Origin of the sequence: Bradyrhizobium sp. IC4060 (assembly GCF_020193715.1) — a bacterium.
Lineage (GTDB): Bacteria > Pseudomonadota > Alphaproteobacteria > Rhizobiales > Xanthobacteraceae > Bradyrhizobium > Bradyrhizobium yuanmingense.
Genome location: NZ_JADYVJ010000015.1, coordinates 56803 through 111100, shown reverse-complemented (window position 1 = coordinate 111100; position 54298 = coordinate 56803). Strand labels below are relative to the sequence as shown.

Annotated in this window: 58 protein-coding genes and 1 tRNA gene (2 of these 59 running past the window's edge); 31 read left to right on the top strand and 28 right to left on the bottom strand. The window is 65.1% G+C overall.

Annotated elements, in window-relative coordinates; genetic code table 11:
* Nucleotides 1-1045, top strand: partial view of a benzoate-CoA ligase family protein gene (locus I6F16_RS32680; protein ID WP_225113690.1) — the 3' portion only. The gene continues 569 nt to the left of window position 1, outside the view; the window shows 1045 of its 1614 coding nt (coding positions 570-1614); its start codon lies off the left edge, out of view; the stop codon is at nt 1043-1045.
* 153 nt (nt 1046-1198) lie between these two features.
* On the opposite strand, the gene I6F16_RS32675 is transcribed toward I6F16_RS32680, so the two are convergent.
* Complete coding sequence (locus tag I6F16_RS32675; RefSeq protein WP_225113689.1) at nt 1199-1711, bottom strand: MarR family transcriptional regulator; 513 nt, start codon at nt 1709-1711, stop codon at nt 1199-1201.
* Nucleotides 1701-2333, bottom strand: coding sequence for a maleylacetoacetate isomerase (maiA, locus tag I6F16_RS32670; RefSeq protein WP_225113688.1), 633 nt, complete (start codon nt 2331-2333; stop codon nt 1701-1703). The genes I6F16_RS32675 and maiA overlap by 11 nt, the downstream gene beginning before the upstream one ends.
* A 213-nt stretch (nt 2334-2546) precedes the next feature.
* Here maiA and gtdA point away from each other — a divergent pair, with 213 nt between their 5' ends.
* Nucleotides 2547-3587 (top strand): gentisate 1,2-dioxygenase, encoded by a 1041-nt coding sequence (gene gtdA, locus I6F16_RS32665; protein ID WP_225113687.1) that lies wholly within the window; start codon nt 2547-2549, stop codon nt 3585-3587.
* 118 nt (nt 3588-3705) lie between these two features.
* Here gtdA and I6F16_RS32660 read toward each other — a convergent pair whose 3' ends face one another.
* The 4 genes from I6F16_RS32660 to I6F16_RS32645 all read right to left on the bottom strand — a co-directional run bounded on the left by I6F16_RS32660 (nt 3706) and on the right by I6F16_RS32645 (nt 7825).
* A complete protein-coding gene (locus tag I6F16_RS32660) occupies nt 3706-4527 on the bottom strand; it encodes an ABC transporter permease (protein ID WP_036014504.1) in 822 nt (273 codons plus the stop codon).
* A complete protein-coding gene (locus I6F16_RS32655) occupies nt 4520-5293 on the bottom strand; it encodes an ABC transporter ATP-binding protein (RefSeq protein WP_225113686.1) in 774 nt (257 codons plus the stop codon). Before I6F16_RS32655 ends, I6F16_RS32660 begins: the two co-directional genes overlap by 8 nt.
* A 129-nt stretch (nt 5294-5422) precedes the next feature.
* The gene (locus I6F16_RS32650) at nt 5423-6427 is read right to left on the bottom strand and encodes an ABC transporter substrate-binding protein (protein WP_225113685.1); all 1005 of its coding nucleotides are present in this window, start codon (nt 6425-6427) and stop codon (nt 5423-5425) included.
* Nucleotides 6428-6457: 30 nt separating this feature from the next.
* The gene (locus I6F16_RS32645) at nt 6458-7825 is read right to left on the bottom strand and encodes an FAD-dependent oxidoreductase (RefSeq protein WP_225113684.1); all 1368 of its coding nucleotides are present in this window, start codon (nt 7823-7825) and stop codon (nt 6458-6460) included.
* A 112-nt stretch (nt 7826-7937) separates the two neighbouring features.
* Between I6F16_RS32645 and I6F16_RS32640 the strand changes: the two genes are divergently transcribed.
* Nucleotides 7938-8210, top strand: a complete 273-nt coding sequence (locus I6F16_RS32640; RefSeq protein ID WP_225113683.1) for a hypothetical protein — start codon at nt 7938-7940, stop codon at nt 8208-8210.
* Nucleotides 8211-8253: 43 nt separating this feature from the next.
* Nucleotides 8254-8817 (top strand): NADAR family protein, encoded by a 564-nt coding sequence (locus I6F16_RS32635; protein ID WP_225113682.1) that lies wholly within the window; start codon nt 8254-8256, stop codon nt 8815-8817.
* Here I6F16_RS32635 and I6F16_RS32630 read toward each other — a convergent pair.
* The gene (locus I6F16_RS32630) at nt 8814-9614 is read right to left on the bottom strand and encodes an enoyl-CoA hydratase-related protein (protein WP_225113681.1); all 801 of its coding nucleotides are present in this window, start codon (nt 9612-9614) and stop codon (nt 8814-8816) included. The two genes, I6F16_RS32635 and I6F16_RS32630, sit on opposite strands and share 4 nt — an antisense overlap.
* Nucleotides 9615-9765: 151 nt before the next feature.
* On the opposite strand from I6F16_RS32630, the gene I6F16_RS32625 reads away from it, so the two are divergent.
* Nucleotides 9766-10740, top strand: a complete 975-nt coding sequence (locus tag I6F16_RS32625) for a ketopantoate reductase family protein (protein WP_225113680.1) — start codon at nt 9766-9768, stop codon at nt 10738-10740.
* A 3-nt stretch (nt 10741-10743) separates the two neighbouring features.
* Here I6F16_RS32625 and I6F16_RS32620 read toward each other — a convergent pair whose 3' ends face one another.
* Together I6F16_RS32620 and I6F16_RS32615 are read right to left on the bottom strand one after the other, a co-directional pair.
* Nucleotides 10744-11421, bottom strand: a complete 678-nt coding sequence (locus tag I6F16_RS32620) for an alpha/beta family hydrolase (RefSeq protein ID WP_225113679.1) — start codon at nt 11419-11421, stop codon at nt 10744-10746.
* 126 nt (nt 11422-11547) lie between these two features.
* Nucleotides 11548-12204 (bottom strand): TetR/AcrR family transcriptional regulator, encoded by a 657-nt coding sequence (locus I6F16_RS32615; RefSeq protein ID WP_225113678.1) that lies wholly within the window; start codon nt 12202-12204, stop codon nt 11548-11550.
* A gap of 72 nt (nt 12205-12276) precedes the next feature.
* On the opposite strand from I6F16_RS32615, the gene I6F16_RS32610 reads away from it, so the two are divergent.
* The gene (locus tag I6F16_RS32610) at nt 12277-13218 is read left to right on the top strand and encodes an SDR family oxidoreductase (RefSeq protein WP_225113677.1); all 942 of its coding nucleotides are present in this window, start codon (nt 12277-12279) and stop codon (nt 13216-13218) included.
* A gap of 92 nt (nt 13219-13310) precedes the next feature.
* On the opposite strand, the gene I6F16_RS32605 is transcribed toward I6F16_RS32610, so the two are convergent.
* Together I6F16_RS32605 and I6F16_RS32600 are read right to left on the bottom strand one after the other, a co-directional pair.
* Entirely contained in the window at nt 13311-14867 is a 1557-nt protein-coding gene (locus I6F16_RS32605) for a long-chain fatty acid--CoA ligase (RefSeq protein ID WP_225113676.1), read from the bottom strand.
* Between the two features lie 5 nt (nt 14868-14872).
* Nucleotides 14873-15601, bottom strand: coding sequence for a TetR/AcrR family transcriptional regulator (locus I6F16_RS32600; protein ID WP_225113675.1), 729 nt, complete (start codon nt 15599-15601; stop codon nt 14873-14875).
* Nucleotides 15602-15689: 88 nt separating this feature from the next.
* Between I6F16_RS32600 and I6F16_RS32595 the strand changes: the two genes are divergently transcribed.
* The 5 genes from I6F16_RS32595 to I6F16_RS32575 are packed head-to-tail and all read left to right on the top strand — an operon-like array spanning nt 15690 to nt 19749.
* Entirely contained in the window at nt 15690-16871 is a 1182-nt protein-coding gene (locus I6F16_RS32595; protein ID WP_225113674.1) for a lipid-transfer protein, read from the top strand.
* Between the two features lie 8 nt (nt 16872-16879).
* Nucleotides 16880-17335, top strand: coding sequence for a MaoC family dehydratase N-terminal domain-containing protein (locus I6F16_RS32590; protein WP_225113673.1), 456 nt, complete (start codon nt 16880-16882; stop codon nt 17333-17335).
* The gene (locus I6F16_RS32585; RefSeq protein ID WP_057027456.1) at nt 17332-17742 is read left to right on the top strand and encodes a MaoC family dehydratase; all 411 of its coding nucleotides are present in this window, start codon (nt 17332-17334) and stop codon (nt 17740-17742) included. The genes I6F16_RS32590 and I6F16_RS32585 overlap by 4 nt, the downstream gene beginning before the upstream one ends.
* Nucleotides 17743-17762: 20 nt before the next feature.
* Complete coding sequence (locus I6F16_RS32580; RefSeq protein ID WP_225113672.1) at nt 17763-18590, top strand: SDR family oxidoreductase; 828 nt, start codon at nt 17763-17765, stop codon at nt 18588-18590.
* 13 nt (nt 18591-18603) lie between these two features.
* Nucleotides 18604-19749: an acyl-CoA dehydrogenase family protein gene (locus I6F16_RS32575; RefSeq protein ID WP_225113671.1), complete on the top strand. Its 1146-nt coding sequence runs from the start codon at nt 18604-18606 to the stop codon at nt 19747-19749.
* 153 nt (nt 19750-19902) lie between these two features.
* Here the strand turns inward: I6F16_RS32575 and I6F16_RS32570 are convergent, their stop codons facing one another.
* The gene (locus I6F16_RS32570; RefSeq protein WP_225174292.1) at nt 19903-20883 is read right to left on the bottom strand and encodes a helix-turn-helix domain-containing protein; all 981 of its coding nucleotides are present in this window, start codon (nt 20881-20883) and stop codon (nt 19903-19905) included.
* Between the two features lie 120 nt (nt 20884-21003).
* Here I6F16_RS32570 and I6F16_RS32565 point away from each other — a divergent pair, with 120 nt between their 5' ends.
* Nucleotides 21004-21729 carry an alpha/beta hydrolase gene (locus tag I6F16_RS32565; protein ID WP_225113669.1) on the top strand — a complete coding sequence of 242 codons (726 nt, stop codon included), beginning with the start codon at nt 21004-21006 and terminating at the stop codon, nt 21727-21729.
* 44 nt (nt 21730-21773) lie between these two features.
* Here I6F16_RS32565 and I6F16_RS32560 read toward each other — a convergent pair whose 3' ends face one another.
* From I6F16_RS32560 to I6F16_RS32550, 3 genes are all read right to left on the bottom strand, one after another.
* The gene (locus I6F16_RS32560) at nt 21774-22913 is read right to left on the bottom strand and encodes an amidohydrolase/deacetylase family metallohydrolase (RefSeq protein WP_225113668.1); all 1140 of its coding nucleotides are present in this window, start codon (nt 22911-22913) and stop codon (nt 21774-21776) included.
* A 153-nt stretch (nt 22914-23066) separates the two neighbouring features.
* Entirely contained in the window at nt 23067-23789 is a 723-nt protein-coding gene (locus I6F16_RS32555; protein ID WP_225113667.1) for a DUF2569 family protein, read from the bottom strand.
* 119 nt (nt 23790-23908) lie between these two features.
* Nucleotides 23909-23985: transfer RNA gene (locus I6F16_RS32550), tRNA-Arg, on the bottom strand.
* A 137-nt stretch (nt 23986-24122) separates the two neighbouring features.
* On the opposite strand from I6F16_RS32550, the gene I6F16_RS32545 reads away from it, so the two are divergent.
* Nucleotides 24123-24482, top strand: a complete 360-nt coding sequence (locus tag I6F16_RS32545; protein WP_225113666.1) for a VOC family protein — start codon at nt 24123-24125, stop codon at nt 24480-24482.
* A 7-nt stretch (nt 24483-24489) separates the two neighbouring features.
* Here I6F16_RS32545 and I6F16_RS32540 read toward each other — a convergent pair whose 3' ends face one another.
* Genes I6F16_RS32540 through I6F16_RS32525 form a run of 4 tightly spaced genes read right to left on the bottom strand, consistent with a single transcriptional unit; the run spans nt 24490 to nt 28069 of the window.
* Entirely contained in the window at nt 24490-25446 is a 957-nt protein-coding gene (locus I6F16_RS32540; RefSeq protein ID WP_074448067.1) for a tripartite tricarboxylate transporter substrate-binding protein, read from the bottom strand.
* A gap of 47 nt (nt 25447-25493) precedes the next feature.
* Nucleotides 25494-25865, bottom strand: a complete 372-nt coding sequence (locus tag I6F16_RS32535; protein WP_036014542.1) for a dimethylsulfonioproprionate lyase family protein — start codon at nt 25863-25865, stop codon at nt 25494-25496.
* A gap of 26 nt (nt 25866-25891) precedes the next feature.
* Nucleotides 25892-26530, bottom strand: a complete 639-nt coding sequence (locus I6F16_RS32530) for an RraA family protein (protein WP_036026331.1) — start codon at nt 26528-26530, stop codon at nt 25892-25894.
* A 21-nt stretch (nt 26531-26551) separates the two neighbouring features.
* Nucleotides 26552-28069, bottom strand: a complete 1518-nt coding sequence (locus I6F16_RS32525) for an AMP-binding protein (RefSeq protein ID WP_225113665.1) — start codon at nt 28067-28069, stop codon at nt 26552-26554.
* A gap of 231 nt (nt 28070-28300) precedes the next feature.
* Between I6F16_RS32525 and I6F16_RS32520 the strand changes: the two genes are divergently transcribed.
* Complete coding sequence (locus I6F16_RS32520) at nt 28301-28924, top strand: hypothetical protein (RefSeq protein WP_225113664.1); 624 nt, start codon at nt 28301-28303, stop codon at nt 28922-28924.
* Nucleotides 28925-29087: 163 nt separating this feature from the next.
* Here I6F16_RS32520 and I6F16_RS32515 read toward each other — a convergent pair whose 3' ends face one another.
* Together I6F16_RS32515 and I6F16_RS32510 are read right to left on the bottom strand one after the other, a co-directional pair.
* A complete protein-coding gene (locus I6F16_RS32515) occupies nt 29088-29303 on the bottom strand; it encodes a hypothetical protein (protein ID WP_225113663.1) in 216 nt (71 codons plus the stop codon).
* Between the two features lie 20 nt (nt 29304-29323).
* Entirely contained in the window at nt 29324-30325 is a 1002-nt protein-coding gene (locus tag I6F16_RS32510) for a 2-dehydropantoate 2-reductase (RefSeq protein WP_225113662.1), read from the bottom strand.
* 161 nt (nt 30326-30486) lie between these two features.
* Here I6F16_RS32510 and I6F16_RS32505 point away from each other — a divergent pair, with 161 nt between their 5' ends.
* Entirely contained in the window at nt 30487-31053 is a 567-nt protein-coding gene (locus tag I6F16_RS32505) for a YidB family protein (RefSeq protein ID WP_225113661.1), read from the top strand.
* A gap of 33 nt (nt 31054-31086) precedes the next feature.
* Nucleotides 31087-31353 carry a GlsB/YeaQ/YmgE family stress response membrane protein gene (locus I6F16_RS32500; protein ID WP_036014563.1) on the top strand — a complete coding sequence of 89 codons (267 nt, stop codon included), beginning with the start codon at nt 31087-31089 and terminating at the stop codon, nt 31351-31353.
* Nucleotides 31354-31500: 147 nt separating this feature from the next.
* Here I6F16_RS32500 and I6F16_RS32495 read toward each other — a convergent pair whose 3' ends face one another.
* Complete coding sequence (locus I6F16_RS32495; protein WP_109141716.1) at nt 31501-32286, bottom strand: SDR family oxidoreductase; 786 nt, start codon at nt 32284-32286, stop codon at nt 31501-31503.
* Nucleotides 32287-32531: 245 nt separating this feature from the next.
* On the opposite strand from I6F16_RS32495, the gene I6F16_RS32490 reads away from it, so the two are divergent.
* The 3 genes from I6F16_RS32490 to I6F16_RS32480 are packed head-to-tail and all read left to right on the top strand — an operon-like array spanning nt 32532 to nt 35605.
* Nucleotides 32532-33596, top strand: coding sequence for an acyl-CoA dehydrogenase family protein (locus I6F16_RS32490; protein WP_225113660.1), 1065 nt, complete (start codon nt 32532-32534; stop codon nt 33594-33596).
* An 18-nt stretch (nt 33597-33614) separates the two neighbouring features.
* Nucleotides 33615-34775, top strand: a complete 1161-nt coding sequence (locus tag I6F16_RS32485) for an acyl-CoA dehydrogenase family protein (protein WP_036014568.1) — start codon at nt 33615-33617, stop codon at nt 34773-34775.
* Between the two features lie 17 nt (nt 34776-34792).
* On the top strand, nt 34793-35605 hold the full coding sequence (locus I6F16_RS32480) for an enoyl-CoA hydratase/isomerase family protein (RefSeq protein ID WP_225113659.1): 813 nt from the start codon (nt 34793-34795) through the stop codon (nt 35603-35605).
* A gap of 186 nt (nt 35606-35791) precedes the next feature.
* Here I6F16_RS32480 and I6F16_RS32475 read toward each other — a convergent pair whose 3' ends face one another.
* From I6F16_RS32475 to I6F16_RS32465, 3 genes are all read right to left on the bottom strand, one after another.
* Nucleotides 35792-36538: a hypothetical protein gene (locus tag I6F16_RS32475; RefSeq protein ID WP_036026313.1), complete on the bottom strand. Its 747-nt coding sequence runs from the start codon at nt 36536-36538 to the stop codon at nt 35792-35794.
* A 2-nt stretch (nt 36539-36540) separates the two neighbouring features.
* A complete protein-coding gene (locus tag I6F16_RS32470; RefSeq protein ID WP_036026312.1) occupies nt 36541-37329 on the bottom strand; it encodes an enoyl-CoA hydratase in 789 nt (262 codons plus the stop codon).
* Between the two features lie 195 nt (nt 37330-37524).
* Nucleotides 37525-38730, bottom strand: coding sequence for an ABC transporter substrate-binding protein (locus tag I6F16_RS32465; protein WP_074448069.1), 1206 nt, complete (start codon nt 38728-38730; stop codon nt 37525-37527).
* Between the two features lie 399 nt (nt 38731-39129).
* Between I6F16_RS32465 and I6F16_RS32460 the strand changes: the two genes are divergently transcribed.
* Both I6F16_RS32460 and I6F16_RS32455 read left to right on the top strand, forming a co-directional pair.
* Nucleotides 39130-39900 carry a thermonuclease family protein gene (locus I6F16_RS32460; protein WP_225113658.1) on the top strand — a complete coding sequence of 257 codons (771 nt, stop codon included), beginning with the start codon at nt 39130-39132 and terminating at the stop codon, nt 39898-39900.
* A gap of 134 nt (nt 39901-40034) precedes the next feature.
* Entirely contained in the window at nt 40035-41426 is a 1392-nt protein-coding gene (locus I6F16_RS32455) for a M48 family metalloprotease (RefSeq protein WP_074448070.1), read from the top strand.
* A gap of 77 nt (nt 41427-41503) precedes the next feature.
* Here I6F16_RS32455 and I6F16_RS32450 read toward each other — a convergent pair whose 3' ends face one another.
* Together I6F16_RS32450 and I6F16_RS32445 are read right to left on the bottom strand one after the other, a co-directional pair.
* Nucleotides 41504-42748, bottom strand: coding sequence for an MFS transporter (locus tag I6F16_RS32450; protein ID WP_225113657.1), 1245 nt, complete (start codon nt 42746-42748; stop codon nt 41504-41506).
* A 186-nt stretch (nt 42749-42934) separates the two neighbouring features.
* Entirely contained in the window at nt 42935-44182 is a 1248-nt protein-coding gene (locus I6F16_RS32445; protein ID WP_036014620.1) for an MFS transporter, read from the bottom strand.
* Between the two features lie 188 nt (nt 44183-44370).
* On the opposite strand from I6F16_RS32445, the gene I6F16_RS32440 reads away from it, so the two are divergent.
* A complete protein-coding gene (locus I6F16_RS32440) occupies nt 44371-46437 on the top strand; it encodes a prolyl oligopeptidase family serine peptidase (protein WP_036026289.1) in 2067 nt (688 codons plus the stop codon).
* Between the two features lie 117 nt (nt 46438-46554).
* Here the strand turns inward: I6F16_RS32440 and I6F16_RS32435 are convergent, their stop codons facing one another.
* On the bottom strand, nt 46555-47229 hold the full coding sequence (locus tag I6F16_RS32435; protein ID WP_036014591.1) for a DUF938 domain-containing protein: 675 nt from the start codon (nt 47227-47229) through the stop codon (nt 46555-46557).
* 284 nt (nt 47230-47513) lie between these two features.
* On the opposite strand from I6F16_RS32435, the gene soxX reads away from it, so the two are divergent.
* From soxX to I6F16_RS32390, 9 genes are all read left to right on the top strand, one after another.
* Complete coding sequence (soxX, locus tag I6F16_RS32430; RefSeq protein WP_225113698.1) at nt 47514-47807, top strand: sulfur oxidation c-type cytochrome SoxX; 294 nt, start codon at nt 47514-47516, stop codon at nt 47805-47807.
* A 27-nt stretch (nt 47808-47834) separates the two neighbouring features.
* The gene (gene soxY / locus I6F16_RS32425; protein ID WP_036014597.1) at nt 47835-48332 is read left to right on the top strand and encodes a thiosulfate oxidation carrier protein SoxY; all 498 of its coding nucleotides are present in this window, start codon (nt 47835-47837) and stop codon (nt 48330-48332) included.
* 15 nt (nt 48333-48347) lie between these two features.
* On the top strand, nt 48348-48659 hold the full coding sequence (gene soxZ, locus I6F16_RS32420) for a thiosulfate oxidation carrier complex protein SoxZ (protein ID WP_036014600.1): 312 nt from the start codon (nt 48348-48350) through the stop codon (nt 48657-48659).
* On the top strand, nt 48659-49522 hold the full coding sequence (soxA, locus tag I6F16_RS32415; protein WP_036026282.1) for a sulfur oxidation c-type cytochrome SoxA: 864 nt from the start codon (nt 48659-48661) through the stop codon (nt 49520-49522). Before soxZ ends, soxA begins: the two co-directional genes overlap by 1 nt.
* Nucleotides 49519-49824, top strand: a complete 306-nt coding sequence (locus I6F16_RS32410) for a hypothetical protein (RefSeq protein WP_036014604.1) — start codon at nt 49519-49521, stop codon at nt 49822-49824. Before soxA ends, I6F16_RS32410 begins: the two co-directional genes overlap by 4 nt.
* 50 nt (nt 49825-49874) lie before the next feature.
* Nucleotides 49875-51626, top strand: a complete 1752-nt coding sequence (gene soxB / locus I6F16_RS32405) for a thiosulfohydrolase SoxB (RefSeq protein WP_225113656.1) — start codon at nt 49875-49877, stop codon at nt 51624-51626.
* A gap of 130 nt (nt 51627-51756) precedes the next feature.
* Nucleotides 51757-52794, top strand: coding sequence for an MBL fold metallo-hydrolase (locus I6F16_RS32400; protein WP_036042512.1), 1038 nt, complete (start codon nt 51757-51759; stop codon nt 52792-52794).
* A gap of 87 nt (nt 52795-52881) precedes the next feature.
* Nucleotides 52882-53055 (top strand): hypothetical protein, encoded by a 174-nt coding sequence (locus I6F16_RS32395; RefSeq protein ID WP_225113655.1) that lies wholly within the window; start codon nt 52882-52884, stop codon nt 53053-53055.
* A gap of 165 nt (nt 53056-53220) precedes the next feature.
* Nucleotides 53221-54298, top strand: partial view of an MFS transporter gene (locus I6F16_RS32390; protein WP_225113654.1) — the 5' portion only. 131 nt of this gene lie beyond the right edge of the window; only the first 1078 of its 1209 coding nucleotides appear in the window; the start codon lies at nt 53221-53223; its stop codon lies off the right edge, out of view.

Sequence of the window (54298 nt, the reverse complement as noted above, 5' to 3'; positions counted from 1 at the left end):
AATGGCGTTCTGGATGTACTCCTCCGGCTCGACCGGACGGCCCAAAGGCATCGTGCACCTGCAGCACGACATGGCCTACACGGATGCCGCCTTTGCGCGGAACGTACTGAAGCTGACGCCTGACGACATCTGCTTCTCGGTGCCGAAGATTTTCTTCGCCTATGGCTTCGGCAATTCCGTCACCTTCCCGTTCTCGGCCGGCGCCGCAACATTGCTGCTGCCGGGCCAGCCGAAGCCGGCAGCGATCTTCGCGGCGATCGAGCAGTACAAGCCGACAATCTTCTTCGGCCTTCCGACACTGTACACCGCGCTAACCAAGGCCGAGGGCGCGGACAAGACGGACTTCTCGTCGCTGCGCATGGCACTCTCCGCCGCCGAGGTGCTTTCGGCCGAGGTCTTCAACGGCTGGAAGACGCTCACGGGGCTCGAAATCGTCGAAGGCCTCGGCTCGACCGAGGTGCTGCACATCTATCTCTCCAACCGGCCCGAGCAGAAGAAGCTCGGTGCTGCGGGCCTGCGCGTTCCCGGCTACGAGGTCGCGCTGCGCGACAAGGACGGCCGCGACGTCGGCGACAACGAGGAAGGGATTCTGTGGGTCCGCGGTGATTCCAACACGCCGCTGTACTGGAACCGGCCGGACAAATCCGCCGAGACCATCCGCGAGGGCGGCTGGATCTACACCGGTGATCGCTTCGTGCGGGATGCCGACGCTTTCCACTTCTTCCGTGGCCGCGCCGACGATCTCATCAAGATCTCCGGCCAGTGGGTCTACCCGCTCGAGGTCGAGCTGTGCCTCGCCGATCACCCCGACATCCGCGAATGCGCGGTGTTCGCCGCCGAGCTGCCGGACCGTCGCATGACGCTGAAGGCGGTGGTGGTGATGAACAGCCGAGCGGTCGACCAGAGTGAGGCGACGCGCAGGCTGCAGGACTATGTCAAGGCCAGGCTGCTGCCCTACAAATATCCGCGCGAGGTGATCTTCATCGACGAGCTGCCGAAGACCGGCACGGGGAAGATCGATCGGCAGGCGTTGCTGCGGATGTGAGGCGTGCTGTCATCGCCCGGCTTGACCGGGCGATCCAGTACTCCGAGACGGTAGCGGTTGAATCGAGACGCCGCGGGGTACTGGATTCCCCGCCTGCGCGGGGAATGACAGTCGAGATTGAAGGCGACAGTGTCGCTCTACAACTGGAGCCCCTCACCCAGCCTTCCCAAGATGCTCCAGCGCGTCCTCCGCGCGCAGCGGCACGCGGGAGGCTTCGTTGTTGAGATCGACCAGCTGCGCCAGCAGGCCCATCAGCGCCTTGCGGTCGGCGGGCTTGAGCGGCTCCAGCATCCGGGCCTGGGCGCGCTCGACGGCGGGGATGATCTCGCGCAGGATCGCGGCGCCGGACTTCGTCAAGTACAGGAGCTTGATCCGCTTGTCTTCCGGCGCCGGCTTGCGCTCGATATAGGCCTTGGCCTGGAGACGTTCGATCACACTGCCGAGCGTCGAGCGGTCGAAGGCGATCACCGCCGACAGCCGCGTCGCGTCGATGCCGGGATGGGTGTGGATTGCGACCAGCGCGGCATATTGCACCGGCGTGAGGTCGAACGCCTTGCACTCCTCCATGAAGATCGAGACGGCGATCTGCTGCATGCGCCGGAACAGATAGCCCGGCGCGGCATAGACTGCGTCGATCGTGATCGGAGGGGGCGGCTTACTCGGCATCGGGCTGCTTCTCCGGCGCGGCATCGGCAAATGCCGGCAGCGCCTTGGCGGCGGCCTCGGCCTGGAGCAGGCGCGGATAGGCGGAGACGTCGACGCCGAAGCGGCGCGCATTGCCGAGCTGCGGCACGAGGCAGAGATCGGCCAGCGTCGGCGCATTGCCGAAGCAGAATGGGCCCTTCTCGTCCTTGATCAGCGTCTCGCAGGCCGACAGGCCCTCGCGGTTGACCCAGGCGGCCCAATCCTGGACCTTCTCCTCAGGCAAGCCGAGTTCGCGCAGCCGCGCCAGCACCTTCAGGTTCTGCACCGGATGGGTGTCGCAGGCGATCGCCAGCGCAAACGCTCGCACCTTGGCGCGGCGCAGCGGATCCTTCGGCAGCAGCGGCGGATTGGGATGGGTCTCGTCAAGCCATTCGATGATGGCCACCGATTGCGTCAGTACTCCACCCCCATCGTCCTCCAGCGCCGGCACCAGGCCTTGCGGGTTGATGGCGAGATAGCTGGGGGCGCATTGCTCGCCCTTGCGCAGATGATGCGGCAGATGCTCGGCGCCGAGCCCCTTGAGGTTCAGCGCGATCCGCACGCGGTAGGCGGCGCTGGAGCGGAAATAGCCGTGCAGCTTCATTGAGACCTCCCTGCTTTTGTCATTCCGGGGCGACGCGCCAGCGTCGAGCCCGGAATCCATACTCCCGATCGTGGTTATGGATTCCGGGCTCGCCGGGCCACGCGTTGCGCGGCCCTTCGCCCCGGAATGACAACCTTGTATGTCATCCGTCACGTTGACGCTACCTAGATCCTCAGTATACTGTCAATCAACAAACGATCGGGAGCAGCAACCATGGAAGCCGTGACCAAGACGCCGGAACGCGAGGCGTTCTACCGGAAGATCGACGGCGAGAATCTCACCGCGCTGTGGACGGTGATGAGCGACCTGATCACGCCGGAGCCGAAGAGCGCCTGCCGGCCACACCTCTGGAAGTTCGACGTCATCCGAGACTACATGACGGAGGCCGGCAAGCTGATCACCGCCAAGGAAGCCGAGCGGCGCGTGCTGGTGCTGGAGAACCCGGGGCTGCGCGGGCAATCCAAGATCACGACCTCGCTCTATGCCGGCGTGCAGATGGTGGTGCCCGGCGACGTCGCGCCTGCGCACCGGCATAGCCAGTCGGCGCTGCGCTTTGTGCTCGAAGGCAGGGGCGCCCACACCGCGGTGGACGGCGAGCGCACCGCGATGGAGCCCGGGGACTTCATCATCACGCCGTCGATGACCTGGCACGATCATTCCAACGAGACCGATCAGCCGATGTTCTGGCTCGACGGCCTCGACATTCCACTGGTGCAATTCTTCGACTGCTCCTTTGCCGAAGGCGCGAAGGAAGACCAGCAGAAGATCACCAAGCCCGCGGGCGACAGCTTTGCCCGCTACGGCCACAACCTCCTCCCCGTTGATGTGAAGCGGAGCTCGAAGACTTCGCCGATCTTCAGCTATCCCTATGCCTACACCCGCGAGGCGCTGGAGAAGGCCAGAACGAGCCAGGAATGGGACGCCTGCCACGGCCTCAAGCTGAAGTTCAGCAACCCCGAGACCGGCGATTTCGCGATGCCGACGATTGGCACCTTCATCCAGCTGCTGCCGAAGGGTTTCAACACCGCGCGCTATCGTTCGACCGATGCGACGGTGTTCTGCCCGATCGAGGGTAAGGGTCGGAGCCACGTCGGCGATACAATGTTCGAATGGGGCCCGCGCGACCTGTTCGTGGTGCCGAGCTGGCATTGGGTGACGCACGAGGCGGATGAGGACGCCGTGCTGTTCAGCTTCTCGGATCGGCCGGTGCAGCAGAAGCTGGATCTGTTCAGGGAAGATCGCGGGAACGCGTGACGGTTGCCGGTCTCGTAGGGTGGGCAAAGGCGCAACGCGCCGTGCCCACGTCTTCGCGGCTCATGGAAAATGGTGGGCACGCTTCGCTTTGCCCACCCTACGGCACCGGTGACTGCGGCTACCGCCAGTGCAACAGCCGCATCTCCAGCCAGCCGATCACCTTCCCGACCGCCAGCCCAAACGCCGACAGGATCACGACGCCGGCGAGCAGCTGATCGGTCTGCATCAGGTTGCCGGCCTGAAGCACGAAGGCGCCGATGCCGTATTGGGCGCCGATCATCTCGGCGCTGACGACCAGCAGCAGCGCGACGGAGGCGGTGATGCGGAAGCCGGCAAGGATCGCCGGCAGCGCGCCCGGCCAGATCACCTTGCGCACGATGGTGGCGAACGGAACGTTGAAGCTCTGCGCCATGCGGATCAGGTTGCGCGGCACGGCATCGACGCCGCTATAGACCGAGATCGCGGTCGAGAAGAACACCCCTAACGCAATGGTCGCGATCTTCGGCTCTTCGCCGATGCCGAGCCAGAGAATGAGCAGCGGCAGCAGCGCGATCTTCGGAATCGGAAACAGCGCCGAGATGAAGGTGATGCCGACGCTGCGCGCAAGGCGCGACAGGCCGATGGCGAAGCCGACGGCGACTCCGGCCGCCGTTCCCAACAGCCAGCCGACGCCGATCCGCAGCAGCGAGGCCGAAACATGCTGCCAGAGTGCGCCGGAAACGGCCAGCTGATAGATCGCGCGAACAATTGCGGAAGGAGTCGGCAGAAACAGCGCGTTGACGAGGCCGGCGCTGCCGGCCGCCTGCCAGATCACGATCACCAAAGCAAGCGCGATCCAGCCGCCGTACCGGCTCGAGGCAGGCACGAAACCGGCGCCGCGGAAGCGGACGGGCCGCGTAGCTTCGTTCTTGGCCGTGTCCGTTGCCGCGCGGTCAAGCATGCTGGACCTCGCGCTCGGCATCGATCGCCTCGTTGCGGATCAGCGACCAGATCTGGTTCTGCAGCACCAGCAGCTTTTCGCGCGCCGCCGCTTCGCCGCGCGTCGCCCGCGCCATCGGCACGGTGACGACCTCGCGGGTGCGGCCGGGACGGCGCGACAGCACCACGATGCGGTCGGCGAGCCGCGCGGCCTCTTCGAGATTGTGGGTGACGTAGACCGCGCCCATGCCGCCATCGGCAAGCAGGCGGATGAAATCCTCCAGCAGCAGCTCGCGAGTCTGCGAATCCAGCGCCGACAGCGGCTCGTCCATCAAGAGGATCGCGGGCCTCACCGCAAGCGCGCGCGAGATGCCGACGCGCTGGCGCATGCCGCCGGAGAGCTGCTTTGGATAGGTCTGGCGAAAATCGGTGAGGCCGGTGCGGCGCAGCGCATCCTCGACCAGCGCGCGGCGCTGCGCGGCCGAGAGCTGGGTGTGCAGCAGCGGGAATTCGACGTTTTCCTCCACCGTCGCCCAGGGCAGCAGCGCGAAGTCCTGGAACACGAAGGTCAGCGGATTGAGACTGTCCGCCGGCGGCGCGCCGCGCAGCTCGGGCGCGCCGGAGGTCGGCTGCAGCAACCCGCCGAGGATCGACAGCAGAGTGCTCTTGCCGCAGCCGGAGGGCCCGACGATCGCCACCACCTCCCCGGCACCGACGGTGAAAGAGACATCGTCGAGCACGGCGAGATCGCCGAAGCGATGGGTGATGTGGCTGGCGATCAGGTCCATGGCGCCCTTTCACTTGCTCCGTCATTCCGGGGCGGCTCTAAGAGCCGAACCCGGAATCTCGAGATTCCCCGGTGCGCAATTGCGCACCTGAGGTCTGGTCCTCGGACCATCCCGGAATGACAGCGACTATCAATCCGCCTTCACGAATTCCTTGGCGATGATCGCTTCCGCATCAAAACCCTTGTCGACGAAGCCCTGTTCCTGCAGCCACTTGATCTGGTTGTCGACGTTCTTCACGTCGAGCTTGCCGTCGGGATCGATGTAAGCGCAGTTGCCGACCACCTGCTCGACCGGCAGGTTGGTGTACTTTGCGATGATCTCCAGCAGCGGTTTTGTCCGTTCGTTGATGGGGGCAACGCCATCCTTCATCGAAGCCAGGATGACGTCGTGATATTCGCGGTCGGCTTTCGCAAGCACGCCGAGGAATTTCGTCACCAGCGCCTTGTTGGCCAGCGTCTTCGGCGCGGCGAAGACCGCGCCCAGCTGCCACGGCGTCTCGTCGCCGACCCAGCCCAGGAATTTCGCGCCGCCTTCGTCCATCAGCTTTCGCGCGGTCGAGATCGGCAGCAAGGCGGCATCGACGGTCTCGCCCTTGAGCGCAGCGGCGGCATTCGATAGCGATTGCAGCGGCACGATCTTCACGTCCGCGAGCTTGAAGCCGTATTTGTCGGCGAGCAGGCCGAGCGAATAGTGGAAGCTCGATCCGACCTGCGTCATCGCCACACGCTTGCCGGCGAGGTCCTTCGGCGTCTTCAGGCCGCTCGCATAGGCATTGTTGCTGGCGAAATAGCCGATCAGGGGGTAGCCGGGCTTCTCGCGGCTCATGCCGCCGATCACCTTCAGCGTGCCCTTGCCGCCGAGATTGTAGAGCCCGGCGGTGAAGGCAGTGACGCCGAAATCGACGTCGCCCGAGGTGGTGGCGACCGCAATCGGCTGCGCCGCGTCGAAGAACTTCAGCTCGACCTCCAGGCCGGCCTCACGGAAATAGCCCTTGTCCAGCGCGATGAAGACCGGCGCCGACGAAGACAGGCGGAGCACGCCGATCCTGGCTTTCAGCGGATCCTCGGCCCATGCCGTGCCCATAGCCATGATCGCCATCAGGCCCCCTACCGCGAGCCGCGCAATCCCGATCATCCCGTTTCCTCCGCTTTGTCTTGCAGTGCGTTACAGGCCTTCGGGCACCGCCTGGTCCCGTCCGATGAAGGCGCCCTGTTGTTTCAACGTTTCCTGCAACTTTTCAATGGGGATTTCGCGTGGAATCCGGTTTCCGGACAGCGCCAGCGCGGCGGCGGAACCGGCGGCCTCACCCATCGCGAAGCAGGCACCGGAGACCCGGGCGGCCGACTGGCCCTCGTGGGTCATCGAGGCGCAGCGGCCGGCGACCAGGAGATTGTCGACGCCTTCAGGGACCAGCATCCGGTAAGGCAGCTCGTTGTAGCCGCGCGATTCCGGGATGGGCGGGAAGGTGAAGACGACGTCGCCGGGCACATGGGCCTCGATCGGCCAGCCGTTGACGCCGATGGAGTCCGCGAACGAGGCACAGCCGAGCACGTCCTCGCCGCTGAGCTGGTAGCCGCCCTCGATGCGGCGGGTCTCGCGGATGCCGAGCTGTGGCGGCAGATCGACGATGTAGGACTTCTCAAACCCGGGCACCGCGCTGCGCAGGAATTCGTAGGCGGCGAGCGCCTGCTTGCGGCCCTCGATCTCGCCGCGGGTGAGATCGTCGGGCTCGATGCCGTTGATGGCATGACCGTCCTCGCGCGCCACCTGGGTGAAGTTCACCCGCCATTCGATCCCGGATTTCTGCGGCCGCACGATCGCGCTTCTGCGCGGAAACCTGTGCGTGCCGGCCGCGACGGCCTTTTCCATCAATTGCGGAATGGTGCGCCAGGCCTCGCCGGCCTTTGCGGGATCGATGCCGTTGAGACGGAGCATCATCGAGGGGTAGAGCGGATGGCCATGCTCGTCGCCGATCTCGAACGGCGCGCCGGCCCACACGGCGAGATCGCCGTCGCCGGAGCAGTCGATGAAGATCTCCGCGCGCACCGCCTGCCGGCCGGCCTTGGTCTCGATCAGCATCGCGTCGATGCGGCGCTCATCGGCCATCACGACGCCGGCGCCGAGGGCGTGGAAGAGCATATTCACCTTATGGCTGGCGAGCAGCTGGTCGGCCGCGATCTTGTAGGCGGCGGTGTCATAGGCCTGGGCAAAAACCTTGCCGAGGATCAGATGCGGCGCGTTGAGGCCGTTCAAGCGATCGATCCGCGCCAGCAGCTCCGAGGCCAGCCCCTGCACCAGCCGCCGGTGCTCGCCATGGACATTGCCGTGCAGGCCGCAGAAATTGGTGACGCCGGCCGCTGTGCCCATGCCGCCGAGAAAGCCGTAACGTTCGATCAGCAGCGTCTTCCGCCCCGCGCGCGCCGCTGCGGCTGCCGCCACGATGCCGGCCGGCCCGCCGCCGAGCACGACGACTTCATATTCGCCATAGAGCGGTACTTTGCGCGCTGGTTCGTCGATCGTCGTGGCCCACATGGCGCGTTCCTTCCCGGAATCTGGTTCGAACTGGATCACGGCTTAGCCGGCGGTCCTCATGCCCGCAAGATCGCGGTTGCTCGCTAACGGTGGACCTGAGACAAGTGCAGGCATGGATTCGATCATCGTCAGATACTGCTTCGCCGCTTCTATCGCCCTCGCGATCTCGGCCGTTCCCGCCTCGGCCGTGGAGCAAAACTGCCGCTTCATCCCCGCCAAGCCCGATCGCGAGGCCTGCTACAAGCGGCAGGAGGAAGACCTGTCGGCTAAGCGCAAGCCGGCCACGCCGGCGGCTGAGAGCACGACGCTCGACACGCTGCGCCAGTTGCGGCAGGACGACGACGCGGTCTATCGCAGCATCAACAACATCTGCCGCGGCTGCTGACCACGATGGCAGGATCCAAGGACGGACAAGAGGAAGCATAGGGATGCAGATCGATGGAGTTGATGCTCTAAGGAACGCAATCAGTTCTGGATGGGCTCCCGAGTTCGTCTTCTTCTGGGGACACACTCCGAAGGATCACAGGATCGGCAAGCACGTGCTCAGCCAGTGGTGGCCGGCGACCTTCGTCATTGATGGCCAAACCTATAGTACAGCCGAGCACTATATGATGGCCCAGAAGGCTGAACTATTTGGGGATCAGGACACGCTCGCCGCCATCCTTTCTGCGCCCGGTCCTTCGGAAGCGAAGAAGCTCGGTCGGCGAGTCAAGGGCTTCGACGAGGAGCGCTGGATAGTCCATCGCTTCGACGTCGCGGTACGCGGCAATTTGGCGAAGTTTGGCCAGAACCCGGAGCTCGGAGACTGGCTGCTCGCGACCCGTGATGCTGTGCTTGTAGAAGCCAGCCCCGTTGATAGCGTCTGGGGGATCGGTGTTGCCGCAGACGACAAGCGAGCCGGTGACCCGCATAACTGGCCGGGCCTCAACCTGCTGGGTTTTGCGCTGATGAAAGCCCGCCATTCACTGAAATCAGGATCGTCGGCGCCCTAGCTGCCACTACCCCAGTTCGCCGCCCGCTTCTCGGCGAAGGAGGCCAGTCCCTCCGCCGCCTCGGCGCTCTGGCGCTTGAGCGAGTGCAATCGCACGAGCCGGGTGTAAGCGGCATCGTTCACGGCCATGCCGCCGAACGAGCTCTCCAGCGCAAGCCGCTTGGTCTCGGCCATGGCCTCCGGTCCGTTGGCGAGCAGCTGCTCGACCACCTTGGCGCCTGCGGCCTCGAGATCGGCGAGCGGCACCACCTCGTGGACGAGGCCGATGCGGCGGGCGTCCTCGGCGCCGAAGCGCTCGCCGGTCAGCGCGTAACGGCGGACTTGCCGTACACTAATGGCATCGCAGAGCTGCGGGATGATGATCGCCGCGGTCAGGCCCCAGCGCACCTCGGTGATCGAGAACAGGGCGTTGTCCGCTGCAATCACGACATCGCAGGCCGCGATGACGCCGGTGCCGCCCCCGAAGCAGCCGCCCTGCACCAGCGCGACGGTCGGAAGCGGCAAAGTGTTGAGCCGCTGCACGGCCTCGAACGTCGCCCGCGAGGCTGCCTCGTTCGCCTCGCGCGATTGCGGCCGCACGCTGTTGATCCATTTGAGGTCGGCGCCGGCCTGGAAGTGCTTGCCGTTGCCCCGGAGCACGACGACGCGCAAATTGGGCTTGCTGCCGAGGTCGTCCATGGCCGCGAGCACGCCTGAGATCAGCGCGCCGTCATAGGCATTGTTGACTTCCGGCCGATTCAACGTGACGGTCGCAACCCCGCGTTCATCGAGGCTCCACAGGACGGGGCTGGCAGTCATCGGCGGTCCTCCGGTTGTTTGCCGCGCACTATGGCCGAGCGCGCGTGCCCTGATCCATATCTTTCCGGCGTAGGGCGGCCGCGTCCATCGCATGGCGGCTTGTGTCATGCTGGCTGCGGGCGACACCACGGGATGGATACGGGATATCAATATGCGCATCTGCATTTTCGGCGCAGGCGCCGTCGGCAGCCACATTGCGGTACGGCTGGCGCGCGCCGGCCATGAGGTCAGCTGCGTGATGCGGGGCGCGCATCTGGAGGCGGCCCGCGCGGGTGGGCTCAAGCTGCGCGTCGGCGATTCCGAGGTCGGCGCCAAGGTGAACGCGTCAGGCGACCCGGCCCAGCTCGGCCCGCAGGACGTCGTGATCTCGACCTTGAAGGCGACGGCGCTTCAGGGGCTGGTTTCCAGCATCAAGCCGCTGCTCCAGGACGACACCGCGATCGTGTTCGCGCAGAACGGCATTCCCTGGTGGTACGGTATCGGCCTGCCGCCGCGGCACCCGACACCGCCCGACATTTCATTCCTCGATCCCGGCGGGCGCCTGCGCGCCTGCATCCCGAAGGAGCGGATCATCGGCGGTGTGATCTTCTCCTCCAACGAGGTGATCGCGCCCGGCGTGGTGCAGAACCTGACGCCGGACCGCAACCGCCTCCTGATCGGCGAATGCGACGACCGCAATTGCGAGCGGATCACGAAACTGCGCGGCGTCTTCAACGATGCGCGGCTGGAATCGCCGCCGGTCGCCGAGATCCGCGAGGCGATCTGGTCAAAGCTGCTGACCAACATGTCGCTGTCGGTGCTGTGCCTGCTCACCGGCCAGACCGCGCGCGGCGTGCGCGACGACCCCGCCTTCACGGAGGTGATTCCGCGCATGCTGAACGAAGCCAACGAGATCGCCCAATACTTCATTCCCGAGGTCAAGCGCGCCAGCCGCAGCGGCCCCGCCCCCAACCACAAGCCGTCGCTGCTGCAGGATTACGAGCTCGGCCGCGCCATGGAGATCGACGTGCTGGTGAAGGCGCCCCAGGCCTTCGCGCGCACCGCCGGCCTGTCGACACCTACGCTCGACCTGATCGCCGCGCTCGCGATCCAGAAGGCGCGCGACAAGGGGCTTTATTCCGCGTGAGCCTCAGGCGAGCGCATCGATCCAGGCCGCGAGCGTATCCAGCACCTCGTTGAGCGCCTCGTCATTGCTACGGCCGGATTTCTTGAGCACCGCAAAGGAATGGTCGCCGCCTGCGACCTCATGCAGCGTCGCCTTACGCCCGAGCCGCTCGATGACCGGCTCGAGATGGGCAAGATCGGCAAGCTCGTCGCGTGTGCCTTGCAGGAACAGCATGGGAATCGCGATTGCAGCGAGGTGCTCGGCGCGCTCGCTCGACGGCTTCTTGGCGGCATGGAGGGGAAAGCCGAGGAAGGCCAGCCCTTTGACATCGGGGAGCGGCGACCTCGACTGCGCCTGCGAGGTCATGCGGCCGCCGAATGATTTTCCACCGGCAACGAGCTTCAGCCCGGGGCAGAGCCGCCCCGCCTCCGCGACCGCTGCGCGCACGCTCGCGTGTGCGATTGCGGGCGGGTCAGGACGTCCCTTCTTCGCTTCCATGTAGGGAAAATTGAAGCGGAACGTCGCAATGCCGCGCTCGGCAAGGCCGGCTGCAACATTCTCCATGAAGGAATGCCGCATGTCTGCGCCGGCGCCGTGCGCCAGGACGTAGCAGGCGCGCGCGTGGGTCGGCTGCGTCAGGATCGCCGAGACCGTGCCGATGCGCTCGATGGCGAGCTTGAGCTCTGTCGTCTTGGCTGTCATGACCTACGCAAGCCTCGATTTGCATCTAAAGCGCGATGAGATCTGGATGAATCGTCATCGCGCTTTGGGTTGTTGTCTGCGCATGATCCTTCCGGAAAACCGCTTCGCACTTTTCCGGATCATGCTCTAGCGGCGCGTGCCGCTCGCGGGCCAGAGATAGTTCAGGACCTGATCGAGCGTCATCATGATCTCGCGGCGTCCGGCCTCGTTGTTCACAGAGCCGAATTTCTCCTCGAGCGCAAGCTTGGCGAAGCCGTGAACGGTGGACCAGGCTGCCGCAGCCGCCGTCTTCGCCTCCTTCGCGGTGCCGCAGGTCAGCTCGGCGACGACGACCTCGAACGCATGGCCGGCGGCCCTGCTCGCCTGCTTCAGGCGCGCATCGTCGGCAACCAGCCGCTTGTTGGCAAACATCATCTGGAAACGGCCGGGATGCCTCAACGCAAAATCGACATAAGCAAGCCCCTGGGCATGGAGCTTGTCGCGGGTGCCCTGCTTGCCGGAGGCCGCCTCGCGCAAGGCGCCGGCAAGCGCGTCGTAGCCGCGGATCGCCACTTCGGTGAGAAGGCCCTGGGCGTTGCCGAAATGATGCGACGGCGCGGCCGGCGAAACGCCGGCGCGGCGTGCGGCTTCGCGCAGCGTGAAGGCTTCCGCGCCCTGCTCGGCGAGAATGGCTTCGCTCGCGGCGATCAGCGCCTCCTGCAATTCGCCATGATGATATCCGGGCTCCGGCTTTGGACGGATCGGAGCGGTGCTGCGCTTGGCGGCGGGGGCCCGTTTCTTCATGTAACTTGACACTGTTCAGATTGCAGCATATCTATCTTAACACTGTTCAGATTGAGCGGATCGGAGTTCGAAATGACCGAAATGCAGAATATCACCGCGATCAATTCCGTAAAGCGGCGTCATCTGGTTGGGGGCGCGGCCCTCGGCATGCTTGCAGGTGCCGTCGGCGGCCTTGCCGGCGGCGTGGCGCTCGGCCAGGGTGCAGCGCTGCCCCAGCAGAAGCCGAGCGGCAAGCAAAGATTCGCGGACAAGGTCGTCATCGTCACGGGCGGCACCTCCGGAATCGGGCGGGCCGCAACGCTGATGTTCGCCGCCGAGGGCGGCCGCGTCGCCTTTTGCGGGCGCAACACCGACCGTGGCAAGCAGGTGGAGACCGAGGTGCGCGAGTCCGGCGGCGAGGCCGTCTTCATTCGCGCCGACCTGCGCCACGAGTCCGAGGTGAAGGCGCTGGTCGACGCGACGATCGCGCGCTACGGACGGCTCGACGTCGCCTTCAACAATGCCGGCATCTCCATCGAGAAGCCGCTGCATGAATTTAGCGCGGCCGAATTCGACGACGTGATCGGCACGGATCTGCGCGGCGTGTTCCTGTCGATGAAATACCAAATCCCGCACATGCTGGAGAAAGGCGGCTCGATCGTCGTCACCTCCTCGTCGAACGCCATTGCGACCTCGGCCAAGCGCTCGGCCTATTCGGCGGCCAAGCGCGGACTGGTCGGCCTGGTTCAGGCTGCGGCACTCGACTACGCAAAGCATGGCATCCGCATCAACACGTTGATCCCCGGCACCACCGACACCCCGATGATCCGCCGGCTCGCCGGTATGGAGGGCCTGCCCGATGCGGCCTGGCATATCGGCATCGCGCAATGGGCCAAATCCAACGTCCCGGGGTTACAGCGCGTGGCAGCGCCTGAGGAGATCGCGGCTTTTGCGTTGGTGCTGGCCTCCGACGATCATCCCTACACGACCGGCGGCCAGTTCGTGATCGACGGAGGCAAGACGGCTCATGGTTAGATCGGACGCTGTCTGAAAACACAGTTCATGGCAATCCCGGTGGGCGTACCTGCCGCCGTCCTCGGCGCGCAGGCCGTAACGCGCGGAATCCGTCAGCTGACCCGCCGCTCCCGCCCCTCCCAGAACGGCCTGCGCAGCTCGCGCTTCAGCACCTTGCCGGCGCCGGACAGCGGCAACGGCGTCTCGGTGATCTCGATGCTGCGCGGACATTTGTAGCCGGCAATCAACGTCTTCGTGAACTCGATCAGCTCGCCGGTCGAAACCTCTACGCCGCTGCGTTTGACCACGACGGCATGGACCTGCTCTCCCCATTGCTCATTGGGAATTCCGATCACGGCGCATTGCAGCACCGACGGATGCTGGGCCAGCGCGTTCTCGACCTCGACCGAGTACACATTCTCCCCGCCCGAGATGATCATGTCTTTCACCCGGTCGACGACATAGATGAACCCATCTTTGTCCATGTAGCCGCCATCGCCCGTGTGCATCCAGCCGTCGACGACGGCGCGCGCGGTCTCCTCCGGCCGCTCCCAATAGCCCATCATCACTGTGTCCCCGCGCACCACGATCTCGCCGACAGCGCCCGTCGGCACGGGTTGGTCGTTCTCGTCGACGATCCGCACCTCGCAACCGAGCGTGGCGCGGCCCGCACCGCGATGACGTCCCTTTCTGCGCCCCTCCGCGACATGCTCGTTCGCATGTAGCAGCGTCGCGATCGGCGACAATTCTGTCATGCCGTAGGCCTGCGTGAAACGGACATGCGGCAGTGCGCGCGCGGCACGGTCGAGCACCGCCTCGCTGATCGGCGAGGCCCCGTAGATGATGTTCTTCAGGGACAAGAGGTCGTATTTGCCGATCGCGGGGTGATCGACGAACATCTGGATCATCGTGGGCACCAGCAGCACGTCTGTGACGCGCTCGTTCTGCATCGCAGCCATCACGCCTTCGGGCGTGAAGCCCTGAACGATCACGTTCGAGCCGCCGGAGAGCAGCAGCGAATACATCGCCGCCCCGTTGGCAAGGTGAAACATCGGAGCCGCATGCAGATAGATCGCGCTTGCCGGAAACAGGCCTTCGCCGAGTGCGTTGAGCGCATTGGCCATCAGATTCTGGTGACTGAGCATCACGCCTTTGGAACGGCCGGTGGTGCCGCCGGTGTAAAAGATGCCGGCGAGATCGTCGCTTTTGCGCATGGCGTCGGGCACCCGAGCGCTGCCCGCAACCAAAGCCTCATAGCTCTCCATCCCCGCCGGCGCCTCGCCATCGTCGGCATAGATCAGCTTCAGCCCCGGAATGGCGCCGGCGAGCTGCGCGCCGACCTGCGCAAAGGCCTTGTCGACCAGCAGAACGGACGCGCGGCAGTCGCGCAGCGCATCCTCGTTCTCCAGCGCGCTCCAGCGGATGTTGAGCGGCACGATCACGCCTCCCGCCCAGCCGGTCGCCAGATAGAGCTCGAGATAGCGGTCCGAGTTGAAGGACAGCACCGCAACACGGTCGCCGTTCCCGACGCCGCGCGTGCGCAGGCCGCCGGCCAGCCGTGTAACGCGCTCGCCGAGTTCGCCCCAGCTGCGCCGCCGCTGGCCATAAACGGTCGCCAGCCCATTCGGATTGATCTGCAGCGCCCTGCGCAGGCCGTGCGTGATGTTCATCCCGTTCATCCTCCCGTGCGTTTCTTCCCTGTTGCTTTGCGTCCTGAGTTGCGCCCTTGCGGCGCCCTCGGCGTCTTGTTTGTCGTCTGCAGCCGAACCTCGGCCGCTAGGCCGTCCGTCAGCCGCACCGTGAACTCGTCGGCGATCGCGGTCGGCGACAGCTTGCCCTCCCGTCGATACCAATGGCCGATCCAATTGAGCGAACCCGCGATCGCGAAGGCTGCAAGCTTTGGATCGCAAGGCCTGATCGAACCGTCAGCAATGCCTGCAGTAATGTATCGCCGGAAGGTGGCGTCGATCCGCCTCTTGGCGGCGCGTGCGACACCGGCGTTCCGCTCGGCCAGATCGCGCAAATCGAAACGCACCAGGCTCGCGCCGAAATCGGTCGCCATCAGTTCGGCATAGGCGTGCACCAGCTTGCGCAGCTTGGCGAGACCCGAACCGCCGCCGGCGTTGATCTCCGTGATCACGCCGTCGACGAGTTCGGCGCCCATCGACCAGCATTCGAACAGGATCTCGTCCTTGCCCCGGAAGTAATTGTACAGCGCGGGCTTGGTGATGTTCAGCCGGTCCGCAACCTCGTTCAGCGTTGCGCGATGATAGCCCTGCTCGAGGAACAGCTGCACCGCGGCGCGCAGCACCGCCTCGCGCTTCTCGTCGCGGGCGCGGCGCCGGCTCTCGAACGGCAGCCAGGGCGAAGGCGATGACGGCGGAGCGGGCGGCGCTGAATCCATGGCCGATCGGTTGACTCTGGTGGAAATCGGACGATATGTTACCCACGGGTAAGAAAAAGTCCAACGGGTAATTTATTGGGAGGAAGCGATGTCTGACGTGGTCGTCGCCGGAGTCGGCATGATTCCGTTTGCCAAGCCGGGCGCCAGCGCCCCCTATCACGAGATGGGAACGGAAGCCGTCAAGCTCGCGCTCGCCGATGCCGGCCTCGGCTATGAGAAGATCGAGCAGGCCTATGTCGGATACGTCTATGGCGATTCCACCTGCGGGCAGCGCGCGCTCTACCCCGTCGGGATGACCGGCATCCCCATCGTCAACGTCAACAACAATTGCTCGACCGGATCGACCGCGCTGTTCATGGCGCGGCAAATGATCGCAAGCGGGGCGCTGGATTGCGTGCTGGCGGTCGGCTTCGAGCAGATGAAGCCCGGCGCGCTCGGCAGCGTCTATGCCGATCGCCCGAGCGCGTTCGAGGAGTTCGACGCGGCTGCGGACCAGCTGATCGACGCTCCCGGCATTCCGCTGGCGTTGCGCTATTTCGGCGGCGCCGGGCTCAGCCACATGAAGAAATACGGCACGCCGCTCGACGCCTTCGCCAAGGTGCGCGCCAAGGCGAGCCGACATGCGAAGAACAATCCGCTCGCGCTTTTCCGCAAGGAAGTCACGGCGGACGATGTGATGAACGACCAGGTGATCTGGCCGGGCGTGATGACGCGCCTGATGGCGTGCCCGCCGACCTGCGGCGGCGCCGCCGCCGTGCTGGTCTCCGAGCGCTTTGCGGACAAGCATGGCATCGGCAAAGAAGTACGCATCGCAGCGCAGGCCATGACCACCGATACGCCCTCGACCTTCAAGGCCGGCGACATGATGCAGCTGGTCGGCTACGACATGGCCAAAGAGGCGGCAGGCCGAGTCTATGAAAGCGCCGGCATCGGCCCCGGTGATCTCGACGTGGTGGAGCTGCACGACTGCTTTGCTCATAACGAGCTCATCACCTACGAGGCGCTCGGCCTCTGCGGCGAGGGTGAAGCCGGCAAGTTCATCAATGACGGCGACAATACCTATGGCGGCCGGATCGTGACCAATCCGTCCGGCGGATTGCTGTCCAAGGGACATCCGCTCGGCGCCACCGGGCTTGCGCAGTGCTACGAGCTGACGCGGCAGCTGCGCGGCACCGCAGGCTCGACGCAAGTCGAGGGTGCCAAGGTCGCGCTCCAGCACAATCTGGGCCTCGGCGGGGCCTGCGTCGTCACGCTCTACAAGCGGCACTGATATCGGCCATGGTCGACCAGTCCGCCCTAGGGCGCAGCTTCACGCCCGTCACCGCGCGCGTGGAGCCCGGCCGTCTCCGCTACTTCCTCAACACGCTGGGTGAACAGAATCCGGTCTACCGCAATGCGGATGCTGCCCGGGCGGCCGGGTTCACCGCCATGCCGGTGCCGCCGACCTATCTGTTCTGCCTCGAGATGATGGACGTCGACGACCCCTTCGAAATGTTCGCCGCGCTCGGCATCAATCTGTCCCGCGTGCTTCATGGTGAGCAAAGCTTCGCCTATCACGCCCCGGTTCTGGTCGGCGACACCCTGACGTTTCGACCGCAGGTGACCAGCGTCGTGGACAAGAAGGGCGGCGCGATGACGCTGATCGGCATCCGATGCGAGGTGACCAACCAGGACGGCGTTCACGTCGCCGATACCACGCGCACCATCGTCGTCCGCAACGAGGCGGCGTCATGACGGCATCCGGAGACATAAAGGCCGGCGACCGCATCGTCCACAAAGTCTTTCCGCCGATCACCCGCCACACGCTCGCGCTCTATTGCGGCGCATCGGGCGATCATAATCCGATCCACGTCGACATCGACTTCGCCAAGGCGGCCGGATTTCCCGATGTGTTCGCCCACGGCATGCTGGTGATGGCCTGTCTTGGGCAGGCGCTGACGGATGTGGTGCCGCCGTCGAAGCTCCGCAGCTTTGCGACCCGGTTCGTCTCGATCACTCAGCTCGGCGCCAAGCTCACTTGCGAAGGCACCGTGACCGAGCTCTTCGTCGAGGACGGCGAGCGTCGCGCAAGGCTCGCGCTCACCACCAAGGACGATCGCGGCGAGGTCAAGCTCGAAGGCAGCGCCGTCGTCGCGCTGTGACAGCAAGAGGACTCATTCAAATGACAAAACTGCAGGGAAAGGTCGCGCTCGTCACCGGCTCAGGCCGCGGCATCGGGCGCGCGATTGCACTCAAGCTGGCGCGCGAAGGCGCCAGGGTGGTCGTCAACGACCTTGATGCCGAGCCCGGCAACGCCGTGGTCGCGGAGATCGAGGCACTCGGCGGCAATGCCACTGCCGTGAACGGCAGCGTCGCCGAGGCGGGCTTCGCCGATCGCTTCGTCGGCGCCGCGCTGGACAAGTTCGGCGGGCTCGACATCATCGTCAACAATGCCGGCTACACCTGGGACTCCACCATCCAGAAGATGACCGACGAGCAGTTCCAGGCCATGCTCGACGTCCACCTCGTCGCGCCGTTCCGGATCTTGCGCGCGGCCGCCGAGCCGATCCGCGTCTTCGCCAGGAAGGAGGCCGAAGAGGGACGCGAGGTGTTCCGCAAGGTCGTGAACATCTCCTCCATCGCGGGTCTCTACGGCAATGCCGGGCAGGCCAGCTATTCCTCGGCCAAGGCCTCGCTGATCGGACTGACCCGAACCATGTGCAAGGAGTGGGGCCGCTACAAGGTCAACGTCAATTGCGTCGCCTTCGGCCTCATCAACACCCGCCTGACCCAGCCGATCGAGGCGCAGCAGAAGACCATCGACGTCGCCGGCCGCGACATCAAGGTCGGCGTGCAGCCGCACATGCTCGAAGCCATGTCGCGCATGATCCCGCTCGGCCGCGGCGGTACGCCGGAAGAGGCAGCCGATGCCGTCTATCTGTTCTGCAGTCCGGAATCCAATTATATCAGCGGTCAGGTGGTCGTCGCCGGCGGCGGCCTGATTGTCTGAGAGCGAGGCGCTGATGCAGTACCGATCGTCGTGGATGACCGAAGAGCTGGACACGTTCCGCGACCAGTTCCGCAAATATCTCGCCAAGGACCTGGCGCCGCATGCCGAGAAATGGCGCGAGCAGAAAATGGTCGACCGCTTAGCCTGGCGCGGGCTCGGCGAGATGGGAGCGCTGCTGGCGAGCGTGCCGGAGGAATATGGCGGTCTCGGCGCCACCTTCGCCTATGACGCCGCCGTGCTCGACGATCTCGAGAGCACGGTGCCAGAGCTGACCACCGGCGTCTCCGTGCACAGCGCCATCGTCGCGCATTACATCCTCAACTACGGCTCGGAGGAGCAAAAGAAGCGCTGGTTGCCGAAGATGGCCTCGGGCGAGATGGTCGGCGCCATCGCCATGACCGAGCCTGGTACCGGCTCGGACCTGCAAGCCGTGAAAACCACGGCGAAGAAGCAGGGCAATTCCTACGTCGTCAACGGCCAGAAGACCTTCATCACCAACGGCCAGGCCGCCGATCTCGTCATCGTGGTCGCGCGCACCGGCGAAGCTGGTGCAAAGGGCATTTCGCTGATCGTGGTCGAGACCGCGGGCGCGGACGGATACAAGCGCGGGCGCAACCTCGACAAGATCGGCCTGCACGCCTCCGACACCTCGGAGCTGTTCTTCGACAACGTGACCGTGCCGCCGGAAAACCTGCTCGGCAAGGAGGAAGGCCAGGGGTTCGTCCAGCTGATGCAGCAATTGCCGCAGGAGCGCCTAGCGCTTGCGGTCGGCGCCGTCGCCTCGATGGAGCGCGCGGTCAAGCTCACCACCGACTACACCAAGGAGCGCAAGGCGTTCGGCAAGCCGCTGATGGATTTCCAGAACACCGCCTTTACGCTGGCCGAGCGCAAGACCGAGGCGATGATCGCGCGCGTCTTCGTCGACTGGTGCATCGAGCGCCTGATCGCCAAGGACCTCGACACCGTGACGGCCTCGATGGCGAAATATTGGTGCTCGGAGAAGCAGGTCGAGACCGCCGACGAATGCCTGCAGCTATTCGGCGGCTACGGCTACATGCAGGAATACCCGATCTCGCGCATCTTCATCGATTCCCGCATCCAGAAGATCTATGGCGGCACCAACGAGATCATGAAGCTCTTGATCGCCAGATCCTTGTAGATCAGGTCGCTGTCGGGGAGAGGCGCGCACCCCTGCACGGCAATCCCAACTCGTCGTCCCGGACAAGCGAAGCGGAGCGGAGCGCCGATCCGGGACGACGAGCGGAGATCGGGGCTACGGCGTTGCCATAAGCGGCCCGCACGCAAACTCCCCTCACCGCGCGCGCCAGTCGCGCGGCCGGCAGCCGAAGCGCTGCTTGAAGCGGCGGGTGAAGTGGGAGAGGTCCGAAAAACCCCAATCGAACGCGATGGCGCCGATCGCGTGCTCCGCCATCGCGGGAGTCCTGAGATCCCTGGCCGCGCCGTCGAGACGATGGTCGATGACGTAGTCGGTGAAGCCTGAGCCCGATCGCGCCAGCAGCTTGTGCACGTAGCGCTCGCTGATGCCGACGGCGGCGGCGACGTCTGCGACCGCAAGTCCCGGCTGGCGGAGCCGCCGGTGGATGGCACGTTTCACCGCCAGCGTGGTTGCATCGGCGAGACTCTCGGCTTCAGCTGCGTGCAGGCGGCTGCTTCGCGACAGGCTCACGGCAACCAATTCGATCAGCGCCCGGAACAGCCGCACACCTTCGTCCTCGCCCATCTGCAGCGCACCCTCGCTGAGCGTGCGCGCGGTCTCGACAATGAGGTGGCCGACGACGGGATCGTCCGAGAGGCGTGCCGCAACGACGTCGAACGAAGCCGGCAGCCGTTCACGCAAGGCTTCTGCCGGCACCCAGAACGAGGCGACGCGCAGCTGCGGACCACGATCGTGCAGGAGCGCGAACTGGCGGTCGCTGTCGAAGATGCCGACCTGTCCGGGCGACAGGCTGATCTCGCGACCGTCCTGCTGGATGCGGCAGCGGCCGGCCAGCTTCAGGTTGAGGTAGAAGCAGCTGCGATCGGACGCCGCAATGTCGGCCGCGGAACGGCGCACCACGTGCTCAGGGAAGCTGACGCGGTTGATCGCGGCATCACCGAGACGGACATGCTCGACGCTGGCGGGAAAGGCGGCGGCGGCCGCCGGCTCCGGCGTCAGATTCATGAAAGCCTGGCAGATTGCCTCGCGATAATAGGCGAATTGCTCGTGAGGCCGTACGCCCACCGTATTCCAGGCCGAGTGGCGTGACGGAACGGGACGCTCGATCTGCTGCATCGGTTCACTCCGAGACCAATACGGTTCACTTCCAGCCAAGCGGCAAATCGGTCGCCGGTCCACACTTGCCGTGCGGCGACGCTGCGCCGATCTAACCACACCCTCGGGAGGAGCCACAATATGTCGACCTACGTTCTCGTCCATGGCGCCTGGCATACAGGCGCCGAGCTCGAGCCGGTCGCCGCGCCGATCCGCGCCGCCGGCCATCAGGTCCATACCCCCACCATCAAGGGCAACCGTCCGGGCGATGCCAAGACGACCGGGTTGAAGGAAGCGATCCAATCGATCGCCAACTACCTCGCCGAGAACGATCTGACGGATGTCATCCTGCTCGGCCATTCCTATGGCGGCATGGTTATCACTGGCGTTGCCGACCTCGTGCCGGAGCGCATCCGCCGTCTGGTCTATTGGAATGCCTTCGTGCCCAACGGCGGCGAATGCCTCAACGACATGGTGCCGCCGCATTATGTCGGACTGTTCGACGCCATCGCGGCCGAGCGCGGCGACGGCTCGGTGGTGCTGCCCTTCCCGATCTGGCGCGAGGCCTTCATCAACGATGCCGATCTGGAGACGGCGCAGCGCGCTTATGACGTGCTCAATCCGCATCCGCTGGCGACCTTCAGCGACAAGATCGCGCTCAAGAGCAATCCGGCCGAGATGCCGCTGGCCAAATCCTACATCAACTGCACCGAGGATACCGCGATGCCGCACAGCCATGGCTGGCATCCGCGCCTGTCGGAGAAGCTCGGCCTGTTTCGCCTGGTGCAGGTGCCGGGAAGCCACGAACTGTGCTTCTCGGACCCGGCGCGGCTCGCCAAGGCGATCATGGAGGCGGGACGCGACTGATCAGTGCGTCATGCGAGCACGTGGTCACGATCCGCGCGCGCCGCTCAATTCGGATGCCACCAGCGGCCGCCGATGACGACGCCTTCGGACACGATCTTGCGATCGCCGATCAGGTGCTCGCCGACGACGTCTTCATAGTCGAACTGGCCCTGCCGCACCGAGATCAACGTGGCGTCGCCGACGCTGCCCGGCTTGAGGCTGCCGAGCTCAGGACGCCGCAGCGCCATCGCCGCATTCACCGTCGATGCCGCGATCACATCCGGCAGCTCCATGCCCATGCACAGGAACTTCGACATGGTCGTCACCTGGTCATAGGCCGGTCCGTCGATGCAGAGCTGATGGATGTCCGAGGAAATCGTGTCCGGATGGAAACCATTGGCCATCATGGCGCGCGCGGTCTTGAACGCGAACGAGCCCTTGCCGTGGCCGATATCGAACAGCACGCCGCGCTCGCGCGCTTCCAGCACCGCCTTCTTCACGGTGCCTTGCGCCGTCGCCGGCGTGTTCGGGAAGGGGCGGAACGCGTGGGTCAGCACGTCGCCGGGACGCAGCCGCGCCAACACGTCCTCATAGCTCGGGGGCGGATGATCGATGTGCGCCATCAGCGGCATGCCGACCTCGTTCGCGACCTCGAGCGCGATGTCGAGCGGCACCGCGCCCGACGTGCCCGACGAATGCAGGCCCACGCGCACCTTGATGCCGACGATGAGATCGCGGTTGGCATCGGCCACTTCGGCCGCCTCGATCGGATTCATCAGGCGCAGCTCCTCGCTCTCGCCGACCATAATCCGGTGCGAGAAGCCGAAGATGCCGGCATGCGAGACGTGCAAATAGGCGAGGATGCGGACTTGGCTCGGCTCGATCACATGCTTGCGGAAGCCGGCGAAATTGCCGGGGCCAGCGCTGCCGGTATCCACCGCCGTGGTGACGCCGGAGAGGCGGCAGAACTCCTCGGCATCAATGCCGAGCGAGGTGCCGCCCCAGTAGACATGGGTGTGGAGATCGATGAGTCCAGGCGTCACGATGAACCGGGAGACGTCACGCACCTCCGTGCCCGGATCCGCCTTGAGCCCAGTGCCAACAGCGGCAACCTTGCCGTTCGAAAATGCGACATCCGTCACGGCATCGAGCTTCTGCGAGGGGTCAATGACCCTTCCGCCGCGAAGGATCAAGTCAAAAGGCATCATGGTCTCCGGGTATGGCAACGGACAGGCATGGACCGGGCTGGAAGGTGCCCCTTCCGGCCCGGCCGCTTCTGTTAGCAATTTTTGCACCAGCCGAGCAAATCAGCGGGCATCCTGTCCGCTCGGCTTGCGGGCCGCCGGATGCATGACGGCTTACTCCGTGAACGTATTCGCGACTCTACGGGAGCGAAGGACGTAGGTTATCCAAATCGCGGCACTGATCGCACCGACGACCATTCGTGCGACTTGAAGAGGTTCGATAGTGAAAAAATCACCGAACGGACGGTTCAAGCCGATGGAAAAGATCGATGCAACCCAAACCAGATCGATCAACGGGATCAGTACCGCACAGATCATCTGCACAATGAAGAACGCTGGAAATCTACGGGAATGCATGAACAGGAGCACCGCCGTCCAGATTGCGAGACCGATCAGCGCGACGTTCATCGCAATCTCGCCCCAAAATACGATTGAGAATTGCACCCAGGTCTCGCTGGAGATCGACTGCACATATTGCGCGGTATTGACGACTAGGCGCACGATGCCGATCATTTGGCCGAACGCCAGAAGCCCGAGCCAGCCGCTGATGCCGGTCATCTCTGGCTGGACGTCCTTGAATGAAGCGCCGTCTTCTGCGGGAGCGGCCGCCTCGCGAATGACCTCAACCGGCGGCGATGCTGGGCTTGGCGGCGGCGATTGAAGGAGCTGCTGCGTGATCTCGTGCACCTCCCCGGCCGGCTTCCAATTCTCGAAGCCGTGCCGCCAGACCAGCACGCGCCGAGGATCGGCGATACCCGCGAGAAGCGTGAGGAGTTCAGAAATCGAGAACGGGCCGCGCCGCTGCCCGCCCTCAGCGTAGTACCATGAGTCCGCCATGCAAGGCCCCCTGCACCCGCCGTATTTTAGCCGGCTGTCGGCACACGTCACGATGGAATAACGCTTGAGGGGAATACCGGCGTTGCGTGCCCTAGGCGCGGCGTAAACGCGCGGAAAAGTGGCGATCCCGGGAAGACTCGAACTTCCGACCTACGGTTTAGGAAACCGCCGCTCTATCCGGCTGAGCTACGGGACCGCGGAACCCGTGGGTGCGGGCTCGGCCCCCTCATAGCAGAGCAAAATGCGGTTCGCCAGCCGTCAGGCGGGCGAGATCGATCGTCAGCCTGAACGGGGCGGCTATACTTCCAGGCCCCTCCCAACGGAGCAGCTCACATGATCGAAAGCATCAGCGCCATCACGCTCGGCACGCATGACATGGGGCGCGCCGTGCACTTCTACCGGTCGCTGGGGTTCGAGCTCTTGTATGGTGGCGAAGCCGCCGCATTCACGAGCTTTCGCGTCGGCCCCGGTTATCTCAACCTGACGGCACAGCCGGACGACAAGCGCTGGTCCTGGTGGGGCCGCGTCATCTTCCATGTCGCCGATGTCGACGCAACCTATGAGCAGGCGCGCGCCGCCGGATGGCAGCCGTCAACCGCGCCGCGCGACGCCGAATGGGGCGAGCGCTACTTCCATCTCACCGACCCCGATGGCCATGAGCTCAGTTTCGCACGTCCCCTTCGTCGGGCATGACGGGGCCTCACGCCTTGATATTGTTGTCCTTCACGACCTTGCCCCAGGTGGCGACCTGCTTGTCGAAGAAGGTCTTGAAGGCGGCGCCGTCCTGGAGCAGCAGCGTCATGTGTTGCGTCTCCTTCAGCTGGGCGGCGGTCGCGGGCTCGCTCAGGATCTCCTTGGACGCCGCCGCGAAGGCCGCGACGACGTCCGGCGGCGTGCCCGTGGGCGCGAAGATGCCCCACCAGGCCAGCGTCTCGAAGTCCGGGAAGCCGGCCTCGATCGCGGTCTGAGTATCAGGCAGGGCCGGCAGCCGCTCGCGGCCGAGCTGCAGGATCGGACGCAGCATATTGGTGCCGAGCTGGGCGGCGACCAGCGCCGCCGATCCCGCGATGAGATCGACGTGGCCGCCGAGCACGTCGTTCATGGCCGGCCCGCCGCCGCGATAGGGCACGTGCATGATCTCGACGCCGGCCTTGCTGCCGAGCACGGTCATGGCGAGATGGCCGAGCGTGCCGATGCCGACCGAGGCGTATTTCACCGCGCCGGGGCTTGCCTTGCAGGCGGCGACCACGTCGGCGAAGCTCTTGTAGGGGCGGCCGGCGCCGGCCGCGATCACGTAAGGCGCGGTGCCGATCAGCAGCACCGGCATCAGCTCGCGCTCGACATCGACCGGCGGCTTGTCGAGGATCGACGGGATCACCGCGTGGGAATCGAACGTCACCAGGAAGGTCGAGCCGTCGGCCGGACTCTTGGCGACCTGCGCAGCGCCGAGCGCACCGGCCGCGCCCGACTTGTTCTCGACCACCACGATGCGACCAAGCTTGGTCTGCAGGTTCGTCTGCAGCAGCCGCGCCATGGCGTCGGTCGATCCGCCCGGCGGGAACGGCACCACCAGCGTGATTTTGCCGGCCTGCGCCATCGCCGGCGTCAATGCGAGAATAGCCGGCGCGGCCAGCAGCGCCCGTCGTGTGATCGTCATGGTCCCCTCCCTTTATGTGTAGCGCTTTGCTTTTTTGCTTTTGAGCGCTAGGTCGTGCCGAAGCCTGATCCTGCTTTTCTGTATTCTGGCCGAGGCGGACTGAAGATGTCCAGCACGCGGGCGCCGTCCGGGCCGGCGCGCATGGTGTGCGGCACGTTCCCGGGCGTGCGCCAGAAATCGCCTTTCTTCACCGGGATTTCCTCCTCGCCCTGGACGCGGATGGCGGAGCCGTCGAGCAGCACGCCCCACTGCTCCTCGGGGTGATGATGCAGCGTGCCTTGCGCATGCGGGGCCAGCGTCACCACCGACAGCATCGCCTGCTCGCCGGAGAAGATGCGCGTGGTCACGCCGGCGGCAAGCTCGCGGAAGAGTCCGTCGCTGGCATCATCGAGATTGTGAAATTCTTCCTTCTGGCTCACGCCATCCTCCCTTCACGCTCCTCTGATCAGGACTTGCCGTAGGCGCCCTGGTAACGGCCCTCGCGGATCGCCTTCAGCGTCTCCTCCTCGCGCGCGACCTGGACACGCACCGCTTCCAACAGGGCGGCCGCGCCGGCAGCGGGAAACGACACCACGCCGTCCTCGTCGCCGACGACGATGTCGCCGGGCGCAATCACGCTGCCGCCGATCGTCACCGGCACGTTGATCTCGCCGGGGCCGTTCTTGTAGGGACCGCGATGGATCACTGCGCGGGCGTAGCAGGGGAAGTCGTCGGCCGCGAATGCTGCGACGTCGCGGATCGCGCCGTCGATTACGTAGCCTTCGGCTTTGCGCCATTGCGCGATGTTCTTCATGATCTCGCCGATCAGCGCGCGCGTCTCGTCGCCGCCGCCGTCGACCACGATGACGTCGCCGGGCCCGACCAGATCCAGCGCGCGGTGGATCGCGAGATTGTCGCCGGGACGGGTGCGCACGGTGAAGGCCGTGCCCACCAGCTTGCCGCCGCGGTGATAGGGCCTCAGCCCCACTGCGCCGGGCAGCCGGGCGAGATTGTCCGAGATCACCGAGGTCGGCGCGTCCCTGAAACCTTCGATGATATTTGCCGGCGGCTTCGGCACGCTGCTCGCTACGATGGTGATCGTCATGTCAGTCCTTCCTTGCTTGTCTCATTCGGCATGCGCCCGCGCCTTCGAAGGCAAGATCCGGAACGCGCGCCCCTCCTTCATCCACGTCGCACGCTCATCGCGCAACAGGGTGCGCCGAACTTTTCCGGAATCGTCGCGCGGCGGGGCGCTGACGAATTCGAAGCTTTCGGGATGCTTATAGCGGCTGAGCCGGTCCTTGAGGAAATCCGCCATGCCGTCGGCAATGGCCTGCCCGTCCGCATCGGGCTCCGGCTCGATGATGGCATGCACACGCTGGCCCAATTCCGGATCGGGCAGGCCCACCACGACGCAGGAGCGCACACCGGGAGCCTCGGACACCGCGGCCTCGACCTCGGCCGGATAGATGTTGGCGCCGCCGCGCAGCACCATGTCGGCGAGGCGGTCGCCGAGATAAAGATAGCCTTCGGCGTCCAGCCGACCGATATCGCCCAGCGATTCCCAGCCGTCGGCGCGACGCTTCGGCTCGGCGCCGAGATAATGGTAGGTGGCGTCCTTGCCGTCATTGTTGAGGAAATAGATCTCGCCGGTCTCGCCGGGCGCAACGTCCTTGCCGTCCTCGCCGATGATGCGAAGCTTCGCCATGTCGCCGATCTTGCCAACCGAGCCCTTGTGCGTCAGCCATTCAGTGCCGGAGATGATGCAGGCGCCCTGCCGCTCGGTGCCACCATAGAGCTCCCAAATCCGCTCGGGTCCGAGCCAGCCGATCCAGTTCTCCTTTAGCCACGGCGGCATCGGCGCAGCCATGTGGAAGACCGTCTGCAGGCTCGACAGATCGTAAGAGTTGCGCACGCTCGCAGACAGCGCCCAGATCCGGTGCATCATGGTCGGCACGAAATTGACCCATTGCACGCGCTCGCGTTCGATCTGCCGCAGCGTCTCCTCGGCGTCGAACTTGGTCAGCCCCGTGAGCTTGCCGCCGACGAACAGCGCGTAATGCGACACGATGAACGGCGCGTTGTGGTAGAGCGGACCGGGATTGAGCAGCGATACGCCGAAGGGAATATTGAGCGGCGGCGCAGCCGCGGTATCGGTCACCGCCGGCTGATGATCCAGAATCACCTTGGGACGGCCGGTCGAGCCACCTGAGGTCATCGCCTTCCAGTATCGCGCCACCGGCGGCGCCAGCGGCCCATCCGAAAATCCTTCCGGCACGAAGTCGGCAGGCAACCGGTTCGGCGCATTCCAGTCCGCCTCGCCTCCGACCACCAGCGCAGGCTTGAGAATGTCGAGCACGGCGGCGGCTTCGCCGCGCGGCAGCCGCCACGACAGCGAGGTCGGCGTCGCGCCGCATTTCCACACCGCAAAGGAGGTCTCGAAGAACGCGTTGCCGTTCGGCAATCCGATCGCGACGAAATCCCCGGGCTTGACGCCCTTGGCCATGAATGCCCGCGCGCGGCGGTTGGCGCCGCGCTCGAGCTCGTCCCAGGTCAGCGTGTCCTGCCCGTGACGGATCGCAATCGTGCCGTGTGGTTTGCGTTCCGCGTACCAGCGCGGCACATCTGAGAGCGGCAGCAACATCAGGCGTTTCCATTTCGTCTTCTTGGCGTCGCCGCAGGAGTGAGGCGCTCGCGGCACGAGTGTACCAGCCTGCCGTCAGGGCGCTGTGACTCTCGCGCCACGTCAAGCACAAAATGTCAGCATCGCAGCCCTGAATTTCCTGGGTTCCATGGGTGACAAGCCGGCAAGAAAGGGGCAAAAATCCGGCTCGACTCAGTTCGGGTTGAGTTGCGCAAGGAATGCTCTCGTAGAATGTTGTCGGTCGTTACATCGCGTCGTGCGGCGCTGCTCGCCGTAGGTACAGCAGGTTTGTTCCTGCTGACGCACGGGCATGCCGAGGCGCAATGGTGGAAGCGCGCTCCGGTTGATTTCGAGGAATGCGCCGACGCCGCCGAGAAGGCCGCAACCAAAGCGGAGAAGACGGCCGCCCTTGCCGATTGCAACGCCAAGTTCGCCGGCCGCCGCAAGCCGGGCGGCGGCTATTCCTATTACGATTTCCTCCAGGATCGCACCTTCGATATCGCCGGTCCCAATCCGACGCCGGAGGAGCAGAAGAAGATCGACGAAGCCTATACGGCCTATCTCGCCAACCAGCGCCGCAGCAACGAAGCGGCCCAGGCTATCGCCCGGCAGCAGCGCGAACAGCAGGAGCAGCAGTTGCAGCAGCTGCAGCAGGTCGCGCTGCGGACCGAAGTCGCGCGCGTGCCGGTGCCGGTCGAGCGGCCGAAGGTGCAGCAAGCCGCGGGCGCGAAGCCGAAGGCTGCACCTTGCGCCAAGGGCTCGTTCTCCTGCGAATGGCCGCGGCTGTCGGAGAGCTTGAACGACCTGAAGAAGCTGTTCAACCCGACCCCAAGCAAGCCCGCGAAGAAGGGGTGAGTTGCATCCATAACCGTCATTGCGAGGAGCCCTTGCGACGAAGCAATCCAGGGTCTTTCCGCGGTGGGATTCTGGATTGCTTCGCGGAGCCTGTCATCGGGCGGCGCTTTGCGCCGACCCGGTGGCTCGCAAGGACGAGTTGGATGGAGATCAGCTCCCACCCTCAGTTCGTGCGCTTCTTCTTGCCCTGCTTCGGTTTCACCAACGGCGCAGTCGCCGGCTCCGTCACCATCGGCGAAGCACCCAACTGCGACCGGCTCTCCTGCAATCGCCTGTCATATCCAGGTGAGTTCATCACCGTCGGCGGCCTCGCATAGGCGAGCGTCGACGTGCCGCAGAAGGCGGTCAGCGCGAGCCCGATCACAAGACCACGTTTCATCGCGCTCCTCCTTTCGGGCGCTACCCCCGAATCTGCTGCGGCGTCATACGGAGCGGACCGTTGCCGGCCGCCTCGGCTTCCTTGATCAGCGCAACAATGCGGCGCATCAGCGGCACGGCGACATGGTTCCGCTCGGCGAGCGCGATCACCGCGCCTTGCAGATAGTCGATCTCGGTCTTGCGGCCCTGCTTCAGATCCTGCCACATCGAGGAGCGCGCCTCGGGATCGATCTTCATGGTCCGGCCCAGGATTGCACCGAAGATCGCATCCGGCAGCCGCAGCAGGGTTGGAGACCAGCTCATCGGGATCGGCGTCGACGACACCGGCACGATGTGGGCGGCCTTCAGCACGGCCAGCCCTTCGGCCATCTGGTCGGCGAACAGCCTGCGCCAGTCGCGGCTGGCCAGTTGCGCGGCAAGCGGCATGTCCGACAGCGCGCTGAGCGCGTTGTTCAGGTTGATGATCAGCTTGCCCCATTGCACGCCCGTGATGTCGCTGCTCGCGCGCATCGTGAGGCCGGCGACCGAGAGCTTCCCGGCCGTGTTCTCCGCATCCTCGCCAACATGAATGTCGCCGGAGGTCGAGCGGTGGAAGCGGCCCTCGCCCATCGCGATCACGTTGAACGGCACCATGCCGGCCAGCACGCGGCGGCCGCCCAGCCGCTCGCGCAGCGCAGCGACATTGCCGACGCCGTTCTGAAGCGAGACGATGACGGCATCCTCAGGCGCATGCTGCGCGATCTGCTCGGCGACAGCAGCGGTATCGGCGCTTTTCACCGTCACCAGCACGATGCCGGCGTTGTGGAAGATCGAGGGATCCTCCGACAGCGCCAGTTGACCCGCGCCGAGCTTGTTCTCGGAGCCGTCCAAATCAGTCAGAAGCAAGCCGAACCGCTCGATCTCGGTCTTTACCCGCGGCCGCACCAGGAGCGCGACGCGGCGGCCGCTGGCGGCCAGCATGCCGCCGACGAAACAGCCGATGGCGCCGGCGCCGGCCACAACGATCGGTCGATCCGCAATCACCGAGCTCACTCCCTGAATGACCGGCCTTCGATAGCAGAGCCGAGCCCGACAACCAATCGCGGCGCATCCGACTTGTAACGGTCATGAGTGCCCCATATCTTCTCGCCCCGGGGGCAGTCAGCGGCGAGCGCTCGCCGAACGAGACGCCAAAGGAGAGCACCATGGGTCTACTCGACGTCCTCAACGGCATGCAGAACGGCCCGCGCGGCCAGAGCACACCGAGCTCCGAGAAATCCCCCGGCGGCATGTCGCCGATGACCATGGCGCTGCTCGGCCTGCTCGCCTGGAAGGCATTCAAGCATTTCACCGGCAACCAGTCCGGCTCAGCGCCCCAACCGTTGCCGACACCCGCGCCTCCGCCGGTGAACGTAGGTCGGGGCGGCGGTCTGAACGACATGCTCAAGGGCGGCCTCGGCGGCCTGCTCGCCGGCGGTGCGGCCGGCAGCATTCTGAGCGGCGGGCTTGGCGATCTCCTCAACCAGCTCCAGCAGAGCGGACACGGTGATGCCGCCAATTCCTGGGTCGGCAAGGGCGAGAACAAGCCAATCGCGCCGGGCGATCTCGCCAGCGCGCTCGGCGCCGATCAGATCGAGAGCCTGTCCGCCCAGAGCGGCCTGTCACGCGAAGAGCTGCTCTCCGGCCTCAGCCAGTATCTGCCCCAGGTGGTCGACCATTTGACGCCGGACGGACGGCTGCCGACCGAGAATGAACTCTCGGATCGGGTCTGATCGGTTCAAAGAGAGGGGAGCACAGTCATGAGCATGGGCGGCCTGTTTTGGATCATCCTGGTCGGCTTCATTGCCGGCCTCATCGCGCGCTGGCTGTCGCCGGGGCCGAACAATCCGAGCGGCTTCATCCTCACCACCATCCTCGGCATTGCCGGTGCGTTTCTGGCCACCTGGATCGGCCAGGCCATCGGCCATTACAGCCCCGACCAGGGCGCCGGCTTCATCACCGCGACCATCGGCGCGGTGGTGGTGCTGTTCATCTGGAATCGGCTGGTAGCGAGCGGCGTGATCAAGGGATAGCGCTTAGAAGCGGTAACGACGAGAGCACGCCACCTCCTCATCGTCATGCCCGGGCTTGACCCGGGCATCCACGTCCTTCGACCCGAGCGGCCTCACGTGGATGGCCGGGTCAAGCCCGGCCATGACGCGGAGAGGGCGTATCGGGTCTCACGTAATCAAATGCATCCCCGCATCCATGCGCACGACCTCGCCGGTCATGTTGCTGGAGGCCGGCGTCGCCAGGAAGCAGACGAGCTGGGCGATGTCCTCCGCGGATGATGCGACCTTCAGCGGCACTTTCGCCACGACGCTGTCGCGCACCTGCTTGGCCTGCGCCTCGCCGCGGCCCTTGGTGAACCAGGGCGTGTCGATATAGCCAGGGCAGACCGTGTTGACGCGGATCAGCGGCGCCAGCGCGCGCGACAGCGACAGCGTCATGGTGTTGAGCGCACCCTTGCTCGCGGCGTACGCAATCGACGAGCCGACGCCGCTGATGCCGGCGACCGAGGACACGTTCACGACCGCAGATGGCCGCCCCGAAGCCTTGGCAGCGGCTTCGAGCAGGCTGCGCGCCGCGCGCACCATCTGGAACGGGCCGATGGTGTTGACGCCATAGACCCGCTGGAAATCTTCCGCCGACAGACCGTCGAGATCGGCGTGAGCCACATGCTTGGTGGTGCCGGCATTGTTGACGAGGATGTCGAGCCGGCCCCAGCCGCTGGCCGCCGCGACGATCTTGCGACAATCCTCATCCTTGGAGACGTCGCCCTGTGCGACCAAAACCTCCGCGGCGCCGGCCTTGCGGCAGGTCTCGGCCGTCGCCTCGGCTTCCTTCTGGCTCGACGAATAGTTGATGACGAGCCGCGCCCCGCTGCGGGCGAGAATCTCCGCAGTCGCTGCACCCAGCCCGGATGCGGACCCCGTCACGATTGCGCACAAGCCGTCTTTTGCCATCCGGATTTCCTTCCCCTGTCTCTGGTGTGGCGTCCTGTTTAGCGAGTTTGCCGCGCCCTGCAAATCGAGCAAACTCCGCTAAGCGGAATTAGCATTTCCTGAAGCCTGGCCCCATGCCCACGCCGCAGATGGACCTGCGATCAACGCTTGTCAGGGCCATGGCTTTTTCCGATCATCGGGCGCAAGAAGAGACTGCGCACTGGCCGATCAGACCGGACGCGCCAATGTAAGATACGGGGAACGCTGTGGCGGAGAGTGACAATATCGTCGTCGAGACCGCGGAGAAGATCTTCGCAGATCTCGCCGATCCGCAAACCATCAACAACGACAAGAACAATTCCTGGCAGGCGCCGCTGTGGCAGGCGTTGAGCGAAGCCGGCCTGCCGCTGTCCTGGGTGCCGGATGATCTCGGCGGCTCGGGTGCGAGCCTCGCCGACGGCTTTGCGCTGATGAACGCCGCCGGCCGTTTCGCAGTCGCGGTGCCGCTGGCCGAGACCATGCTGGCGGGATGGCTGCTGGCACAGGCCAAGATCACATCACCCGATGGCGAGATGACGGTCGTGCCGGCGTCCCCGAAGGACCGCATCACCCTCGATGCCGACGGTGCGCTCTCCGGCCGCGCGCGCGGCGTACCCTTTGCCAAGACGGCGAAGCATTTTGCCGTGCTGGCGCACGGCAAGGATGGTGCTTCCATCGCGCTGATCGACGCGGCCAAGGCGCGGATCGAGGCCGGGCTCAATGTCGGCTACGACCACAGCGATACCGTCACGCTCGACAAGGTCCAGCCAGTCGCCATCAAGCCCGCGCCGAAGGGCTTTGAGCAGACCCATCTGATGCTGATGGGCGGCGTCGCGCGCAGCCTCCAGATCGCCGGCGCGCTGGAATCCATGCTCGACATCTCCGTGCGCTATTCCAACGAGCGTGTCGCCTTCGAGAAGAAGATCTCGAAATTCCAGGCCGTGCAGCACAATCTCGCGCGCCTCGCCGGCGAATCCGCCGCGGCGCTTGCGGCGGCGACGTCCGCCGCCGACGCCATCGCCAATGCAAGATCGTTCAACGACGAGATCTATCTCGAAGCCGCCTCCGCAAAGATCCGCTGCGCGGAAGCTGCCGAGAAGGGCGGCGGCATCGCGCATCAGGTCCATGGCGCGATCGGCTTCACCATGGAGCACATCCTGCACCGCTATTCGCTGCGCGCGCTGGCCTGGCGCGACGATTTTGGCTCGGAAAGCTACTGGGCCGTCGAGCTCGGCAAGCTCGTGGCAAACCGCGGCGCCGATGAATTGTGGCCGCTCGTGGCGTCGCGCTGATCAGGGGACGAGACAAAAATGACCGCTGCCCTCCGTTTCGATCCGATCCGCCTGCCGGAGAAATGCGAGCAATTGCGCAAGGAAGTGCGCGCCTTCCTCGCCGAGGAAATCGCCGCCGGCACTTTCGATCCGCACAAGCCCAATCGCGAGGACACCGACGCGCCGGAATTTTCCCGCCGGGTCGGCGCCAAGGGCTGGCTCGGCATGACCTGGCCGAAAAAGTATGGCGGCCAGGAACGCTCCTTCCTCGAGCGCTACGTGGTGACCGAGGAGATGCGCGTCGCCAATGCGCCGACGCGGCGCTTCTTCGTCGCCGACCGCCAGAGCGGGCCGGTGCTTTTGAAATACGCGCCCGAGCACATAAAGATGGAGATCCTGCCGCGGATCTGCCGCGGCGAGATCTGCTTTGCGATCGGCATGAGCGAGCCGAACTCGGGCTCCGATTTGTTCGCAGCGAAGACGCGCGCGACCAAGACCGAGGGCGGCTATCTCATCAACGGCACCAAGATCTGGACCTCGTCGGCGCATATCGCCGACTACATGATCGCGATCTTCCGGACCTCGCCGCCGACCAAGGAGAACCGCCGCCACGGCCTGACCCAGTTCCTGGTCAAGATGAAACAGCCGGGCATCAAGGTGAACCCGATCGGCCAGATCACCGGCCAGTATGAATTCAACGAGGTGGTCTTCACCGATCACTTCATTCCCGATGACCATGTGCTCGGCGAGGTCGACGGCGCCTGGAAACAGGCGACGAGCGAGCTCGCCTATGAACGCTCGGGCCCTGAGCGTTTCCTCGAGACCTATTACGTCCTCACCGAGCTGGTCCGCGCTGTCGGTCCCAATCCCGACACGCGCAGCGCCGAGGGCATCGGCCGCCTGGTCGCGCAGCTCCACACTATGCGGCGGATGTCGGTCTCGGTGGCCGGCATGCTCGAAGCCGGCAAGGAGCCGGTGGTCGAAGCGTCCATCGTCAAGGACATCGGCACGGTCTGGGAGCAGCAGCTGCCGCATCGCGTGCGCGATCTCGCCGCCTTCGTCGAGGAGACCGCGACCAACCGTGAGACCTTGGAGCGGCAGCTCGACTTCGCGATCAAGACCGCGCCGAAACTCACCATCCAGGGCGGCACCACCGAGGTGCTGCGCGGTATCATCGCCCGCGGATTGGGTCTGCGTTAAGTCAATCGAGGATCATCATGAGCACCTATCAAGATATCGGCGTCGAGAAGGTCGGGCATGTCGGCACCATCGAGATCCGCCGTCCGCCGCTCAACTTCTTCGATATCTCGCTGATCAACCAGATCGCGGACGCGCTCGACGAGTTCGACCGCGACATCGAAATCCGTGCCTCCGTGCTCTCCGCGCAGGGCAAGGCGTTCTGCGCCGGCGCCAATTTCGGCGATCCGGCGCGGCAGGCCCAGGAGGCGCGCGAGGCCGAGAAAAAGGGCGATCCGGCCGACAGTCTCGGACCGATCAACCATCTCTACATCCAGGCCGTGCGCATCTTCCGCGCCAAGAAGCCGATCGTCGCCGCCGTGCAGGGCGCGGCCATCGGTGGCGGACTCGGGCTTGCCGTGTCGGCCGATTTCCGCGTCACCTGTCCCGAAGCGCGCTTCTCCGCAAACTTCACCAAGCTCGGCTTCCACCCCGGCTTCGGCCTGACCGTGACGCTGCCGGAGCTGATCGGCAAGAACAACGCCGAGCTGATGTTCTATACCAGCCGCCGCGTCACGGGCGAGGAAGCCTACAAATGGGGCCTCGCCAACGAGCTGGTGCCGCAGGACCAGGTCAAGGCGGCCGCGATGAAGCTCGCCGGCGAGATCGCCGAATGCTCCCCGCTCGGCCTGCTCTCCACCCGCGCCACGATGCGCAATGGCCTTGCCGACCGCGTGATGGCCGCGACCAATCACGAACTCGCCGAGCAGACGCGGCTGCGCGCGACGGACGATTTCAAGGAAGGCGTGAAGGCCACGGAAGAGCGCCGCGCGGCGAATTTCAAGGGAAGGTAGTTTATTACAAAGCGATCGCTTCTTTCTTCCTTCTCCCCTTGTGGGAGAAGGTGGCGCGAAGCGCCGGATGAGGGGTTGCTTCAGCGCATTCAAACGCAAGTGATTCGCTCGCGGAGAGAGACCCCTCACCCGTCTCGCCGCTCGCGGCGAGCCACCCTCTCCCACAGGGGGAGAGGGTTTGCCCGATCAACTCACGCGGAACGTCACTCCGCCCAGCAGAAACTCGTTGCCCTCAACCGCGAGCCCTTTTGCCTTGGCGGTATGCAGCACCTGCGCCACGTCAGTCACCCGAAACTCCAGCGCACTCATGATCTCGCTGGCGCCCTTGACGAAGCGGAAGGTCGCGTTGGGTAGCTTCAGTTCGGCGCCTTCAGGCGCAATTCCGATGATCCTGCCCCAGTGCTCGGCCAGCCCTTGCGGATCCGGGCTCTGCATCTCCACCGCCGTCAGCGCCTCGGTCACATCCTTGCGAATGAATTTCTGCCAGTCCGGTCCCGCCGGAGGATACGGCCCGAGGATGTCGTCGCTGCCTTCGGTGTGATTGAACTCGATGAAGGCGGCGCGGCAGTCGCGGGGGTGGAGCTGGACGCCGTGATACGGCGCGTGGTCGATGACATTGGCGGTGCGCACGCCGAGCGCATTGGCGTTGCGGCCGCGCTCGTCCGGGTCGTCGCAGCAGAAGATCGCCATGTAACCGCCGCGGCCGCCGGTCTTCTCGATGAAGCGACCGGCCGTGGTGCCGTCCTTGAACGGCGCGACCACCTCCAGCAGGATCGTGTCGACCGGGAGCAGCGCGTTCTCGAGGCCGTATTTGGCGACATTGCCGTCGCGATAGCAGACGGCGAGGCCCATGATCCGACCGATATCCGTGATGACGGGCTCGAGCTGCGGCGCGACCAGGCAGATCTGACGCAGCCGGATATAGGGCGCCATGGTCATGCGCCCCTAAAGGTCGGCTTGCGCTTCTCGACGAAGGCCTTGGCCGCCTCCTTGTGATCCTCGGTGTCGCCGCAACGGGTGTGATGGATCGCCTCGCCGTCGAAGCAATCCTCCAGCGCCAGGTGCTCGGCGTTGTTGATGTTGCGCTTGATGAAGCCGAGCGCGATCGACGGCCCTTGCGCCAGCGACAGCGCGAGCTCGTGCGCGGCCGCGTCGATCTCGGCGTCGGGCACGACCTTCGTCACCATGCCGATCGCATGTGCCTCCTTCGCGGTGAGCACCGGCGACATCAGATAGAGCTCGCGCGCCCGCGCACTGCCGAGCAGCTGGGTCAGGAAATAGGTGCCGCCGTAATCACCGGAGAACCCGACCTTGGCGAAGGCGGTGGTGATCTTGCAGGATTCGGAGGCGATGCGCAGGTCGCAGGACAGCGCCATGGACAGGCCGGCGCCCGCCGCCGCGCCATCGAGCTGGGCCACCACGGGCTTTGGCATCTGATGCAGGATGCGCGAGACCTCCATGCCGCGGCGCAAGTTTGCGAGCTTCTGCTCGAACGGCAGCGGCGCGCGACCAGCTGCCATCGATTTGACGTCGCCGCCGACGCAGAAGGAGCCGCCGGCGCCCTTGAACAGCACCGCCCGCACCTCGGGATCATCAGCCGCGCGCCGCGCCGCCTCGACCAGCCCGGCGACCATCTCGGGATTGAGCGCGTTCTTCCGCTCCGGCCGATTCATCGTGATGGTGAGCAGCCCGCCTTCGAGCTTTTGCAGGACCATGTCGTTCATGGATGTTGGCCTCATTCTGTGGTGCCACTCTCTCACTTTATCATTCCGGGGCGCGACGAAGTCGCGAACCCGGAATCCATCTCTCAACCGTCAATGCCGCCCAATGGATCCCGGGCTCTCGCTTTCGCGAGCCCCGGGATGACGACCTATTGTTTGGCGCGCCCCGGGATGACGGCGTGCCCTTACGTCACGCCGTCACTTCTTCACCAGCGGGCAGCGCGACAGCTCCAATGACTGGAACGCCTCGTTGCCGGGGACGGTGGCGAGCAGCTTGTAATCGTCCCAGCGGCCCTTGGACTCCGACGGCTTCTTCACCTCGAACAGGTACATGTCGTGGATCATGCGGCCGTCCTCGCGGATCTTGCCGTTCTTGGCGAAGAAGTCGTTGATCGGCGTCTCCTTCATCAGCTTGATCACCGCCGCGGCGTCGGTCGTGCCGGCTGCCTTCACCGCTTTCAGATAATGGGTGACGGAGGAATAGACGCCGGCTTGTGCCGAGGTCGGCACGCGCTTGGTGCGCTCCATGAAGCGCTTCGAGAATGCACGCGTGTCGTCGTTGAGATCCCAGTAGAACGCTTCCGCGAGCAGCAGCCCCTGCGCGGTCTCGAGCCCGATCGAGTCGATATCGGTGACGAACGCGAGCAGCGGCGAGACCTTCTGGCCGCCCTTGGTGATGCCGAACTCCGCCGCCTGCTTGATGGCGTTGATGGTGTCGCCGCCGGCATTCGCGAGCCCGATCACCTTGGCCTTGGAGGCCTGAGCCTGGAGCAGGAAGGACGAGAAATCCGACGTGTTGAGCGGGTGGCGGACGGCACCGAGCACCTTGCCGCCGGTCTTGGTCACGACCGCGCTGGTGTCCTTCTCCAGATCCTGGCCGAAGGCGTAGTCGGCAGTGAGGAAGAACCAGCTGTCGAGACCCGACTTCACCGCCGCAAGACCGGTCACGTTGGCCTGGCCGTAGGTGTCGAACACGTAGTGGATGGTGTAGGGACCGCAGGCCTCGTTGCTGAGACGGATCGAGCCCGGCCCGTTGAACATGATGATCTTGTTGCGCGCTTTCGCGATCTCGCCGGCGGCAAGCGCGGTCGCGGAGGCCGCGACGTCGTAGATCATCTCGACGCCCTGATTATCGAGCATGTCGCGGGCAATGTTGGCGGAGAGATCGGCCTTGTTGAGATGGTCGGCCGCCAGCACCTGGATCTTGCGTCCCAGCACCTCGCCGCCGAAATCCTCGACCGCCATCTTCGCCGCAGTCTCGCTGCCGGAGCCGGTGATATCTGCATAAAGGCTCGACATGTCGAGGATGCCGCCGATCTTCAGCGGCGGCTTGTCCTGAGCCTGTGCGGCGCTCGCATTGAGGGCAAACGCGGCGGCAAAAATGCCGGACAAAATAGTCTTCATCGAAAACGACCTCCCTTATCGCGCCGTGCTCTGATGGCGGCTTGGTTATTGCTCTTGGGTTATTGCTCTTGGCTATTCGCTGTTGCCGCAATCATGCCGCATGCGCAAGAGCGCAGCAAGCGCAGGTGCGATGCAGATGAATGATCAATGCGCGCTTTCCGCAAAGCGGAATGCCGCGAGGACGGAAGCTGTCCCCGCATTGTCATTGCGAGCCAACGGGTCCGCGCGAAGCGCGGCCGGATGACAGGCTCCGCGAAGCAATCCAGAAATGCGTCCGCGGAAACAGTCTGGATTGCTTCGTCGCGAAGAGCTCCTCGCAATGAAGGGTGTGAGAAAGCCCCTTCGCATCTCACCACGCATGAGTTAAGGTCCGGCCGCAATGCAACCTCTCCGGATCACGTGACGCAACGGCTTCGCTTCATCGTCGCATGTCTTCTCGTCGCAAGTAGCTCGGCATTCGCGGGCCCCTGCCAGTTCGAGTCCCAAGGCGAAGGCCGCGTCGCTGCCATCGTCGATGCGCGCAGCGTGCGGCTCGATGACGGGCGCGAGATCCGCCTCAGCGGCATCGCGCCGACCGCGACCACGAAGCAGGCGCTGACCTCGCTGCTCGCCGGCCACGACGTGATGCTGCGGAGCGCTGACGACACGCCTGATCGCTACGGCCGCCAGAGTGCGCTTGTCTTCATCGGCGAAGGCGACATCTCGGTGCAGGCCATGCTGCTCGCTCGGGGCGATGCCATCGCCTCCGCCGAGATCCTGGACAAGGACTGCGCGGCCGCCCTGATGGCGTCCGAAGCTGCGGCGCGGCGCCAAAAAATGGGCAGCTGGGCTGACCCGTCGGCCATAAAAAACGCGGAAAGTCCGGACGATATTTTGGCGGAGATCGGGCGCTTTACGGTGGTCGAAGGCAAAGTCCTGTCGGTCCGGCAAGCTGGGGCAACGACCTACCTCAACTTCGGACGAAACTGGACACGCGGCTTTGCCGTGACTATTTCAAAGCGCACGCTAGCGGCGTTCGAAAGCGCTGGTATGGCCCTTAAGTCCCTGGAGAATCGGCGTATTCGCGTTCGGGGCTGGGTTGAGGGGAATACGGGGCCACGCATCGATGTACGCCTCGTGGGGCAGATCGAGTTGCTGGGCGCAAACGAGCCGACAGGGGTAAGGCCTTAAGACAGGCCGGGCACGGGTTAAACGACGTGAATGGGGTGCTAGAACGGCACGGACTGGGCGATTGCCGCCGCCTGCGGGCTGCGCCGGCCGCGCTTTGCCTTGCGCTGGGCGGACTTCTCGCTGGCTGCGGCGATATGGGCCGGTTCCAGACTGCGGCGACCCCGGCAGCCGTCGCGATGCCGAAGCCGAAGCCTGCCGTCGCCCAAACCCCGGCCACCGAGAAGGAGCACGAGCGCATCCTGGCGAGCTATGGCGGGACCTATGACGATCCCAAGCTCGAGGCGCTCGTCAGCAAGACCGTCGACCGGCTGGTCGCGGCCTCCGAGCGGCCCGACCAGGGCTACAAGGTCACCATCCTCAATTCCGGGGCGGTGAACGCCTTCGCGCTGCCCAACGGCCAGCTCTATGTCACGCGCGGCCTGCTCGCGCTCGCCAGCGACACCTCCGAATTGTCCTCCGTGCTCAGCCACGAGATGGCGCATGTGCTGTCCAAGCACGCGGCGATGCGCGAGGACCAGGCCCGCCAGGCCGCGATCGTCACCCGCGTTGTCACCGACATGAGCAACGATCCCGACCTCACCGCGCTGGCGCTGGCCAAGACCAAGCTCACCATGGCGAGCTTCTCGCGCAAGCAGGAGTTCGAGGCCGACGGCATCGGCGTCGGCATCTCCGCCAAGGCGCATTTCGACCCGTACGGCGCGGCGCGCTTCCTGTCCGCGATGGAGCGAAATGCCGAGCTGAAGGCCGGCAAGAGCTCGCTCGATCCGCGCGCGCAGGATTTCACCTCGTCGCATCCGGCAACTCCGGAACGCGTCCAGAACGCGCAGAACATTGCCCGCCAATACACCGCGCCTGAAGGCGCCGAGCGCGATCGCGAAAGCTATCTCGCCGCGATCGACAACCTCGTCTATGGCGAAGACCCGAGCGAAGGTTTTGTCCGCGGCCGGCGCTTCCTGCATCCGAAGCTCGGCTTCACCTTCCAGGCGCCGGACAATTTCACGCTCGACAACACCGCGCAGGCCGTGATCGGCGTCCGCGAGGGCGGCGCGCAGGCGATGCGCTTCGACGTCGTGCGCGTGCCGGCCGAACAGTCGCTCGGCGACTACCTCAATTCGGGCTGGATGGAAGGCGTCGAGAAGGCTTCGACCGAGGATCTCACCGTCAACGGTTTTCCAGCGGCGTCCGCCACCGCCAAGGGCGACCAATGGCAGTTCAAGGTCTATGCGCTGCGCTTCGGCAGCGACGTCTATCGCTTCATCTTCGCGGCACGGCAGAAATCGACCGAGAGCGAGCGGAATGCGCGCGAGACCGTCAACTCGTTCCGGCGGCTGACGCTGGAGGAAATCCAGGCCGCGCGCCCGCTGCGCATCAAGGTCATCACTGTGCAGCCCGGCGATACCGTGGAGTCGCTCTCCCACCGCATGGCCGGCGTCGACCATCCCGCCGAGCGCTTCCGCGTACTGAACGGCCTCGATCGCACCGCGCAGGTGAAGGTGCGCGACCGCGTCAAGATCGTCGCGGACTAATTTGTTTGAGCATGATCGTATCGGAAAACCGCTACACACTTTTCCGGATCATGCTCTAACGCCGCTCCAAGCGCGTCTCATCCCACTGAAGAGAACTTTGCCCGCGGCTTCCCCCGCACCATGATCAGCGCCGCCGCCATCACCTCCAGCGCGATGCAGAGATAGAAGGGCAGCGTATAGCCGCCGGAGAGATCGCGCAGGAAACCGACCACGCCGGGACCGAACGCGTAGGTCACCTGGTTGATCGCCGTGTTGAGGCTGATCAGCACGCCGAAGGCGGCGGAGTCGAACTCCTGCTGCACGATGAGCGAGGGCAGCGTGATGAGGTTGCCGACCGAAAAGCCGAACACGGCGCAGGCCGCGATCAGCACGTAATCGTTGTGCAGGTTGACGACGACGAGAAGCGCGGCGGCCTGGCTGAGGAACGACAGCGCGGACGCGAGGCGCTGATTGATGCGGTCGATCACCAGCGAGAACAGCACGCGGCCGACCACCGCCATCGCGGTGAGCACCGCGACGGCCACGGCGGCGCGCTCGCGTCCGATCACGGGATCGAGGAACGAGATCAGATGCACGATGAAGCCGACCTGGGCGAACAGCACCAGGGCGAAGGCGATCGTCACCGTGAGGAAGCCGGCGTCCCGCAGCGCCCAGGCGCGGATCTCAGTCGATGATTGCGGCTTCGCCTTCGCCGCCGCCTGCCACCCGTGGCGATCGGGCGGGCGGCCGACGAGAAGGAGGATGACCGGCACGAGCAGGATCAGCATGGCGCCGGCGGCGGCGTACATCGCACCGGCGAAGCCGATATGGCCGATCAATGCTACCAGCAGCGGCACGCCGGCGATGCCGCCGAAGCTGGCGCCGTTGAGCGCGAGACTGATCGCCATGCCGCGCTTCTGGTCGAACCACAGGCTGATCGTGTTGGTGATCATGCCGAGACTGGTGCCGGCCCAGCCGAAGGCGAGCACGGCATTGGCGAGATAGAGCTGCCAGGGCTCGCGCACCGCGCCGATCGCGACCGCGGCGGACGCCATCGCCAGCGTCCCGGCGATCAGGCTGAGCCGTGGACCGTATTTCCGCACGGCCTCGCCGACGAAGACGACCAGCAGCGCGCCGAACAAATAGAAGAACGTGGTGCCGGAGGAGATCAGCGAGGCCGGCCAGCCCCGTGCGCGCTGCAGCTCGGCGACATAGACGCTCTGGCCATAGAAGCCGAGCCCCCAGCCGAAGGTGGCGAGCAGGAAGCAGACCGCGACGATGCGCCAGCCTTCATAGCGGAGCGAGGATTCGTGGGCCGCTGGGGTCTGAGGATTGTCGAGCATTTCATCTGCCGTTTGTTTTGCTCCGTCATGCCCGGACTTGTTCCGGGCATCCACGTTCTTCTTCCGACCTCGCAAAGACGTGGATGGCCGGGACAAGCCCGGCCATGACGACATCTAAATAACCTTCCTCAGAAAATCACTTCGACCTGGATCGAAGTGTCAACGCTGCTGACAACCTCCCGCCACTCACACGGCGTCGGGGAATTCGCCCATGGCCGCCTCCAGCCGCGCCTTGCGGCGCTTCGCCCAGGAGACCAGCGAGAGCACCGCAAGGCCCAGCACCACCGGCGGGAACACCACGAGGTTCACCGCGGACCAGCCGTAATTGGCGAGCAGCTGGCCCGATGAGAACGAGCCGATCGCCATCATGCCGAACACCAGGAAATCGTTGAAGGCCTGCACCTTGTTGCGCTCCTGCGGGCGATGCGTCTCCAGCACCAGCGCGGAGGCGCCGATGAAGGAGAAATTCCAGCCTACGCCGAGCACGATCAGCGTCGCCCAGAAATGCATCGCCGTAAGGCCGGAGAGACCGATGATGGCGGCGCCCGCTTCCAGCAGCAGGCCGGCGGCGACGATCTTCGGAGCGCCGAAGCGCGCGATCAGCGTGCCCGTGAAGAAGCTCGGCCCGTACATCGCAACGATGTGCCATTGCAGGCCGAAATTGGAATCGGACACGGACAGGCCGCACAGCTTCATCGCAAGCGGCGCCGAGGTCATGACCAGGTTCATCATGGGATAGGAGATGACGCCGCACAGCGCTGCCGCGATGAAGCGCGGCTGGGACACGATCGTGAGCAGCGGCCGGCCGCCGTGCAGATCGGCCGGCGCGGGCTTCGGCATATCGACGCCGGCGACGATGCCCATCGCGATCAGCGCGACGGCGGCCTGCACCAGGAAGCTGAAGGCGAACAGATAAGGCTGCCAGACATCCATGGTCCATTGCACGAGCTGCGGACCGAGCACGCCGGCGAACACGCCGCCCGCCATCACCCAGGACACGGCCTTCGGCCGGTAGGCCGCACTGGCGCCATCCGCGGCGGCGAAGCGATAGGATTGCGCCACCGCGCCGTAGAGACCGCCGAGGAAGGTAGCAAAGCAGAACAGCGCGAACGAGCCGCGCAGAATTGCGAGCGAGCCGAGCAGGCCGGTGAGCGTGCCGAGACCCGTGCCGATGACGAAGGCGGCGCGGCGGCCGAAGCGGCGCGAGATCGCGCCGGTCGGCAGCGTCCCGGCGGCGAGCCCGACCACATACATCGAGATCGGCACGGTCGCGAACGACATGTCGGGCGCGAGCGTGGCGCCGACGATCGCTCCGGTGGCGAAGATCACGGCCGAGTTGGCGCCGGTCAGCGCCTGCGCGGCGGCGAGGCGCACCACGTTGGCGCGCGCGCGGGCATCGTCGGCGATCTCATGGGCTGCAGTCACGTCCAGCATCGGCATTTCCGCCCAAAGGGCTCTGTTGATTCGCGGCACTATGGAGGGGTGAGAGAGGGCCGGCAACCGGCGCAAACGGGCGCGGGCCATGCCCCTGACGCAATCGCTGGAATGATAACGCTGCGCACCCTTGACGGCTTGCGCTCGATCAAATCCTATCCGCCGCGATCTTCCGGGAGTTACCTTTCATGTCCGTCGACGACAGGCCCACGCTTCAAGCGCCCGACGACGATCCCTGGCTGTGGCTGGAGGAGATCGAGGGCCGGCAGGCGCTCGATTTTGTCGAGCGGCAGAACAGCCTGACGCTCGCCGCGTTCGGCGGCAAGGCCTTCGAGCACGATCGCGACATCCTCGCGGCGATCTATGACCGACCTGACAACATTCCCTATGTCAGCCGGCGCGGCAACGACCTGCACAATCTCTGGAAAGACGCCGCCAACCCGCGCGGCCTGTGGCGGCGGACTTCGCTTGCGGAATTTCGCAAAGCCGATCCGGCATGGGAGACCATGCTGGACATCGACCAGCTCGCGAGAAGCGAAGACGAGGACTGGTTGCTTAGCGGTATCGCCACGATGCCGGGAAGCTCGCGGGCGATCTTGAGCCTGTCGCGCGGCGGCAGCGATGCCGTCACCTTGCGGGAATTCGACCTCGCCACGAAAAGTTTCGTGGCGAACGGCTTTGCGCTGCCGGAAGCGAAAGGCGGCGTCGACTGGCTCGATGCCGACACGCTGCTGCTGTCAAGCGCGCATGGCGAGGACATGGCGACGAGCTCGGGCTATGCGCGCACCGTCCGCCTGTGGCGGCGCGGCCAACCGGTCGATCAGGCACAGATGGTCATCGAGACCACCGCCGATCACATGGTGATCTATGGCATGGCCGACGACACCGGAGCGGCGCCCCGGGTCTGGATCGTCGACCAGATCGACTTCTTCAACCACGCCATCTGGCTGCGCGATGCGGCCGGCACGACGACGAAGCTCGATCTGCCGACCGGGATTTGGATGCAGGCGCATGGCGACTGGTTCGCGATGAAGCTACGCAAGGACTGGCAGGTCGATGGCCGGACCTATGCCACCGACACCGTGCTCGGCATCTCGCTCTCGGCCTTCCTCGCCGGCAGCCGCGATTTTGTCGTCCTGTTCGAGCCCGCACCGCGGCGCGCGCTGCAAGGGTTGTTCTGGGCGGAAGGAAAGCTGGTGATGTCGATTCTCGACGAGCTCAAACCTCGCTTCGAGATCTGCACACCGTCTGCCACTAGCTGGAGCCGCGAGACACTTGGCGGCCTGCCGCAGATCGGCGTCGTCGATGTCTGGCCGCTCGACCGCCATGCATCGGAGAGCAATGGCGATCTGCTCGCCAATGTGCAGGACCCGCTGACGCCGCCGGCGCTGCTGCTGATCGAGCGCGGCGTCGCAAGCCCGATCGTGCTGAAGCAGGCGCCGAAGACGTTCACCGCCGATGGCCTCGTGGTGACGCAGCACGAGGCGATCTCCGTTGACGGCGAGCGTATCCCCTATGTGCAGACGGGCCCTGCCGGCGAGACCGGCGATGCGCCGGTCTATCTGAGCGCCTATGGCGGCTTTGGTCACTCGGTGAAGCCGTACTACAATTCCTCGCTCGGCAAGTTGTGGCTGGAGCGCGGCGGCACGATTGTGCAGGCGAATCTGCGCGGCGGCGGCGAGTTCGGCACGCGCTGGCACGATGCCGGACGGCTTGCCGGCAAGAAGCTTTCACACGACGATTTCGCCGCGGTCGCGGCCGATCTCGTCCGCCGCGGTGTGACGAGCGCAAAACGCATCGCCGCGCAGGGCGGATCGAACGGCGGCATCCTCATCACCAACATGCTGGTACGCTACCCCGAGCGTTTCGGCGCATTGTTCTGTACCATCCCGCTGATCGACATGCGCCGCTACACCAAGCTGCTCGCCGGCGCGAGCTGGATCGCGGAATATGGCGATCCCGACAAGCCCGACGAATGGGAGTGGCTGAAGACCTACTCCGCCTATCACAACGTCAGGGACGGCCAGTCGTACCCGCCGATCCTGATTGCGACCACGCGGCGCGACGACCGCGTCCATCCCGGCCATGCCCGCAAGATGGCGGCAAAGCTGCAGGCCATGGGCTATGAGGCCTGGTTCTACGAGCCGCCCGCAGGCGGCCACGGCTACGGCAAGGACAACAAGGAGCGCGCCGGTTTCGAGGTGCTGGGCTATCGGTTCTTGAAGGAGAAGATCGGGTGGCGGGATGAAGGCTAGAGTTGGGTGCGCTGACGTCTCCACATCGTCATGGCCGGGCTTGGCCCCGCCATCCACGCCTTGCCTTACCGCCCGAAGAACGTGGATGCCCGGGACAAGCCCGGGCATGACGACCTCCTAGCCTCTTGCAAACACCAGCGTCAGATTGTTCGCGGGCATCTCGATCGTGTCGACGAGGCCGAGGCCTGCCGCCTTCGCCAGCTTCTCGACGTCGACGACGTCGCGCACGCCCCATTCGGGATTGCCCTCGCGCAAGGAGGTGTCGAACACCGCATTGCTGAGCGCGGTATGCTTGCCGTCGCGCTTGAAGGGGCCGTAGAGGAACAGCTTGCCGTCGCGGCGCAGATAACGGCCCGCGCCGGCGAACAGGCCTTCGGCCACGGCCCAGGGCGCGATGTGAATGACATTGGCGCAGAACACGGCCGCGAGGCTGGTCGGCCCCTGCCCGCTTTTCATTTCCGGGCACCAGTCGGGATCGGTGAGGTCGATGCGCAGGGGTGAACGGATGTTCGGCAGGCCGGCATGCACGCGCCAGGCTTCGATGCTCTTGAGGTGGCGCTGGTTGAGATCGCTCGGCCACCAGATCAGGCCCGGCGTGTGGCGGGCGAAATGCACCACGTGCTGCCCGGTTCCACTGCCGAGTTCCACGACGTTGCCGGTCGCATCCGCGAGATGCTTTTCCAGCGCTGCCCAGATCGGTTCGTGATTGCGATGGAAGGCAGGCGCATCGAGCCGGCCATCCGGCTCGACCCGTCCGCCATCCCTGCCAAATTCGACCACATATTCAGCCAAGTGACGTCCCCAAAAAATGCGAACCAGAAAAGGCGGCCAAACGTCCGAGAATAATCTGCTAGTTCACGCCCATCCGAATGAACGAACTATCTCGTCAGTTGCAATGCGCAGGATATTAACTCCATTTCACCGCGTGCATAGTCTTGATTGTCAGGCGATGGCCTTTGTGCTTTTGAACAATTCCGCAAACGAGATCATCGAGATAACGCCGGGACGATGCCTTGACCGCCTTTCCTCCCAAGCCCGCTCTGCTTGCTGCGCTGGCCCTCCTCGCCGGCGCGGCCATGGCCCCGGCGGGGGCGCAATCCACCGTGACGGAGGGCCAGAAGCTCGCCTTCGACCGCGGCAAGGGCAATTGCCTCACCTGCCACGTCATCAAAGGCGGCGACCTGCCGGGGACGATCGGACCGGAGCTGAAGGACATCAAGGCCAAATACCCCGATCGCAACGAGCTCACCGCGATCATCTTCGACGAGACCAAGCGCAATCCGCAAACCATGATGCCGCCGTTCGGCCGGAACCGGATTTTGACCGAGCAGGAGATCAACGCGATTGTTGATTTCCTGCAGACCCTGTAACCGCCGGCGGCCCCTAGGAGACTTGAGATGACCACGACCCCCAAGCCTCATTGGAGGCCTCATCCGACGCGGCGCCTGATCCTTCAGGGCGCTGCCTCCGTGGCGCTGCTCGGCCTCGGCAATCTGCCGTTCGCGCCCGCGCGCGCCGCGGCGAACGACAAATATCCGGAAGAGGCCTTCAGGCAGAAGAGCGAGGCGGATGCGATCAAGGCGCTCTACGGCAAGGCCGCCGAGCCGTCGGACAAGGTCAAGCTGGATGCGCCGGAGATCGCCGAGAACGGCGGCGTCGTGCCGATCTCGGTGACGACGACGCTGGACAAGGTCACCTCGATCTCGTTCTTCGTGGCGGAGAACCCGAGCGCGCTGGCGGCCAGCTACAGGATTCCCGATGGCACGATCCCTGCCGTCGCCAACCGGCTCAAGATGGCCAGGACCACCAAATTGACCGCGATCGTAGAGGCCGACGGCAAGCTCTACAGCGCGACCAAGGAGGTCAAGGTCACCGTCGGCGGTTGCGGCGGCTAAGCGAGGCAGTTCGACATGGCATCCAGCATTCGCGTGCGCGCAACATCGACCGGCGACATCACCGAGGTGCAGACGCTGATCCAGCACCCCATGGACACCGGCCTCGTCAAGGACTCCAAGGGCGAGTTGATCCCGGCGCATTTCATCCAGCAGCTGAAGTTCGAATGTAACGGCAAGGACGTGTTCGTCGCCGATTGGGGCACAGCGGTCTCCAAGGACCCCTACGTCAAGTTCAGCTTCAAGGGCGCCAAGAAGGGCGACGAGCTCAAGATCTCCTGGACCGACAACAAGGGCGGCTCGGATACGACCACCGCGAAGATCGCGTGATGAAGGCCCGCATCCACCTCCTGCTGGGCTCGCTCAGCGCTGCGCTCGTCGCGTTCGCGCTCGCCGCGCCGCGCGTGATCGCTGCCGACAAGGTCGATCCCGTCGCCGACGCCAAGGCGTTCCAGAACTTCTTCTTCCAGAAATTTCCGAACGTGAAGCACGAGGATTTCGTCAACGGTCCGTATTCCATGAACGAGGACATGAAGCGGCAGTGGCAGGAGAAGGAGGAATTCCCTCCTTACGAGTTCGCGCTCGAGGCCGGCAAGGAGATGTTCTCGACCCCGTTCAAGAACGGCAAGACCTATGCCGACTGCTTTCCGAACGGCGGCATCGGCATCCGCCAGAACTATCCGTACTTCGACAGCGGCGAAGGCAAGGTCATCACGCTGGAGCTCGCGCTCAACCGCTGCCGCGAGGCCAATGGCGAGGGGCCCTATTCCTACGTCAAGGACGAGATGGCCTCGCTCACCGCCTACATGGCCTACACCTCGCGCGGCAAGCTGATGGACATCAAGATCCCCGACGATCCCCGCGCGCTGGCGGCGTACGAGAACGGCAAGCGCTATTTCTACACGCGGCGCGGCCAGATGAATTTCTCCTGCGCGAGCTGCCACGTGCAGAGCCCGGGCGAGCGCATCCGCGCCGAGACCCTCGCCCCAGCGCTCGGCATCCTCAACGCGATGCCGATCTACCGCTCCGAATGGAGCGGCATGGGCACGACCAGCCGCCGCTTCGTTACCTGCAACAGCCAGACCCGCGCGGTTTCACTGGAGCCGCAGTCGGATGAATATCGAGACGTCGAATATTTCCTGTCCTACGTCGCCAACGGCCTGCCGATCTCGGGACCGGGAGCACGGCCATGAAGCTGTCACTTGGCTTGGCCATGCTGCTCGCCTTGAGCCTTGCGCCATCCGCGCGCGCGGCGAGTGAGGCGGACTACAAGGCGGCCTATGCGGCCGCCGAAGCCGCCTCCAAGGAGGCGGCGGGCATGCGCAACCAGTGGACGGTGACCGTATCTGCGCTGGCGGCCGCGAAAAGGGCTGCCGATGGCGGCGATTTCGGCCGTGCGGTGGCCGCGGCCAGGGAAGCCGAAGCGCTGGCGAGGGCGTCGATCTTCCAGGCTGTTTCCGAAAAAGAAGCCTGGAAGGCGATGGAAATCCGCTAGACTGCCCCGCGGTGAACGCAGTCCCCACGAGAGGCGCGGAGAATTCTTGAATGGCGATCCGCCGCCGCGATTTCCTGAAAGGTGCAGGCCTTGCCGTGGCAACGATTGGCCTGCCGCGGCTCGCCCGCGGCGCTGACGCCGCCAGCATCTACGACCTCGAACGGTTCGGCAATGCGCGCATCCTGCACATCACCGACACGCATGCGCAGCTCAATCCGGTCTATTTCCGCGAGCCCAGCGTCAATATCGGCATCGGCGAGATGGCGGGACGGCCGCCGCATCTGGTCGGCCGGGCCTTTCTCGAGCGCTTCGGCATCCGCTCCGACAGCGCCGATGCCTATGCCTTCACCTGCTTCGAGTTCGAGAAGTCCGCAGGCCGCTTCGGCAAGCTCGGTGGCTTTGCCCATCTGAAGACACTGGTCGATCGCCTGCGCGCCGATGTCGGCGAGCGGCGTTCGCTGCTCGTCGACGGCGGCGATCTCTGGCAGGGCACGGGGCTGGCCAACCTGATGCAGGGCCGCGACATGGTCGAGGTGGCCAATCTGCTCGGCATCGAGGCGATGACGGGCCATTGGGAATTCACCTATGGCGAGCAGACGCTGCGCGACAATCTCGAGCGTTTCAAGGGCGAGTTCCTGGCGCAGAACGTGTTCCTGACCGAAGAGGCCGCGTTCAACGACGCGCCCGCCTTCGACAAGGCCACTGGGCGCGTGTTCAAGCCTTCCGTCATCAAGGAGCTCGGCGGGTATCGCATCGCAATCGTCGGCCAGGCCTTTCCCTACACTCCGATCGCGCATCCCAGGAGGTTTACACCGGACTGGAGCTTTGGCATCCGCGAGGAGGAGCTGCAGAAGCATGTCGATGCCTTGCGCGGCACCGACAAGGTCGACGCCGTCGTGCTGCTGTCGCACAACGGCATGGACGTGGATCTCAAGCTCGCCAGCCGGGTCACCGGCATCGACGTCATTCTCGGCGGCCACTCCCATGATGCCGTGCCGCAGCCCATGCCGGTGAAGAACGCAGGTGGTACGACGCTCGTCACCAATGCCGGCTCCAACGGGAAATTTCTGGGTGTGCTCGATCTCGCGCTCGACAGCGGCAAAGTCAGCGATGCCAGATATCGTCTGCTGCCGGTCTATTCGGAGCTGCTGAAGCCCGATCCGGCGATGGCCGAGCTGATCGGCCGGGTCCGCGCGCCGCACGTGGCCGACTGGTCGGAAAAGATCGCGACGCCCGACCGGCTGCTTTATCGCCGCGGCAATTTCTCCGGCCCCATGGACGAGCTGATCTGCACCGCGCTGCGCACCGAGCTCGATGCCGAAATCGCGCTGTCGCCGGGCTTCCGCTGGGGCGTCACCGCGCTGTCCGGCCAGGCCATGACCATGGAGGATCTGCTGGCGGAAACCGCGATCACCTATCCCGAGACCTATGTGCAGGAGATAACGGGGGCCCAGATCAAGGACCTGCTCGAGGACGTCTGCGACAACCTCTTCAACGCCGATCCCTACTACCAGCAGGGCGGCGACATGGTCCGTGCCGGCGGGCTCAGCTACACCTGCACGCCGGACGCTGCGATCGGCAGCCGCATCTCGGAGCTGAAGCTCGGCAGCGGCAAGGCGCTCAACGCCAGCCACCGCTACAAGGTCGCGGGCTGGGCCTCAGTCAACGGCCAGCAGGGCGCGCCGGTGTGGGACGTGGTCGGCAAATATCTGCGCTCGGGCCGGATGATGCCCGAACGGCTCGGCTCCGGCGTGACGCTGAAAGGCGTCGAAGGCAATCCAGGCATTGCAGGACTGGGATGATGTGTTTTGTCCGCGATCATGCGACCATAATATAATCTTCTAAATTTTTCTGCTCATGCAGTGAATTACTTCTCTTTCCGACCCGTATTGTAGTAGAATCTTGGAAGTCAGTTCCAAGCCGGGTCCTGCCATGATCTTCCGACAGCTCTTCGACAGCGTTTCGGGCACCTACAGCTACGTCCTCGCCAGCCGCCCCGGCGGCGAGGCGCTGATTCTCGACCCCGTGCTGGAGAAGGTCGACCGCTACTGCCAATTGCTGCGCGAGCTCGACCTCAAGCTGGTCAAGGCGGTGGACACGCATCTGCATGCCGACCACGTCACCGGCCTCGGCGAGCTGCGCGATCGCACCCATTGCATGACCGTGATGGGCGACCAGACCAAGGCCGACGTCGTCGCCATGCGGGTGGCCGACGGCGACAAGGTGACGATCGAGGGCCTGTCGCTCGACGTGATGTACACGCCGGGCCACACCGACGATTCCTATTCTTATTTGATGGGCGACCGCGTCTTCACCGGTGACACGCTGCTGATCCGCGGCACCGGCCGCACCGATTTCCAGAACGGCTCGGCGCGCGCGCAATACGATTCGATCTTCAACCGCCTCTTGAAGCTGCCGGACGAGACGATGGTGTTTCCGGCCCACGACTACAAGGGCGACACCGTCTCCACCATCGGCGAGGAAAAACGCTACAATCCACGGCTCCAGGTGCGCTCGGTCGACGAATATGTCGAGCTGATGGCCAATCTGAAGCTGCCCAATCCGAAGATGATGGACGTGGCGATTCCCGCCAACATGCATGTCGGCCTGCACCAGGAAGAGCTGGAGAAGGAAGGCCGCGCGCTCAGCGCGATCGAGGCAATCCGCAGCCTCGGCCGGCCCGACATCCTGCTGGTGGACTTGCGCGAGACCAATGAGCGGATGAAGCACGGCATGCTCGAAGGCGCGCTGCACACGCCGTATCCCTCCGTCGAGGAGAGCCTCAAGCCCGGCGGCATGCTGCGCGAGGTCGCGGCCGCAACCGGGCGGCGCGTGGTGTTCTTCTGCGCCTTCGGCGAACGCTCGGCGATGGCCGTTGCTGCTGCAAAGGAGGCGGGGCTTCCGAACACCGCGCATATCGCCGGCGGCCTCGATGCCTGGAAGAAGGCAGGCGGGCCGGTGGTGCACTGACGATCTCGTCGCCCCTTGAGATAAATCAGGCGCCGCACATATTTGGCAGGTAGATTCGGATGCAGCATCACCCATCCGGGACCAGCCATGGCCAAGACCGGCAAGTCGAGCGAGCCGCCCAAGACCACCGAGAACAAGCCCGCGGACGACAAGGCGAAGAGGGCCCCGCGCCGGCGCGAGACCGATGACGACGACTACGAAGACGGCGACATCGCAACGCCGAAGCGCGACCGCTATGGCCCGGACGACGAGCCGTTCTGAGGATGCAGCTCCGCTGTCGTTCCTGCGCTCGCCGGGGACAACGGCGTGAAGCACACCTGACCCGCACGGCCCCGCCCGCACTACCTGCCATGCGCCTGCGTTCATGGACAAATAACCGCCAGCCCCGATAGTTTGCCGGTCCATCGGGAGTGAAACGGAACTGCAATGGTCGACGTTCTCGCCGCACCGCAACAAGGCAAGACGGACAGTGCGCTGCGCACGCTGACGGGGATCTCGATCGCGCATTGGGTCAGCCATTTCCATCTGCTGGTCCTGCCGATGCTGTTTCCGTTCCTGAAGGAGAAGCTCGGCGTCGGCTATGTCGAGCTCGGCTTCGCCCTCACCGTGTTCGCGGTGGTATCGGGGTTAACCCAGGCGCCGACCGGCTACCTCGTCGACCATTTTGGCGCGCGGCGCATTCTCTTGGCCGGGCTCGCGCTCGGCGGCGCCGCGCTGATCCTGCTCGGTCTGCATCTCAGCTACGCCTCGCTGATCGCCTGCGCAGTGCTGCTGGGTCTTGCCAACAGCGTCTATCATCCCGCCGATTACGCGATTCTTGCGGAGCACATGGACGAGGGGCGGATGGGCCGCGCCTTCTCGATCCATACCTTTGCCGGCTTTCTCGGCGGCGCCGTCGCACCGGCGATCGTGGCCGCGCTCGTAACGCTGTCCGGCGGCACCGGCGCGCTGATCGCCTCGGGCGCGATCGGCATTGCGGTGGCGCTGCTGCTGATCATCATGAACATACCCGATGCCGGTGCGCACAAGAAGAAGCCCGGCAGCGAGAGCGCGCCAAAGCAGGCCATCATCACGCCGGCGCTGATCACGCTGACTGCGCTGTTCATGCTGCTGAGCCTGTCGGTTGCCGGCATCAACAATTTCGGCGTGGTGGCGCTGATGAACGGCTACGGCACGTCCTATTCGATCGCCAATGTCGCGCTGACTGCGTTTCTCGCCGCAAGCGCCGCGGGCGTACTCGCCGGCGGCTTCCTCGCCGACCGCACCGAGCGTCACGGCTATGTCGCCGCAGCCTGCTTCGCCGCGAATGCGGCCATCGTGCTGCTGATCGCGCTGGTGACGCTGCCGGGCTGGGCCTTGACGGCGACGATGGCGACCGCGGGTTTCCTCTCCGGCGTGATCGCGCCTTCGCGCGACATGCTGGTGCGCAATGCCGCGCCTCCGGGTGCCGCGGGGCGCGCTTTCGGCATCGCCTCTACCGGCTTCAACCTCGGTGGCATCGTCT

What these genes read in the sequence shown, in the direction of transcription:
- I6F16_RS32410 (WP_036014604.1), top strand. Translation starts at nt 49,519, where the DNA reads ATGAAGCTGTCACTTGGCTTGGCCATGCTGCTCGCCTTGAGCCTTGCG.
- I6F16_RS32600 (WP_225113675.1), bottom strand. Translation starts at nt 15,601, where the DNA reads ATGGATTCAGCGCCGCCCGCTCCGCCGTCATCGCCTTCGCCCTGGCTG.
- I6F16_RS32495 (WP_109141716.1), bottom strand. Translation starts at nt 32,286, where the DNA reads ATGGCAAAAGACGGCTTGTGCGCAATCGTGACGGGGTCCGCATCCGGG.
- I6F16_RS32545 (WP_225113666.1), top strand. Translation starts at nt 24,123, where the DNA reads ATGATCGAAAGCATCAGCGCCATCACGCTCGGCACGCATGACATGGGG.
- I6F16_RS32480 (WP_225113659.1), top strand. Translation starts at nt 34,793, where the DNA reads ATGAGCACCTATCAAGATATCGGCGTCGAGAAGGTCGGGCATGTCGGC.
- I6F16_RS32675 (WP_225113689.1), bottom strand. Translation starts at nt 1,711, where the DNA reads ATGCCGAGTAAGCCGCCCCCTCCGATCACGATCGACGCAGTCTATGCC.
- I6F16_RS32565 (WP_225113669.1), top strand. Translation starts at nt 21,004, where the DNA reads ATGTCGACCTACGTTCTCGTCCATGGCGCCTGGCATACAGGCGCCGAG.
- I6F16_RS32655 (WP_225113686.1), bottom strand. Translation starts at nt 5,293, where the DNA reads ATGGACCTGATCGCCAGCCACATCACCCATCGCTTCGGCGATCTCGCC.
- I6F16_RS32650 (WP_225113685.1), bottom strand. Translation starts at nt 6,427, where the DNA reads ATGATCGGGATTGCGCGGCTCGCGGTAGGGGGCCTGATGGCGATCATG.
- I6F16_RS32575 (WP_225113671.1), top strand. Translation starts at nt 18,604, where the DNA reads ATGCAGTACCGATCGTCGTGGATGACCGAAGAGCTGGACACGTTCCGC.
- I6F16_RS32610 (WP_225113677.1), top strand. Translation starts at nt 12,277, where the DNA reads ATGACCGAAATGCAGAATATCACCGCGATCAATTCCGTAAAGCGGCGT.
- I6F16_RS32555 (WP_225113667.1), bottom strand. Translation starts at nt 23,789, where the DNA reads ATGGCGGACTCATGGTACTACGCTGAGGGCGGGCAGCGGCGCGGCCCG.
- I6F16_RS32500 (WP_036014563.1), top strand. Translation starts at nt 31,087, where the DNA reads ATGGGCGGCCTGTTTTGGATCATCCTGGTCGGCTTCATTGCCGGCCTC.
- I6F16_RS32470 (WP_036026312.1), bottom strand. Translation starts at nt 37,329, where the DNA reads ATGAACGACATGGTCCTGCAAAAGCTCGAAGGCGGGCTGCTCACCATC.
- I6F16_RS32570 (WP_225174292.1), bottom strand. Translation starts at nt 20,883, where the DNA reads ATGCAGCAGATCGAGCGTCCCGTTCCGTCACGCCACTCGGCCTGGAAT.
- I6F16_RS32595 (WP_225113674.1), top strand. Translation starts at nt 15,690, where the DNA reads ATGTCTGACGTGGTCGTCGCCGGAGTCGGCATGATTCCGTTTGCCAAG.
- I6F16_RS32395 (WP_225113655.1), top strand. Translation starts at nt 52,882, where the DNA reads ATGGCCAAGACCGGCAAGTCGAGCGAGCCGCCCAAGACCACCGAGAAC.
- I6F16_RS32635 (WP_225113682.1), top strand. Translation starts at nt 8,254, where the DNA reads ATGCAGATCGATGGAGTTGATGCTCTAAGGAACGCAATCAGTTCTGGA.
- gtdA (WP_225113687.1), top strand. Translation starts at nt 2,547, where the DNA reads ATGGAAGCCGTGACCAAGACGCCGGAACGCGAGGCGTTCTACCGGAAG.
- soxA (WP_036026282.1), top strand. Translation starts at nt 48,659, where the DNA reads ATGAAGGCCCGCATCCACCTCCTGCTGGGCTCGCTCAGCGCTGCGCTC.
- soxB (WP_225113656.1), top strand. Translation starts at nt 49,875, where the DNA reads ATGGCGATCCGCCGCCGCGATTTCCTGAAAGGTGCAGGCCTTGCCGTG.
- I6F16_RS32660 (WP_036014504.1), bottom strand. Translation starts at nt 4,527, where the DNA reads ATGCTTGACCGCGCGGCAACGGACACGGCCAAGAACGAAGCTACGCGG.
- I6F16_RS32515 (WP_225113663.1), bottom strand. Translation starts at nt 29,303, where the DNA reads ATGAAACGTGGTCTTGTGATCGGGCTCGCGCTGACCGCCTTCTGCGGC.
- I6F16_RS32620 (WP_225113679.1), bottom strand. Translation starts at nt 11,421, where the DNA reads ATGACAGCCAAGACGACAGAGCTCAAGCTCGCCATCGAGCGCATCGGC.
- I6F16_RS32640 (WP_225113683.1), top strand. Translation starts at nt 7,938, where the DNA reads ATGGATTCGATCATCGTCAGATACTGCTTCGCCGCTTCTATCGCCCTC.
- I6F16_RS32445 (WP_036014620.1), bottom strand. Translation starts at nt 44,182, where the DNA reads ATGCTGGACGTGACTGCAGCCCATGAGATCGCCGACGATGCCCGCGCG.
- I6F16_RS32475 (WP_036026313.1), bottom strand. Translation starts at nt 36,538, where the DNA reads ATGGCGCCCTATATCCGGCTGCGTCAGATCTGCCTGGTCGCGCCGCAG.
- soxX (WP_225113698.1), top strand. Translation starts at nt 47,514, where the DNA reads ATGGCCCCGGCGGGGGCGCAATCCACCGTGACGGAGGGCCAGAAGCTC.
- I6F16_RS32585 (WP_057027456.1), top strand. Translation starts at nt 17,332, where the DNA reads ATGACGGCATCCGGAGACATAAAGGCCGGCGACCGCATCGTCCACAAA.
- I6F16_RS32605 (WP_225113676.1), bottom strand. Translation starts at nt 14,867, where the DNA reads ATGAACATCACGCACGGCCTGCGCAGGGCGCTGCAGATCAATCCGAAT.
- soxZ (WP_036014600.1), top strand. Translation starts at nt 48,348, where the DNA reads ATGGCATCCAGCATTCGCGTGCGCGCAACATCGACCGGCGACATCACC.
- I6F16_RS32520 (WP_225113664.1), top strand. Translation starts at nt 28,301, where the DNA reads ATGTTGTCGGTCGTTACATCGCGTCGTGCGGCGCTGCTCGCCGTAGGT.
- I6F16_RS32450 (WP_225113657.1), bottom strand. Translation starts at nt 42,748, where the DNA reads ATGCTCGACAATCCTCAGACCCCAGCGGCCCACGAATCCTCGCTCCGC.
- I6F16_RS32645 (WP_225113684.1), bottom strand. Translation starts at nt 7,825, where the DNA reads ATGTGGGCCACGACGATCGACGAACCAGCGCGCAAAGTACCGCTCTAT.
- I6F16_RS32455 (WP_074448070.1), top strand. Translation starts at nt 40,035, where the DNA reads ATGGGCCGGTTCCAGACTGCGGCGACCCCGGCAGCCGTCGCGATGCCG.
- I6F16_RS32615 (WP_225113678.1), bottom strand. Translation starts at nt 12,204, where the DNA reads ATGAAGAAACGGGCCCCCGCCGCCAAGCGCAGCACCGCTCCGATCCGT.
- I6F16_RS32525 (WP_225113665.1), bottom strand. Translation starts at nt 28,069, where the DNA reads ATGTTGCTGCCGCTCTCAGATGTGCCGCGCTGGTACGCGGAACGCAAA.
- I6F16_RS32540 (WP_074448067.1), bottom strand. Translation starts at nt 25,446, where the DNA reads ATGACGATCACACGACGGGCGCTGCTGGCCGCGCCGGCTATTCTCGCA.
- I6F16_RS32530 (WP_036026331.1), bottom strand. Translation starts at nt 26,530, where the DNA reads ATGACGATCACCATCGTAGCGAGCAGCGTGCCGAAGCCGCCGGCAAAT.
- I6F16_RS32485 (WP_036014568.1), top strand. Translation starts at nt 33,615, where the DNA reads ATGACCGCTGCCCTCCGTTTCGATCCGATCCGCCTGCCGGAGAAATGC.
- I6F16_RS32440 (WP_036026289.1), top strand. Translation starts at nt 44,371, where the DNA reads ATGTCCGTCGACGACAGGCCCACGCTTCAAGCGCCCGACGACGATCCC.
- I6F16_RS32560 (WP_225113668.1), bottom strand. Translation starts at nt 22,913, where the DNA reads ATGCCTTTTGACTTGATCCTTCGCGGCGGAAGGGTCATTGACCCCTCG.
- I6F16_RS32465 (WP_074448069.1), bottom strand. Translation starts at nt 38,730, where the DNA reads ATGAAGACTATTTTGTCCGGCATTTTTGCCGCCGCGTTTGCCCTCAAT.
- I6F16_RS32400 (WP_036042512.1), top strand. Translation starts at nt 51,757, where the DNA reads ATGATCTTCCGACAGCTCTTCGACAGCGTTTCGGGCACCTACAGCTAC.
- I6F16_RS32630 (WP_225113681.1), bottom strand. Translation starts at nt 9,614, where the DNA reads ATGACTGCCAGCCCCGTCCTGTGGAGCCTCGATGAACGCGGGGTTGCG.
- I6F16_RS32590 (WP_225113673.1), top strand. Translation starts at nt 16,880, where the DNA reads ATGGTCGACCAGTCCGCCCTAGGGCGCAGCTTCACGCCCGTCACCGCG.
- I6F16_RS32625 (WP_225113680.1), top strand. Translation starts at nt 9,766, where the DNA reads ATGCGCATCTGCATTTTCGGCGCAGGCGCCGTCGGCAGCCACATTGCG.
- I6F16_RS32580 (WP_225113672.1), top strand. Translation starts at nt 17,763, where the DNA reads ATGACAAAACTGCAGGGAAAGGTCGCGCTCGTCACCGGCTCAGGCCGC.
- soxY (WP_036014597.1), top strand. Translation starts at nt 47,835, where the DNA reads ATGACCACGACCCCCAAGCCTCATTGGAGGCCTCATCCGACGCGGCGC.
- maiA (WP_225113688.1), bottom strand. Translation starts at nt 2,333, where the DNA reads ATGAAGCTGCACGGCTATTTCCGCTCCAGCGCCGCCTACCGCGTGCGG.
- I6F16_RS32505 (WP_225113661.1), top strand. Translation starts at nt 30,487, where the DNA reads ATGGGTCTACTCGACGTCCTCAACGGCATGCAGAACGGCCCGCGCGGC.